The 57,671-nt window shown below is 41.2% G+C and carries 54 protein-coding genes and 2 pseudogenes (2 of these 56 running past the window's edge); 29 read left to right on the forward strand and 27 right to left on the reverse strand.

The genetic code is table 11. The annotated features are described in order from the left end of the window. On the forward strand, positions 1-203 hold the 3' portion of the coding sequence (locus AC19MV_RS06700) for a putative quinol monooxygenase (protein WP_160052919.1). 112 nt of this gene lie to the left of the window's left edge; the window shows 203 of its 315 coding nt (coding positions 113-315); its start codon lies off the left edge, out of view; the stop codon is at positions 201-203. Between the two features lie 3 nt (positions 204-206). Further along, on the forward strand, positions 207-1,229 hold the full coding sequence (locus tag AC19MV_RS06705) for a Gfo/Idh/MocA family protein (RefSeq protein ID WP_498306543.1): 1,023 nt from the start codon (positions 207-209) through the stop codon (positions 1,227-1,229). Here the strand turns inward: AC19MV_RS06705 and AC19MV_RS06710 are convergent. Beyond that, positions 1,191-1,595, reverse strand: a complete 405-nt coding sequence (locus AC19MV_RS06710) for an NUDIX hydrolase (RefSeq protein WP_498306545.1) — start codon at positions 1,593-1,595, stop codon at positions 1,191-1,193. The two genes, AC19MV_RS06705 and AC19MV_RS06710, sit on opposite strands and share 39 nt — an antisense overlap. 240 nt (positions 1,596-1,835) lie before the next feature. Further along, positions 1,836-2,492 (reverse strand): Bax inhibitor-1 family protein, encoded by a 657-nt coding sequence (locus AC19MV_RS06715; protein ID WP_432400141.1) that lies wholly within the window; start codon positions 2,490-2,492, stop codon positions 1,836-1,838. Positions 2,493-2,618: 126 nt separating this feature from the next. On the opposite strand from AC19MV_RS06715, the pseudogene AC19MV_RS06720 reads away from it, so the two are divergent. After that, positions 2,619-2,975 (forward strand): annotated as a pseudogene (locus AC19MV_RS06720) (group II intron maturase-specific domain-containing protein); the annotation flags it as partial. 86 nt (positions 2,976-3,061) lie between these two features. Here the strand turns inward: AC19MV_RS06720 and AC19MV_RS06725 are convergent. The 9 genes from AC19MV_RS06725 to ppsA form a co-directional block, all read right to left on the reverse strand. Next, entirely contained in the window at positions 3,062-3,499 is a 438-nt protein-coding gene (locus AC19MV_RS06725; protein WP_498306546.1) for a hypothetical protein, read from the reverse strand. Between the two features lie 124 nt (positions 3,500-3,623). Further along, positions 3,624-4,331: a reverse transcriptase domain-containing protein gene (locus AC19MV_RS06730; RefSeq protein ID WP_498306548.1), complete on the reverse strand. Its 708-nt coding sequence runs from the start codon at positions 4,329-4,331 to the stop codon at positions 3,624-3,626. Then, entirely contained in the window at positions 4,318-4,575 is a 258-nt protein-coding gene (locus AC19MV_RS06735) for a hypothetical protein (RefSeq protein ID WP_498306550.1), read from the reverse strand. The genes AC19MV_RS06730 and AC19MV_RS06735 overlap by 14 nt, the downstream gene beginning before the upstream one ends. 105 nt (positions 4,576-4,680) lie before the next feature. Further along, the gene (locus AC19MV_RS06740; protein WP_498306552.1) at positions 4,681-4,887 is read right to left on the reverse strand and encodes a hypothetical protein; all 207 of its coding nucleotides are present in this window, start codon (positions 4,885-4,887) and stop codon (positions 4,681-4,683) included. Between the two features lie 647 nt (positions 4,888-5,534). Continuing rightward, a complete protein-coding gene (locus AC19MV_RS06745; RefSeq protein WP_498306553.1) occupies positions 5,535-5,840 on the reverse strand; it encodes a hypothetical protein in 306 nt (101 codons plus the stop codon). Positions 5,841-7,016: 1,176 nt separating this feature from the next. Continuing rightward, the gene (locus AC19MV_RS06750; RefSeq protein WP_498306555.1) at positions 7,017-7,436 is read right to left on the reverse strand and encodes a MarR family winged helix-turn-helix transcriptional regulator; all 420 of its coding nucleotides are present in this window, start codon (positions 7,434-7,436) and stop codon (positions 7,017-7,019) included. 112 nt (positions 7,437-7,548) lie between these two features. Continuing rightward, positions 7,549-8,001: a DUF1285 domain-containing protein gene (locus AC19MV_RS06755; protein ID WP_498306557.1), complete on the reverse strand. Its 453-nt coding sequence runs from the start codon at positions 7,999-8,001 to the stop codon at positions 7,549-7,551. Between the two features lie 31 nt (positions 8,002-8,032). Further along, positions 8,033-11,080 (reverse strand): D-2-hydroxyglutarate dehydrogenase YdiJ, encoded by a 3,048-nt coding sequence (gene ydiJ, locus AC19MV_RS06760; protein ID WP_498306559.1) that lies wholly within the window; start codon positions 11,078-11,080, stop codon positions 8,033-8,035. A gap of 128 nt (positions 11,081-11,208) precedes the next feature. After that, a complete protein-coding gene (gene ppsA / locus AC19MV_RS06765) occupies positions 11,209-13,578 on the reverse strand; it encodes a phosphoenolpyruvate synthase (protein WP_432404863.1) in 2,370 nt (789 codons plus the stop codon). 127 nt (positions 13,579-13,705) lie between these two features. Here ppsA and ppsR point away from each other — a divergent pair, with 127 nt between their 5' ends. Beyond that, a complete protein-coding gene (gene ppsR / locus AC19MV_RS06770) occupies positions 13,706-14,518 on the forward strand; it encodes a posphoenolpyruvate synthetase regulatory kinase/phosphorylase PpsR (RefSeq protein WP_188952407.1) in 813 nt (270 codons plus the stop codon). Positions 14,519-14,724: 206 nt separating this feature from the next. After that, a complete protein-coding gene (locus AC19MV_RS06775) occupies positions 14,725-15,789 on the forward strand; it encodes a 3-deoxy-7-phosphoheptulonate synthase (protein WP_498306560.1) in 1,065 nt (354 codons plus the stop codon). A 177-nt stretch (positions 15,790-15,966) separates the two neighbouring features. On the opposite strand, the gene AC19MV_RS06780 is transcribed toward AC19MV_RS06775, so the two are convergent. Next, entirely contained in the window at positions 15,967-17,205 is a 1,239-nt protein-coding gene (locus AC19MV_RS06780) for an HD-GYP domain-containing protein (RefSeq protein ID WP_498306562.1), read from the reverse strand. Between the two features lie 331 nt (positions 17,206-17,536). Here AC19MV_RS06780 and AC19MV_RS06785 point away from each other — a divergent pair, with 331 nt between their 5' ends. The 6 genes from AC19MV_RS06785 (at position 17,537) to AC19MV_RS06810 (ending at position 21,833) form a co-directional block, all read left to right on the forward strand. Further along, on the forward strand, positions 17,537-18,070 hold the full coding sequence (locus AC19MV_RS06785; protein WP_498306564.1) for a SixA phosphatase family protein: 534 nt from the start codon (positions 17,537-17,539) through the stop codon (positions 18,068-18,070). 173 nt (positions 18,071-18,243) lie between these two features. After that, a complete protein-coding gene (locus AC19MV_RS06790; protein WP_498306566.1) occupies positions 18,244-18,507 on the forward strand; it encodes a Rho-binding antiterminator in 264 nt (87 codons plus the stop codon). Positions 18,508-18,612: 105 nt separating this feature from the next. After that, positions 18,613-19,050, forward strand: coding sequence for an acyl-CoA thioesterase (locus tag AC19MV_RS06795; protein WP_432404845.1), 438 nt, complete (start codon positions 18,613-18,615; stop codon positions 19,048-19,050). Between the two features lie 481 nt (positions 19,051-19,531). Then, positions 19,532-20,194, forward strand: a complete 663-nt coding sequence (locus tag AC19MV_RS06800) for a response regulator transcription factor (protein ID WP_432404842.1) — start codon at positions 19,532-19,534, stop codon at positions 20,192-20,194. Further along, positions 20,194-20,811, forward strand: a complete 618-nt coding sequence (locus tag AC19MV_RS06805; protein ID WP_498306568.1) for a DUF938 domain-containing protein — start codon at positions 20,194-20,196, stop codon at positions 20,809-20,811. The genes AC19MV_RS06800 and AC19MV_RS06805 overlap by 1 nt, the downstream gene beginning before the upstream one ends. Positions 20,812-20,987: 176 nt before the next feature. Beyond that, on the forward strand, positions 20,988-21,833 hold the full coding sequence (locus AC19MV_RS06810) for a D-hexose-6-phosphate mutarotase (RefSeq protein ID WP_498306570.1): 846 nt from the start codon (positions 20,988-20,990) through the stop codon (positions 21,831-21,833). A gap of 135 nt (positions 21,834-21,968) precedes the next feature. Here AC19MV_RS06810 and AC19MV_RS06815 read toward each other — a convergent pair whose 3' ends face one another. From AC19MV_RS06815 to AC19MV_RS06835, 5 genes are all read right to left on the reverse strand, one after another. Beyond that, complete coding sequence (locus AC19MV_RS06815) at positions 21,969-23,879, reverse strand: bifunctional metallophosphatase/5'-nucleotidase (protein WP_498306571.1); 1,911 nt, start codon at positions 23,877-23,879, stop codon at positions 21,969-21,971. Between the two features lie 412 nt (positions 23,880-24,291). Further along, positions 24,292-24,957 carry an alpha/beta hydrolase gene (locus AC19MV_RS06820; RefSeq protein ID WP_498306573.1) on the reverse strand — a complete coding sequence of 222 codons (666 nt, stop codon included), beginning with the start codon at positions 24,955-24,957 and terminating at the stop codon, positions 24,292-24,294. Between the two features lie 184 nt (positions 24,958-25,141). Next, positions 25,142-25,369: a DUF3389 family protein gene (locus tag AC19MV_RS06825; RefSeq protein ID WP_160052941.1), complete on the reverse strand. Its 228-nt coding sequence runs from the start codon at positions 25,367-25,369 to the stop codon at positions 25,142-25,144. Positions 25,370-25,475: 106 nt separating this feature from the next. Beyond that, the gene (locus AC19MV_RS06830) at positions 25,476-25,958 is read right to left on the reverse strand and encodes an FKBP-type peptidyl-prolyl cis-trans isomerase (protein WP_432404826.1); all 483 of its coding nucleotides are present in this window, start codon (positions 25,956-25,958) and stop codon (positions 25,476-25,478) included. 73 nt (positions 25,959-26,031) lie between these two features. Then, on the reverse strand, positions 26,032-27,279 hold the full coding sequence (locus AC19MV_RS06835) for a lytic murein transglycosylase (RefSeq protein ID WP_498306575.1): 1,248 nt from the start codon (positions 27,277-27,279) through the stop codon (positions 26,032-26,034). Between the two features lie 227 nt (positions 27,280-27,506). Between AC19MV_RS06835 and AC19MV_RS06840 the strand changes: the two genes are divergently transcribed. Together AC19MV_RS06840 and AC19MV_RS06845 are read left to right on the forward strand one after the other, a co-directional pair. Further along, entirely contained in the window at positions 27,507-27,866 is a 360-nt protein-coding gene (locus tag AC19MV_RS06840) for a DUF2750 domain-containing protein (protein ID WP_498306577.1), read from the forward strand. A gap of 89 nt (positions 27,867-27,955) precedes the next feature. Continuing rightward, a complete protein-coding gene (locus AC19MV_RS06845) occupies positions 27,956-28,600 on the forward strand; it encodes a hypothetical protein (protein ID WP_498306579.1) in 645 nt (214 codons plus the stop codon). Between the two features lie 72 nt (positions 28,601-28,672). On the opposite strand, the gene AC19MV_RS06850 is transcribed toward AC19MV_RS06845, so the two are convergent. Beyond that, positions 28,673-29,617, reverse strand: coding sequence for a chemotaxis protein CheV (locus tag AC19MV_RS06850; protein WP_498306580.1), 945 nt, complete (start codon positions 29,615-29,617; stop codon positions 28,673-28,675). Between the two features lie 183 nt (positions 29,618-29,800). On the opposite strand from AC19MV_RS06850, the gene AC19MV_RS06855 reads away from it, so the two are divergent. The 4 genes from AC19MV_RS06855 to AC19MV_RS06870 all read left to right on the forward strand — a co-directional run bounded on the left by AC19MV_RS06855 (position 29,801) and on the right by AC19MV_RS06870 (position 32,529). Continuing rightward, positions 29,801-30,355, forward strand: a complete 555-nt coding sequence (locus AC19MV_RS06855) for a lipocalin family protein (protein WP_498306582.1) — start codon at positions 29,801-29,803, stop codon at positions 30,353-30,355. A 55-nt stretch (positions 30,356-30,410) separates the two neighbouring features. Continuing rightward, positions 30,411-31,001 carry an LON peptidase substrate-binding domain-containing protein gene (locus tag AC19MV_RS06860; RefSeq protein ID WP_498306584.1) on the forward strand — a complete coding sequence of 197 codons (591 nt, stop codon included), beginning with the start codon at positions 30,411-30,413 and terminating at the stop codon, positions 30,999-31,001. 144 nt (positions 31,002-31,145) lie between these two features. Continuing rightward, positions 31,146-31,808: a sigma-70 family RNA polymerase sigma factor gene (locus AC19MV_RS06865; protein WP_432404888.1), complete on the forward strand. Its 663-nt coding sequence runs from the start codon at positions 31,146-31,148 to the stop codon at positions 31,806-31,808. Further along, a complete protein-coding gene (locus AC19MV_RS06870) occupies positions 31,801-32,529 on the forward strand; it encodes a ChrR family anti-sigma-E factor (RefSeq protein WP_498306585.1) in 729 nt (242 codons plus the stop codon). The genes AC19MV_RS06865 and AC19MV_RS06870 overlap by 8 nt, the downstream gene beginning before the upstream one ends. Before the next feature lie 920 nt (positions 32,530-33,449). Here AC19MV_RS06870 and AC19MV_RS06875 read toward each other — a convergent pair. Further along, positions 33,450-34,406, reverse strand: coding sequence for a 1-aminocyclopropane-1-carboxylate deaminase/D-cysteine desulfhydrase (locus AC19MV_RS06875; protein WP_498306587.1), 957 nt, complete (start codon positions 34,404-34,406; stop codon positions 33,450-33,452). Positions 34,407-34,619: 213 nt separating this feature from the next. Here AC19MV_RS06875 and AC19MV_RS06880 point away from each other — a divergent pair, with 213 nt between their 5' ends. Both AC19MV_RS06880 and AC19MV_RS06885 read left to right on the forward strand, forming a co-directional pair. Next, positions 34,620-35,030, forward strand: a complete 411-nt coding sequence (locus AC19MV_RS06880) for a YccF domain-containing protein (protein ID WP_498297775.1) — start codon at positions 34,620-34,622, stop codon at positions 35,028-35,030. Between the two features lie 96 nt (positions 35,031-35,126). Beyond that, positions 35,127-35,597, forward strand: a complete 471-nt coding sequence (locus tag AC19MV_RS06885; protein ID WP_498306589.1) for an EVE domain-containing protein — start codon at positions 35,127-35,129, stop codon at positions 35,595-35,597. Between the two features lie 83 nt (positions 35,598-35,680). Here AC19MV_RS06885 and AC19MV_RS06890 read toward each other — a convergent pair whose 3' ends face one another. Together AC19MV_RS06890 and AC19MV_RS06895 are read right to left on the reverse strand one after the other, a co-directional pair. Then, on the reverse strand, positions 35,681-36,469 hold the full coding sequence (locus AC19MV_RS06890) for a TIGR00266 family protein (protein ID WP_498306591.1): 789 nt from the start codon (positions 36,467-36,469) through the stop codon (positions 35,681-35,683). 138 nt (positions 36,470-36,607) lie between these two features. Further along, positions 36,608-37,534: a LysR family transcriptional regulator gene (locus AC19MV_RS06895; RefSeq protein ID WP_498297781.1), complete on the reverse strand. Its 927-nt coding sequence runs from the start codon at positions 37,532-37,534 to the stop codon at positions 36,608-36,610. A 218-nt stretch (positions 37,535-37,752) separates the two neighbouring features. On the opposite strand from AC19MV_RS06895, the gene AC19MV_RS06900 reads away from it, so the two are divergent. From AC19MV_RS06900 to AC19MV_RS06910, 3 genes are all read left to right on the forward strand, one after another. After that, complete coding sequence (locus AC19MV_RS06900) at positions 37,753-38,913, forward strand: homogentisate 1,2-dioxygenase (RefSeq protein ID WP_498306593.1); 1,161 nt, start codon at positions 37,753-37,755, stop codon at positions 38,911-38,913. 70 nt (positions 38,914-38,983) lie between these two features. Continuing rightward, positions 38,984-40,024: a 4-hydroxyphenylpyruvate dioxygenase gene (gene hppD, locus AC19MV_RS06905; RefSeq protein ID WP_498297785.1), complete on the forward strand. Its 1,041-nt coding sequence runs from the start codon at positions 38,984-38,986 to the stop codon at positions 40,022-40,024. A 103-nt stretch (positions 40,025-40,127) separates the two neighbouring features. Then, positions 40,128-40,745: a LysE family translocator gene (locus AC19MV_RS06910; protein WP_160052958.1), complete on the forward strand. Its 618-nt coding sequence runs from the start codon at positions 40,128-40,130 to the stop codon at positions 40,743-40,745. A gap of 78 nt (positions 40,746-40,823) precedes the next feature. Here AC19MV_RS06910 and AC19MV_RS06915 read toward each other — a convergent pair whose 3' ends face one another. Then, positions 40,824-42,002, reverse strand: a complete 1,179-nt coding sequence (locus AC19MV_RS06915; RefSeq protein ID WP_498306595.1) for a GNAT family N-acetyltransferase — start codon at positions 42,000-42,002, stop codon at positions 40,824-40,826. Between the two features lie 107 nt (positions 42,003-42,109). Between AC19MV_RS06915 and ggt the strand changes: the two genes are divergently transcribed. The 6 genes from ggt to AC19MV_RS06945 all read left to right on the forward strand — a co-directional run bounded on the left by ggt (position 42,110) and on the right by AC19MV_RS06945 (position 52,550). Further along, the gene (ggt, locus tag AC19MV_RS06920) at positions 42,110-43,867 is read left to right on the forward strand and encodes a gamma-glutamyltransferase (RefSeq protein ID WP_498306649.1); all 1,758 of its coding nucleotides are present in this window, start codon (positions 42,110-42,112) and stop codon (positions 43,865-43,867) included. 470 nt (positions 43,868-44,337) lie between these two features. Further along, positions 44,338-45,954, forward strand: coding sequence for a methyl-accepting chemotaxis protein (locus AC19MV_RS06925; protein ID WP_498306597.1), 1,617 nt, complete (start codon positions 44,338-44,340; stop codon positions 45,952-45,954). Between the two features lie 75 nt (positions 45,955-46,029). Next, a complete protein-coding gene (locus AC19MV_RS06930; protein WP_498297792.1) occupies positions 46,030-47,217 on the forward strand; it encodes a porin family protein in 1,188 nt (395 codons plus the stop codon). 11 nt (positions 47,218-47,228) lie between these two features. Then, positions 47,229-47,624 (forward strand): type 2 periplasmic-binding domain-containing protein, encoded by a 396-nt coding sequence (locus AC19MV_RS06935; RefSeq protein WP_498306599.1) that lies wholly within the window; start codon positions 47,229-47,231, stop codon positions 47,622-47,624. A gap of 228 nt (positions 47,625-47,852) precedes the next feature. Next, a complete protein-coding gene (locus tag AC19MV_RS06940) occupies positions 47,853-50,024 on the forward strand; it encodes a M3 family metallopeptidase (RefSeq protein WP_498306601.1) in 2,172 nt (723 codons plus the stop codon). A 429-nt stretch (positions 50,025-50,453) separates the two neighbouring features. Continuing rightward, positions 50,454-52,550: a bifunctional 2',3'-cyclic-nucleotide 2'-phosphodiesterase/3'-nucleotidase gene (locus AC19MV_RS06945; RefSeq protein WP_498306602.1), complete on the forward strand. Its 2,097-nt coding sequence runs from the start codon at positions 50,454-50,456 to the stop codon at positions 52,548-52,550. A 59-nt stretch (positions 52,551-52,609) separates the two neighbouring features. Here the strand turns inward: AC19MV_RS06945 and AC19MV_RS06950 are convergent, their stop codons facing one another. Both AC19MV_RS06950 and cobB read right to left on the reverse strand, forming a co-directional pair. After that, on the reverse strand, positions 52,610-53,083 hold the full coding sequence (locus AC19MV_RS06950; RefSeq protein WP_498306603.1) for an ATP-binding protein: 474 nt from the start codon (positions 53,081-53,083) through the stop codon (positions 52,610-52,612). Continuing rightward, positions 53,076-53,810 (reverse strand): Sir2 family NAD+-dependent deacetylase, encoded by a 735-nt coding sequence (cobB, locus tag AC19MV_RS06955; RefSeq protein ID WP_498306605.1) that lies wholly within the window; start codon positions 53,808-53,810, stop codon positions 53,076-53,078. The genes AC19MV_RS06950 and cobB overlap by 8 nt, the downstream gene beginning before the upstream one ends. Positions 53,811-54,165: 355 nt before the next feature. Here cobB and fur point away from each other — a divergent pair, with 355 nt between their 5' ends. Beyond that, on the forward strand, positions 54,166-54,597 hold the full coding sequence (fur, locus tag AC19MV_RS06960) for a ferric iron uptake transcriptional regulator (protein ID WP_432404764.1): 432 nt from the start codon (positions 54,166-54,168) through the stop codon (positions 54,595-54,597). A gap of 342 nt (positions 54,598-54,939) precedes the next feature. On the opposite strand, the pseudogene AC19MV_RS06965 reads toward fur, so the two are convergent. From AC19MV_RS06965 to sucC, 3 genes and pseudogenes are all read right to left on the reverse strand, one after another. Next, positions 54,940-55,876, reverse strand: a pseudogene (locus AC19MV_RS06965) (AEC family transporter). Positions 55,877-55,942: 66 nt separating this feature from the next. After that, complete coding sequence (sucD, locus tag AC19MV_RS06970; protein ID WP_432404758.1) at positions 55,943-56,815, reverse strand: succinate--CoA ligase subunit alpha; 873 nt, start codon at positions 56,813-56,815, stop codon at positions 55,943-55,945. After that, positions 56,815-57,671, reverse strand: the 3' portion of a protein-coding gene (gene sucC, locus AC19MV_RS06975) for an ADP-forming succinate--CoA ligase subunit beta (protein ID WP_011637796.1). The gene runs 310 nt beyond the window's last position; only the last 857 of its 1,167 coding nucleotides appear in the window; the start codon falls outside the window, past its right edge; its stop codon occupies positions 56,815-56,817. The genes sucD and sucC overlap by 1 nt, the downstream gene beginning before the upstream one ends.

Raw genomic sequence — 57,671 nt, forward strand, 5'->3', positions numbered from 1 at the left:
TGAATAGCGAACCAGGCTGCTCACTTGCTATGGCAACTCAACATAAAACTCACCCAAAGCAATTTGTATTTTGGGAGCGTTATGATGATCAAGCCGCATTTGACGCTCACTTTGCCGCGCCTCATACTCAAGCCTTTATTAAAGCAGGACTCACCGAACTCAAACAAGCCTTTGACTATCAACGCCTAGCAACCGAGGAATAACCGATGAGCAAAATAATTAACTGGGGTATTTTAGGCACCAGCTTTATTTCTGGCGTGATGGCTGATGCGATAAAAGCACAAGGTCAAAGTCAGATATATGCCGTCGCTGGCCGTAACACCACAACGTTAGCCGAGTTTGCAGCGCAATATAACATCGCACATCAATTTACTGATTTTGATGCATTAATTAATGATCCGCTGGTAGATGTGATTTACATCGCCCTGCCTAATCATTTGCACCATGAGTATGTGATTAAAGCAGCCAATGCGGGTAAAGCTATTTTATGCGAAAAGTCACTCTCGGTAGATATGCCATCAACCGTAGCAAGTCTTGATGCGGTTAAGCACAACAAGGTGTTCTTTTTAGAAGGCTTAATGTACCTCGCACATCCATTTATGCAGCAGTTATGTCAAACCTTAGCATCTGGCGTGATTGGTGACGTAAAAAGTATTCGTGGCCAATATTGCGCGGCTATCAGCCAATTTGTTAATCCGGCCAGTCTTGGCGCGTTGTTTAACCTTGGTTGTTACCCTGCATCATTAATGCAATTAGTCATGCAACAACAATTTGGTAATAGCATCAGCCAGCAATATCAATTGCAAGCCACTGGGCGACGTGGACAAGATGGCAATATTTGTGAATCTACCGCAATTGTGACTTATACAAACGGCGTGCAATGTCATTTACACACAGCTGAAGATTATGGCTTACACGCAGGATTTACCATTTTAGGCAGCTTAGGAAGTATTGAGTTCACCTCAAATCCCTGGTTACCAGAAGCTCAAGGCAATCATTTTACAGTAAGGTTATATGAGCAAGATGCTGATGTTGTGAACGTTGAAGCCAAAGGCAATGGTTTTTACTACCAGGTAGAAGCTGTTCTAGCGGCGCTAGACAGTAAACAACACATAGTGCCAAGACCATTAGCACAACTGCAAGACTCGCACGATATCATGAGCATGTTAACCACCTGGCATCAAGCGGCTTTAGAAAGCAGCGCTGAAAACCTGACCGTTAAACGCTAGGCACTCGTTAATTCGTTGTTGCTGCACTAAAGATAAGTCAGCAACAGCGAAATATGCGTATTCGCTGTGTTCATCGCTTAGACTAATCACCGCCTCTTTAGTTAACTCACAACGAAAGATAAACGCTTGCGACTGGTAAGCACTGTGAAAATACACCCCAGATAAATAGTTCACCTTCACCAAACAGCCTAACTCTTCCTGGCATTCTCGCAGTAATGCCTGATGAATGGTTTCATTAGGATCAAGCCCGCCTCCCGGTAAGCCCCAATGCTTGTCACCGTAAGTGGCTTTTAATAACAAAACGTCCCCTGCCGCATTGGTGATCACCGCATGCGAGCTCAATCTAAATAAGTCATTAAATGCCATGATGTTGGTACCTAAAATTCAGTGGCTAAAAATCAGGGGCTAAAATTGAACTGAACAACGTTATATAAACGAGTTAACACCTGGTAATACCATTGCAGAGGGCGTCAACAAAACCCAACTGCAATGGCATTAATATGGAGTGACTACTGTTCTAGGCGCTTAGATGCTTCATCTAAATGCTGATATGAAACGCTGATATCAATAAGCGTAATAACGATTGATATCATTCGTTATTGTGGACTATTTTCTACCGAGAATTCTGAGTATTCGTAAAAATAAATTGATGATGTCCATATACAAGGCTGCAGCGCTATCAACGGCGTTATCAAATGTTTTAGGGATTGCATTAGCACGAGCCCAATCATAACCAATATAACCACAAAAAATCAGCGCGACAATCCAATCTAAAATGCCGTGATGGGTATTAAAAATAAATATTTCAATGAGTTCCACTACAATCACACAAATCAACGCAATGGTTAACCCACCCGCTATCTTGTTAAAAAAGGCAGGATACATTGAGCCTAACAGCATCATCACAAATGTTACCATGCCGGTCACCCTAATGGCCTCTTGCACAATATCGGGATTATATTGACTCACCACAAGATTAATAATCAGCCCAAACGGTACCACCACAAAGTTATAGCCAATAAAGCTCACAATAGGCTTATCTGATTTGCTAAAAAGATAAATACCAAAAAAACACGAAGCAAAATACCCAATAAAAAAGATTATCGGATTAATGCTACTGATTGATTCAACTGAAATATTCAGCACCATAAGCCAATTGATGGCAAAACCCCATAACAGCGTTAAGCCAATGACAAAATTGTAAGTAGACCCACTGATTATTTTGTCATTGGTGTGAGTTCTGTTAAATACATCGACTTCCATTTTACATCCTTATAAATTGAGATTTGAATTGAGTTTGTACATGCTCATCGTAACAATAACTTGTTATTGGACAAAAGTGCGTTAGAGCTTCGGATTTAGTGCAATGACATAAAGTTTACACTGACCTCACTAAATTATCAGCTGTTTAAAGTGCGTCAATACATGCAAGGCTGGATCAATTACTTTGGCATTGCTAACGCTTATCAAGGATGTGTCGATTTAGACCATTGGATCCGACGTCGTGTTCGTATGTGCTACTGGCGTCAGTGGCGAAAACCACGGACTAAGGTACAAAACTTACTTAAGCGTGGCGTCAGGATCCAAGCAGCTGTTGCTTGTGGTATCACAAGTAAAGGCCCTTGGCGTAGCTCTAAAACACCAGGGATACAGCAAGCGCTGAATAATGAGTATCTGAAGAAAGCAGGATTATATTCACTAAGAGATGGATGGATCGCAGTCCATTATCCTAACCAGAACGTTTAGGTTAGGTGTTCTAAATGAACAGCCCTGTGCGGAGTCGCATGCAGGGTGGTGTGGGGGCTGGAGGTTAGATACCTCCGGCTACCCGATTATAACTCGTTAAAGTCCAATCTAATACGAAACAATTTGCTCGCATCTTGAAGATTAAACAGTATTTCAGAACAGCCTACGGTTCCAGTTTTATGCCTAGCTGTGTCTTTACACATTTCATAAGCAATTAAATTTAGTTTTTGGCATGCTTTTAAAATAGAATCTTCGTCTGGAAGATTTAGTAAAAAAGCCAATTTCACATAAAACAAAGTTGACTCTTTTTTTGCCAATATTGTAGATATTAACAAACGTAACTCTTCTTGATGTTCCAAAGAAGCATTTGCGTTGGTTATTTTTGCTCTATTCTTCAAGCAAAACGCAGACAGCAAACCAAGTGACTCTTTAAATGCCACAATAGGCTCAAGAACAAGCTTTAAGAAAAATTGCCCTAGTACAAATATTAAAAAACCAGAAATGACGGTGATAAATATAGTCATGCATACTCCTAGAGTTAATCGAGGTAGAGCGGGCCATTACTGACCCGACCCCACACAGATCCGGACGTGCGGAACTACCGCATCCGGCTCTTCAGTTATATATTCACTCGTGTAAAACACGACCCTAGTACCAATCAACCAGCACTAGACGCTTACTGACTTTTGGACTCTCAATTCTAAAATACTCTAACATCTTCTTGAAATTACTCCAGTTGTAACTTCGTCGACCACTGCGTCTGTTCAACCATTTGTACAAGTTATGCAGAACATAATCGTATAAGTAGCTCAGGCTTCGGCTGTTGTCGGGAAGACCCAAATAGTTTCTAAACCCTGTTAATTTACGTTTTAACTGCGGAAGCCAAATACTCAGTTTTAATGAGCGCTTGGCTTTAATCCATTGATAATACTCGCTCAACGTCGCCTTCTGCTTCTTCACAGCGGTTCGTCGTCTGAGTCTTGCTTTACCTTTCGAATCTCTGCCCCAGTAAAACTCAAATCCAAGAAATACAAAATGACGTTTTCGCCCTATATGAAAGCGGCTAAATCGCATCAGTGATGTTTTATCTTCTGCGACGTCTAGGTTGAATTTCTTTAATCGTTTCGGCAAAACCTTATAGAAGCGTCCAGCATCATGTGCAAACTGAAACGCACAAACAAAATCATCCGCATAACGGATCATCATTGCTCTGCCTTTCATCCTTGGCTTCACTTTCTTTTCAAACCAAAGGTCTAGCGCATAATGCAAATAAATATTAGCTAACACAGGGCTGATAATGCCACCTTGTGGGCTACCGCTTAATGGCTTAGTAAAGACGCCATCAGGGGATTTCATCCGTGCTTTTAACCATTGCATCAATTCGTTGCTTGAGCATAGCCATCAGCCATTCGTGATCAAGGTTGTCAAAGAAGCCTTTAATATCAGCTTCAACAATATAACCATAACCTTTAAATTGCAGATTGAGCGTTAAACTATGCACCGCTTGATGCGCACTTTTATTCGGTCGATAACCATAGCTATTACGCAAAAAGTCTTGTTCCCAGATACTTTGCAGGATCTGACTGACACTTTGTTGCACTTGCTTGTCATCTACCGTTGGTAGGCCTAAAGGGCGTAATTTACCGTTCGATTTAGGAATGAAGATCCGTTTGATGTCATTAACTCGATAACATTTCTGTTTGAGTTACTGACCTAAACGGTCGATATTTTCTATCAGCTTATCTCGGTACTTAGGGATGGTAATGCCATCGATACCAGGCTTCGCTTGCTTATTGAGTTGCCCCCAGCTTTGATACAGGCTGTCAGTATTTAGCAGTCCATATAAATTCTGAAACCTGTGCTTGGGGTAGGTTTGTGCTTTAAATGCGATGGCATTAAGTGTGGTTGTCATAGTGGCTCCAGCCCAACATTGTCTGGACTATGTGGCAGCTTAATACCGAATATAACTGTCAGCTCCTTCGCCATGTACAAGGCTTTCCCCTGCTCAGACTACTATGGGCTGATCTGACTTCCAAAAGGTCATCGTTGGCTTTGCTTTTCGTTAAGCTTCTCTACCACGATCCATGTGGAACACCTTTGGATCTCTCAAGTTCTCAATACATCTCTCTATACATGCCACGGCTTGAAAACTCCGCTGACTCTCTACAGCCTAACCAATACGGCTGTTTTGCATGGACTTCGGTAGCGTTGCAAACCTCGTCAGTCAGTTCTAGTATTTATCGGAGCGATACCAGCACTTCAGGGCCACGACAGCCCCTATGGCCTACATAATTCTCTGTGTACGCTTCACCAATATTGTTAGCGTGATGCAGTCCTCACTGCTGAAAAGCATCTGCTAATCTCACACTCCGCCAAAGGTGCAACACTCGATACAGGTGGTTGGTTAAACCTTACCTGACAGGGACTTACACCCTGCAAGATGCATCAAGCTTTGCTTGACGCACTAACGCCTCATTTAAGAGGCAAAAAATTGTTGGCCAAAATCAGCGATGCACGAGCACGGCCAACTGTTTTTTGTCCTTTTGAATGACTTGTAGCTTACCTTTTAACTGCACTTATGAGATCCGCCACAAGGGCAGGAACCATAAACAGCAGTCCAGGTGCAGCAAACAATGCTGCAAAGCCCCAATGCCAGCCCCAAATATTTTGAGCACAAAGAAAAGCACCAAACACTATTGGGATTGTGAAGCGAAACATGAGTGCTGCAATAATTGTCGCAACCCCCCACCCCCAGCCGTATGAATCCTCAATTCCGGCCCAACCTGCACCTAGTTGAAGAATGCCAAAACCGAAAAATAGAATAGCAATTGCACAGCCGAATGTACTTTCAAGTTTTTCTCCCACGATCACTCCTTATGTGACTGGTAAGCTAACGTTTTAGTATTTATGCGTTGCGCTGTTTGCAAGGCATAAATCGCTTGTTGGACTTGGCCGATGCCAAGTCCATATTAATTGGCATGCTTCATGCTATAGGAATTTGCTTTTTTTGATGCTGGCTATGGGCTACAGAGCAGTTTTGGGTCTGTTGATATTGAGCAGTAGGTAAGTTTTTCATTGAAATTCCTTTTCATCATATTTTTCTATCTTACATCTTTAAGCCTAACGGTTTCAATGAGGATTATGTACCCAATTGAAGTCTCTGTTGGCTCCGCGCAGCGGCTTAGTTCAACAGCGTATTAACGAGAATCCCGATAAACATCCTTAGATGTTCATCTAAAAAATTATCGTAAAAACACTTTAATTATTAATAATTTTAGTAACTTATCAGCTTGTTTTTCACTAATCAATCACCTTTTAGTCTAGGTCAAAGCGAGAATTTAGATAATCGAGAATAATACAAACTCGTTATGTAGCGTTAATATTAAACAAAAATTATATAATTCAATTGGATAGAATCATCGTTTAGGTAAAACCAGGAATTTTCGAAATGACATAACGAGAAACAACACTGCTATTTTAACAAACATGAATTATAACTGTATCAAAACCCAGTACCTTGTCGTAAAGGTTTTATGATGTTAGGCGTAGATAGATTACCGTCAAAATGGTGCTTTCATAAACTATCAATAACGATGTTCGAGCAAAGTTTAAATTGGATTTTTCTAACAAGCAAAGGAGCATAAACGAGTTAGTTGTCTTGATTTTAAAATGTTCAAATTTAACTCTGAACTTGAGGGCGTTGAAGAAAATAGCGTGAGTCCTGACATGGATGTCAGGCTAGCTTTCGAGGTACAGGATGTACCATCGGAAGCGTTAGCATTTTCGAATAAGGCCAAAGCTAGCTACAAATGAAGTTAAAAGCTGGATCAAACCACGTCGCGAAATTATCGCTTTTCAGATAATTTTGATGTGGCGGCTGGGAGTTCCAAGAGGGAACAGCCGTTGGTTTCCTCTTGGTCTGGTGTGGGCGAAGCGCCACGACGTTTTTGGCCGCAGGCTATATTTGACAAACTTTTGGGGACAAAAAAGAGTCATGCACACTGACTAAGAAGAAACAAAAGCAACGCTGAAATTTAACCTTTACAGACTAAACTGATTCACTTTATTCAACAGGCGCATAAATTCATCTTGCTCAGCGTCAGTGAGTACCGCTAAAAAGCGTTCATTGACCCACTCGGCTTCGTGCACTAAGTCTAGTTCTAATGCTTTACCGCTGTCGGTTAAAAAGATTTGAAAAGCGCGACGATTGTCGGCTTCTTGATGACGGGTGATAAATCCCTGTACTTGCAAAGTATCAAGCAGACGGGTCATGGTGTAATTGGCCACATCACAACGCTTGGACAGTTCAGTTTGACTAAGCCCTTCTTCTTGCCATAAGGTAAATAATACTGGCCACAGTTTACTGTCTAACTCATAACGCTTTAAGCGCGTGTCGAGTTCTTGCTGTAAAGCAATATTTAGATGGGAAATCAGGTAACTTAAACTTTCAAATCGTTTCAAATGATACCTCCAACACCGTCATTGGCCTGTTCAGTTTGCATCACTATGCTCAGCAATTAAACACGCTCGAACTCATTCAGATTACCATTTCTATACGTGATAAGAAGTATTTTTAGTCACAAGATAAATACTCATTAATGTATCGATAATAACAAGCACGATTAAGTTGGCCGACTAAGCCTCTAACCAAAGGGGCATAAATGCCATCATCGGTAACGATAACATCAGCAAGATTAACTGTTTGAAGATGTGTGCCAATACTGCTGGTAAAGGTTAATTGAGTATTGTGAGGCGATTCTATTATTGAACTCGCCTCATAATCCACCAATATCAACGGGTAACTGTCGACACTGACTCTCACCTTTTCAACTGGGGTAATAAGGTAATATTCGTTGTCGATGCAATGCAAAATACTGCTAAACAGTGCAGCAAACTTAGGCGGTAATGGGCTATTTAAATACAGCCAATCACCATTGGATTGAATATGAAACAGCACGTCTTCACTGCACAGCGCAGCCTCACCTGAGTGGGTAAATGAATGTAATGCTGCTGTTTCATCTGCCATATTATTACCTTGTTTAATGTCGTTAATGCATTTAGTTGATTAATTTAAGTAATGCTTCAATTGGATGCTGAGGTTTAAACCCTGCAAAGCGTTTAACCTGGCTACGGCAAGAATACCCTGACACTAACACCTGGCTGTGTGTGGCTATTTGCGCAATCGTCGGTTGCCATGACATGTCAAACAACTGCTCTGAACGCTCAAGGTTTTCTAGCTCATGGCCATAAGTTCCCGCCATACCACAACAGCCTAAATTGACACTGTTGAGCTTAGCACCAAAGTGACTGAATATGGCTTTCCACTCGTTAGCGGTATTGGGCTTGGCAGTTGACTCTGTGCAGTGGCTAAACCAGGTAAACTCTGGGGCATCATTTGTTAACGGTGCTGATTCATTGCGTGCTGCAACGACCAAGCTTAACCATTCATTGGCTAGCAACACTTCAAACGGACCACGACGTTGGCCTAATACCTCTTTGTATTCGTCTCGATAGCATAACACTAGAGCAGGATCGAGGCCGACCATCGGCATGCCCAACGCGTGAACGCGATTTAAAAAATCGGCACTGTTTTGCGCTGTTTTGGCAAACTTGTCTAAAAAACCTTTAATGTGCGTCGGTTTACCATTGGGTTTAAACGGCAGTAATACCGGTTTTAAGCCCAATTTTTCAATCAATTGAATAAAGCGATACACTAAACCTGCATCATAAAAACTGTTAAATGGATCTTGTACCACTAATACATATTGGCTGCGTTCAGCTTCTGGTATAGCGCATAAAGCATCTAAATCATAACCTCGACTACCATGGCCGTCTAAGCGTTGCTTTAATGTGGGAACCGACAGTTTAGGCGCATCCACATAACCAATGGCTTTTTTAATGACCCACTGGCTCAGTGGATTTTGCGAGGCCAAATTGGTTAATTTTGGCATTGCAGCCATCAGTGGCAACGAGTCTTCGATACCTGCCACTAAATAGTCTTTGGCTGGGCGTAAATAACGTTTGTAATAAATATTAAAGAACTGCGCTCTAAACTTAGGCACATCCACTTTAACAGGGCATTGCCCTGAACAAGCCTTACAGGCCAAACAGCCTTTAAGTGACTCCATTACCTCATGTGAGTAATCGTAATCACGTTGGTTATTGAGGGTATTTTGGGTACGCTGCATCCACCCTAGTGGTTTTGACTTTGCTAATGCGTCGACATCGACACCTTCTGCTTCAAGTAAACGAAGCCATTCACGCATAAGACCTGCACGACCTTTAGGTGACTGTACTCTGTCGCCGGTGGCTTTAAATGACGGACACATGGGCGAATAGCTGCTGTAGTTAAAGCACAATCCATTACCATTACAGTTCATAACATCTGGGAATGCGTTACGCGTTTGCACCGGAATTTGTCTGTCGAAACTGCCACGTTTGGCACTGTCGACATTGAACATTAACGGGCCAGACTTTGGCGGTGCGACTAATTTACCCGGATTTAAGCGATTGTCTGGGTCAAACCAGCCTTTAATTTGCTCAAGCACAGCATAAAGCTCATCGCCAAATACCGCAGGGCCATATTCGCCGCGTACTCCTTTACCGTGTTCGCCCCACATTAAGCCACCATATTTAAGGGTTAACGCAGCCACTTGATCGGAGATGACTTTTAAGAGTTTCTCATCGGCTTGATCGCACATATCTAATGCGGGGCGCACATGCAATACACCTGCATCTACATGGCCAAACATGCCATATTGTAAATTATGGCTATCGAGTAGTGCACGAAACGCCATAATATAGTCGGCTAGGTTTTCGGGTGGTACGGCGGTGTCTTCAGCAAACGCTAGCGGTTTGCGAGTGCCTTTTGTGGCGCCAAGTAGCCCGACGGCCTTTTTGCGCATGGCGTAAATACTGTCTATGTCACTGCGGTCTTTAATGATTTGAAAACCCACTAAACCATATTGCTCATGACTCAGTTGTTCTGACAGCATTTGTTCAAGCTGGGCAATTTTTTGGATCACATCATCATCTTCACCAGCAAACTCAACCATGTTAAGACCTTCAATGATCTTGTTTGGCACCGCTTTGATTTGGTCTGCCACCGAGTGCCAAATAATATCTTCTCGAGCAAGGTTGAGCACTTTTGAGTCGACGGTTTCAACCACGGTCGCGTTGGCTTTAACTAATGATGGAGCATGACGCAGTGCTGATTCAAATGAGTCATATTTTATGTTCACCATCATGCGTGTTTTGGGTAACGGCGTGAGGTTAAGTTTGGTTTCGGTTATAACCGCAAGCGTACCTTCTGAGCCCGCTAAAATACGTGACAGATCAAACTGTGTTAGATCATCATTCCACACATGCTTTAAATCGTACCCTGTTAGGAAGCGATTTAGCTTTGGGAAACGCTCAATAATGGTGCTGCGCTTTTCGCGGCATACATCTGCGATTTGCTTAGCGATAGTGTTGGCTAATTGATTGTCGCCATAGGGTTGTTGATCAAGCAGTGGGTTGGCCACAGGCGTTGTACAAAGTACGCTGCCATCGATAAGCACGCTCGTCACGCCCAATACATGATCGGATGTTTTACCGTAAACCAATGAGCCTGCACCAGACGCATCTGTATTGACCATGCCGCCAATGGTGGCACGGTTTGACGTTGATAAATCTGGACTAAAAAAGAAACCATGTGGCCGCAATGCGTCATTTAATGCATCTTTTACCACACCTGCTTGTACCCTCGCCCAACCTTCTTCGGCATTAATCTCGAGCACTTGGTTTAGATGGCGAGACACATCTAAAATAAGTCCGTGGGTCAGTGATTGGCCATTGGTTCCTGTACCGCCACCGCGAGCACTAAAGGTCACTTGCTTATATTGAGGTTGAGAGGCTAATGCCAAAACGAGTTCAACATCTTGCTGATGCAATGGGTAAATGACGGCTTGGGGCAAAAATTGATATACCGAGTTATCGGTTGCTTGAATAAGCCGCGCACTGTAACGCTTGTCTATTTCACCTTCAAACTCACTTTGTTCAAGCGCGTCGAGATATTCTAGATAGATAGGTTCTAATGTTTGTTTATGTGATAGCAAAGGTAACATAGAGGACTTATTTATTATGGGTATATTGAGTTCATTATAAACAAAAAAAAGCCGCTAAAAAGCGGCTTTTATGACAACTTGATAAAATTGCAGGTTGAGCTGCAATTTTTAACGCTATTTAGGCTAAATTAACCATGCGCTTCGGCAAGATATAGCCAAGTATCAATAACGGTGTCTGGATTTAATGACACGGTGTCGATACCTTGTTCAACTAACCAAGCTGCAAAGTCAGAGTGGTCTGATGGGCCTTGACCACAAATACCAACGTAAGCACCTTTCGCTTTAGCCGCTTTAATGGCCATAGCCAATAATACTTTAACGGCTTCATCACGCTCATCGAACAAGTGACTGATGATTCCTGAGTCGCGGTCTAAACCTAGTGTTAGCTGAGTTAAATCGTTAGAGCCGATAGAGAAACCATCGAAATGCTCTAGGAATTGGTCAGCTAACAAGGCATTAGAAGGTAATTCACACATCATAATAACGCGTAAACCATCTTTACCACGTTCTAGCCCTTGCTCTTTAAGTAATTCGATAACTTGAGAAGCTTCGCTTACGGTACGAACAAATGGGATCATCACTTCAACGTTGGTTAAGCCCATTTGGTTGCGAACACGTTTAATCGCTTCACATTCTAGTGCGAAACAATCGCGGAATGATTCAGAAATATAACGGCTAGCACCACGGAAGCCCAACATTGGGTTTTCTTCTTCAGGCTCATAACGGTCACCGCCGACTAAGTTTGCGTATTCGTTAGACTTAAAGTCAGACATACGTACGATAACTTTTTTCGGGTAAAACGCAGAGGCGATAGTCGCAATACCTTCCACTAAGCGTGCAATATAAAATTCAACAGGCGAATCGTAACCGGCAATCATGTCATTGATTTCTGATTGTAATTCAGCAGTTTGGTCGTTGAAGTCTAATAGCGCTTTAGGGTGAATACCAATCATGCGGTTAATGATGAACTCTAAACGCGCTAAACCGACACCTTCGTTAGGTAAACGAGCAAAGTCGAATGCACGATCAGGGTTACCGACGTTCATCATGATTTTCATTGGTAATGGCGGCAATGTATCAACACGGTTTGTGATGATTTCAAATTCTTGTTTACCAGAGTAAATAAGGCCTGTATCACCTTCGGCGCATGAAACGGTAACAATATCGCCGGTTTTGATGCGGTCGGTCACGTCACCACAACCTACAACAGCTGGCACACCTAATTCACGAGCGATAATCGCAGCATGACAAGTACGGCCACCACGGTTGGTGACAATCGCACTAGCGCGTTTCATGATAGGTTCCCAATCTGGGTCAGTCATGTCAGTCACTAACACATCACCTGGCTCAATTTGATCCATTTGGTCAATTGAGGTTAATACCTTGGCAATACCGGTACCAATTTTATGACCAATAGCACGACCTTCGCAGATCACATCGCCTTTGGTTTTTAAATGGTAACGTTCAATTAATTGCACATCTTCACGGCTGCGAACTGTTTCTGGACGCGCTTGTACAATATACAGCTTGCCGTCATTACCATCTTTTGCCCATTCGATGTCCATCGCACGGCCATAATGTTGCTCAATGATCACAGCTTGCTTTGCAAGCTCCATCACTTCTGCATCATTGATAGAGAATATACGGCGCTGATCTGCAGCAACGTCTTCGATTTTAACTTGTTTGCCATGAGAAGCATCATCAGAGTAAACCATCTGAATCAACTTACTGCCAATGTTACGACGCACTACAGCATCATGACCTTGGGATAAAATTGGCTTGTGCACGTAGAATTCATCAGGGTTAACCGCGCCCTGCACTACCATTTCACCCAAACCAAATGATGAAGTGATAAATACAACGTCGTTGTTGCCCGACTCAGTGTCCATAGTAAACATAACACCAGAAGCCGCTTTGTCTGAACGCACCATACGTTGTACGCCAGCAGATAAAGCAACACCTTGATGCTCGTAACCTTGATGAACACGATAAGAGATTGCACGGTCGTTAAAGAGTGAAGCGTAAACATGCTTAATTGCTAGCATGACGGCATCAAAGCCTTTAACGTTTAAGAATGTTTCTTGTTGGCCTGCAAACGATGCGTCTGGCATGTCTTCAGCAGTTGCTGATGAACGTACCGCAAATGAGGCGTCTTGTGTTTCACTCGACAATTGCTCATAAGCTTCACGAATCGCTTCTTCAAGCGCTGGTTGGAATGGGGTTTCGATAACCCACTGTCTGATCTGTGCACCTACTTTTGCCAGTTCATTGACATCATCCACATCCAATGTAGCCAGAATGTCAAAAATCTTCTGGTTAACTCCACTTTGTTCAAGGAACTCATTGAACGCATGAGAGGTCGTTGCAAAACCGCCAGGAACTTGAACCCCTGCATTAGCCAGATTGCTGATCATCTCTCCAAGGGATGCGTTTTTTCCGCCAACCTTGTTTACATCACCCATGCCTAATTCTTGATACCAGAGTACGTATTGCTGCACAGTTTTATCTCCGCAAGTTTTTTATTTCAGTGGCCACTTCACACGAGGGCAATAGCATCTTACACTCCCATACAAGACGCGTAAATCTATAATTTTATTTGTAATTTTATTACTACAAGAGGTCAGAATGACACCAAAAGTATTCTATATTTCAGATGGGACCGCGATCACAGCAGAGGTTTTTGGTCATGCCGTACTTTCACAATTTCCTATAGAATTTGAAGCACTTACGATTCCGTTTGTGGAAACTATTCAAAAAGCTCAAAAAGTTAAGCAGCAAATAAATGATTGTTTTATTACAACAGGTGAAAGACCGTTAGTGTTCCACTCAATCATTAATCCTGAAATTCGTAACGTGATTTTTTCGAGTGAATGTGTCGATTATGACTTTTTGAACACCTTTGTTGCGCCACTCGAACAACACTTAGGCGTACAAGCTAAGCCTTTATTGCACCGTACTCATGGTAAAAGTAATCATGGCTATGAAACCCGTATCGATGCCATTAACTACACGATGGAAAACGATGACGGCCAAACCATGAAACACATGGATAAAGCCGATATTATTCTATTAGGTGTATCACGCTGTGGTAAAACACCGTCGAGCTTATATCTATCGATGCAGTTTGGTATAAAGGCTGCAAACTACCCCTTTACTGAAGATGACATGGATAACCTCAAGTTACCTGAAGCACTCAAACGCAATAAATCGAAGCTTTTTGGGTTAACCATTGATCCTCATCGTTTGCATGAAATACGTCAAAGTCGCATGGAAAACAGTCGCTATTCTTCACTAAGACAATGCCGCCTTGAAGTCAAAGAAGTTGAGATGATGTACAAAAAAGAGCGCATCCCATTCGTGAATACCACCAATCATTCGGTTGAAGAAATTGCCACTAAAATTCTCGATATTACCGGTCTTAAACGCCACATGTTCTGATAAATAAACAATCGATTTGGGCTTTAAATAGCATAAAAAATCATCAAATGGCGATGTTGACTTAGGTTGATTCGCCTTTGGCTTTTAAGGCAATCTGTTTTTTAGTGCCTACAATCCTAGGCTAAGCCTCGCATCTTTAACTTCTTTGGGTATATAATCTCGAGCAATATGATGCAGATGCATCTCACGATTTCTCGGTAATATGCATGACTATTAAAACAGATGAACTCAGAACAACCTTATTAAGCAAAGTTATTTCTCCTGCTCAGTTGGCTTCAGAATATCCTTTAACTCAAGATGCAGCTGATTACCTTGTTGCTCAGCGTCGCGAAGTTGAAGCCATCATTGCGGGCGAAGATCAACGTTTGCTCGTAATTATTGGACCTTGCTCCATTCACGACACTAAAGCCGCACTAGAATACGCGCAGCGCTTATCAGACCTTCACCATGAGCTTAAAGACGACTTATGCATCTTGATGCGTGTGTATTTTGAAAAGCCACGTACGATTGTGGGCTGGAAAGGCTTAATTTCAGATCCCGATTTAGATGGCAGCTTTAGCCCAAATAAAGGCTTACGTATGGCTCGTCAGTTGTTACAGCAAATCACTGAACTTAAATTGCCGATTGCGACTGAGTTTTTAGACATGGTGAACGGACAATATATTGCTGATCTAATCACCTGGGGTGCCATTGGTGCACGTACGACGGAAAGCCAAATCCACCGTGAAATGGCTTCTGCTTTGTCTTGTCCTGTTGGCTTTAAAAATGGCACTGACGGTAATATTAATATTGCTGTAGATGCTGTTCGTGCCGCGCAAGCACCGCATATTTTTTACTCTCCAGATAAAGACGGTGCCATGGCCGTTTACCGCACACACGGTAATCCGTTTGGTCACATTATTTTACGTGGTGGTAAAACCCCTAACTATTCAGCTGAAGATATTGAAGTTGCACGCGCACAGCTTGAAACCGTCGGCGTAACCCAACGTATGGTTGTCGACTTTAGCCACGGAAACAGCGAAAAGCAGCATAAGAATCAATTAAACGTTGCAGACAGTATCATGGCGCAAATGCGCAATGGTAGTACCGCCATTGCCGGTATTATGGCTGAGAGCTTTATGATTGAAGGTAATCAGAAAGTGATTAAAGGCGAGCCTTTAGTGTATGGTCAAAGTATTACGGATGCGTGTTTGCATTGGGCTGATTCTGAAACGTTATTGCGTGAATTAGCGCAAGCTTCTCGTGACCGCAAAAATCTATTGGCTAAGTAATTCCAGTTCAATTTATTTGCAAGCATCAGCATGCTTGCAAATAAATAAAGCCATATGCTCATAAAAAATGCCAGTTTACACAAACTGGCATTTTTATGTGCAACGATAAAATGAGAGCGGGCATGTTGTTAACGACGTTGCCTACGGCACACTTAATCAACTGTAAAAGTTGATTATCTATGGCTCATAACTTGCTGAATGGTGTGCCAAAGAGGCCTGCGATAAATCAGCAAAGCGTTGTTCAATTGTCATAAAGCTGTCAACTAGTGCTGGGTCAAAGTGATTACCCCGACCTGCCGTTATTATCTCTTTGGCTTCTTCATGTGTAAATGGACGCTTATAGCAACGCGGAGAGGTTAACGCATCATACACATCAACCAATGCCACAATCCTTGCTGACAATGGGATTAATTCACCTTTAAGGCCTTTTGGATAACCGCTGCCATCCCACTTCTCATGATGACCACCAGCAATGTCTCGCCCCATCAACAGAAATTCACATTGAGGTGCATATTTCAGCAAGCTATCGATCACTTTAGCCCCCATAACAGGATGGGCTTTGATGTGTTCAAACTCCTCAGGGGTTAATCTACCGGGTTTAAGTAAAATATGGTCTGCAATTCCTACCTTGCCAATGTCGTGCAAAATCGATGACAAGCTGATTTCTTTGATAAAAGCTTCTGTTAACTCTGCTGGCACGTGTTCATCATCTAGTCTTTGTTTTGCGAGCATATTAGCGTATTGCTGCATTCTAATAAGATGAGCACCAGTATCATTGTCTCGATACTCCGCTAATTTTGCTAACCCAATCACGGTCGCTTGTCTTGATGCTAATGTCGATTGCAATGAATGGGTCAATTTACCCAGCAAAAAAGAAATAGATTGGGTCACTATGGCACAGGTAGCCAAAAAGTTAATCACGACAACATACCAAATTGTCGTTGAAAAGTGTTCAATCACAGGCCAATGCAACCAATCGTAATGAAATGCAATTCCTGTGAGTATTAACAAGACAGCATTAACAACCTGAGCGATTACCGCAGGCTTTGCGCCAAGCAGCACACTGGTTAACGGTGGAAAGGTAAACAACCAAAACAAACCCGCACCTGAAGGCCCAACCGCGAGCAAAAATCCTGCACCGACAAAAAAAGCCAACAAACAACCCCATATATATCGGGTGTTATCTGCTAACGAAGGCCAAAAGAGAATGAATAGCAACAAGCCATACCAGAGTGTATCAAAGGCCGCCATGTACCAAATCCCTTGGTCAATACATACGTAAACGCTTGTGATATACAAAGGGATACTCAGTACGGCTAGCACAGTAAATATGCGCATAAAAATGGTGTGGCGCCATAAAGGTAGTGCATCATCTGGTTCTAATTGAATAATTTGAGCCTCTAACGATTCAGGCATATCCTTTCCTTAATAGTTAACCAATCCTGTGAGCATGGTAATGAATGTCTTGCTAAAGCAAGTCTTGCTGCTTTAAAAGAAAATAAGGTACGAATTAACAATAGTCCATCTCATTCATATCACAGCTAAAATCATCTATAATTTCTAATACATAAAGCACTGAACGGCAATGTCCACATCATAAATCTATATGTTGGTGCAGCGATTAAGCGAAAAAAAGAAGACCTGCATAAACGAGAGTTTATTGCTAGGATAAACGCCGAACGTGTTGATAGATAAAATAAAGCGCTTTTTCGGTAACACAATGACCATCAAATTAATGGATTAATACATGACTAATGACATTCGATATGCACTCACCTTCTTTCTTATGCTATTCAGCAGTTCATTAATGGCACAGACATCAAATACCGACATGCCTATGCAAATGATAAATGCTAAAGCAAAAGTGTTTTATTTGGTAAGACATGCAGAAAAGCTTGAGGGAAAAGATCCGAGCTTATCTGCACAGGGGAAACTGCGGGCCATCCGTTTAGCTCAAGTATTATCAAGCACCCCGTTAGCCAAAGTGTATACCACAGACTATAAGCGCACGCGTGAAACCGCATTGGCGGTTGCTGAAGAGCAGCATCTGGCACCCAGTTTATATGATCCTACAGATCTTCAAAAAGCAGCAGAAGTATTGTTAAGTCAGCAAGGGCATATTTTGGTGATCGGCCACAGCAATACCACGACCGCACTGGCAGAGCTGCTTGGTGCAGAAAAACAGCCTGCCATAAATGATGCAAGCGAGTTCGACAGACTCTATATAGTCACTGTCGATGGTAATAACCATGAAGTATCGACGGTACTATTACGATATTAACGATGTAGCTAGTGATGCTGTTAGTGATGTAGCTAGCGAAGTGATTAGCTACCTGATTAATTGCACGACTATTTATTACGTCACTAGATGTGCGATTAACTCACCCACGTAAATGAATTGAGACTTTGCATCTGTGCATTGAATGATGAATGCTGAAAGGATAAAAAGAGTAAATGCCCCCAATTAATTGTGCTCATTATGATTTAATCGAAATCATGTGCTTACATCAGTATCAAGTGAAGTTAAGCTTGCATTCTGGTGTTGAAATTGTGGGCCACTTTACTCAAACGACAATCGTGCAACAAAGTGGCACAAAACACGAAGCGATTCGCGGCGTCACTCAACAACAGCAACCAATAGACATTATATTAACTGACATTAGACGTATTGATGTACTCAGCGCTAACCCTGTATTTGAACATTTACTGCTCGACTAGCACAGAGAAAACAAACCACATTGGGTAATATTCGACACCGCTTAAGCTCATACAGTACAATGCGCCGCGTTTAATCCTGTCTATTGTTTAATTTTAGGTCGTTGTATGTCCCTTGCTCAAAATCCAGATCAAACTGAAACTGATTTTCCTGAAGATATCGCTGCACGCATTATCCATTCTGAAGCGCGAGTATTTAAAGCCATTTTTCCCTCTAACACTAATCATCACAACACCTTGTTTGGTGGAGACGCATTAGCGTGGATGGATGAAACGGCCTTTATTGCCGCGACACGTTTTTGTCGTAAATCGTTAGTCACTGTAAGCTCTGACCGTATTGATTTTAAAAAATCCATTCCAGCGGGCAGCTTAGCGGAATTGATTGCTAAAGTGATCCATGTGGGTAACACCTCACTAAAAGTAGAGGTGAATATTTATGTAGAAGACATGTACAAAGATCATCGTGAACATGCTATTCGCGGTGTATTTACCTTTGTTGCAATTGATGAAAATCGACAACCTACACAAGTGTGGCCTCACGCTTAATGGCAGTCTTTGTCAGCGCAGCCATTGTGCTGCGCTGCTATCGAACAAACTGTGATGTAAACCTAAACTAAAGTCATACTTTGCTGCTTACACCAATCCGCATTAAATAAGTAATACCATTTCCATTAATTATGTGACCAATCAGAGTCACTCAGATTGTTCAGTTTGAGGCGCCGCGATACAATAATGGTCGTTCTCTTTCACATAGCGAGTACGCAGAGATAATCCTCTGGGACATTCCTTTCGGGCGAGTGTTTAAAGGGCTTACACTGCGTTGTATAGCTTCGAAAAAGGACCACTATTCATTCAGTCATGCCCCTTGTTTAAGCCCTTTTAAACTCTCGTTGAGTCATCACTTATTAACGCACAATGGTATTATTCACAAAAAAGCATCATTTTGATGCACAAAGCAATAGAACACTCGATTGGTTTTCTGTTACATTGAATTAATCTTCACGTGCAACATAGAATAAAAAACGCCATGAAGCTCGAAAATTTAAATATCGTCATTGCAGATGATCATCCGTTATTTCGCAATGCCTTACGACAGGCATTGAGCAGTGCATTCAACCAAACTCAATGGGTTGAAGCCGACAGTGCTGAAGCGCTGGAAAATGTGCTGAATAACAAACAATGTCAATTTGATCTCATACTGCTGGATTTACAAATGCCTGGATCTCATGGTTATTCGACCTTGATCCATCTTCGAACTCACTATCCAGATATTCCTGTGGTGGTAATTTCGGCCCACGAAGACATTAATACTATTAGCCGTGCGGTCCATTATGGAAGCAGTGGATTTATTCCTAAATCTGCCTCTATGGAGTCATTAACTGATGCGCTCACCGCGGTATTATACGGTGATATTTGGTTACCTAGCGGTACTCAATTGGTGCCAGTGTCTGACGATCCAACCGATAAAATGGCCAGCCGTCTATCGGATTTAACTCCACAGCAATATCGAGTATTGCAAATGTTTGCCGAGGGGCTGCTCAACAAGCAAATAGCCTATGATTTTGGTGTGTCGGAAGCGACCATTAAAGCTCATGCAACAGCGATATTTCGAAAACTTGGCGTGCGCAATCGTACACAAGCTGTCATAGCCTTACAGCAACTGGAAATGGAAAAAGTCGATCTATCGTAATGCAAAATACTATCCCACTCGCGCAATTGCCTTTTTCACAGGCATGCGAAAACAATAAACATGCAATATTAACTCATCTGGCACAGTGGTTAAGCCACACTTCACAGGTGCTAGAAATTGGCAGCGGTACTGGGCAGCATTGTGTATTTTTTGCAGAGCATTTAACGCAGCTTCGCTGGCAGCCTAGTGACCAGCCACATTACCTCGATAATTTACAGGCACGATTACAGCACTACCCGCTTAACAACCTAGCTGATGGCATCGAACTTGATGTCAGTCAGTCGTGGCCAAAATTAGTGGTCGCTATCGATGCGATTTATACAGCAAATACACTACACATCATGAGCTGTGAATTAGTAGAAGCCTTTTTTGTGGGTTGTGGTAAAACACTCGCGCCTAAAGGATGTGTTGCTATTTATGGGCCGTTTAATTATTCAGGTGAATTTACCAGCGACAGTAATGCACAGTTTGACCTTTGGCTAAAGCAGCAACATCCATTAAGCGGTATACGGGATATTGAATGGATAACCACTTTAGCTAAACAACAAGGGCTTATTCTTACAGAAGATGTCGCGATGCCTGCAAATAATAGGCTGTTGTATTTTACTCGCACATAATCCCTCTCCCGCCATTTATCCCAGACTCTTCATCACTAATTCAACACGCTACAGACAATAGGCTGCACACGATAAGAGTATTATCGTACGGGAAGAAATACGGTAAGCTAGCGGCTTATCGTCTGTTAAGACGACAACAATTATTTTAAACAGATTTTAACACAAGGACACACACTATGGGTTCTGTTACCACCCTAAAACACCCAAATGGTCTTGAGTATGTCAAGGTAGACACTGAGCTTTGTCAGGCACGAATTTTTATGCAAGGCGCCCAGATAGACCAATTTATTCCTGTGGGTAAACCCCCTCTATTGTGGGTTTCATCGGCTGATGATTATCAACCGGGTAATGGTATTCGTGGTGGCATCCCTGTGTGCTGGCCGTGGTTTGGTATGAATGAAAACCCTGATTTCCCTCAACACGGTTTTGCTCGTAATAAGCTGTGGAAACTTGAGTCAATCAAGATGCGTAACCAAATTGTTGATTTGGTGTTTAGCTTGCCAACAACAGAATTTGAACGTCAATATTGGCCACATAACACCGAAGTCAAAGTGCTATTTACCTTAGGCGAATCATTGTCAGTCAGTATTGTGAATACCAATAATGACGATACGAGTGTTAGCTTAACTCAAGCGTTGCACAGCTATTTCCCGATTGATGATATTCATCAACTAACCGCCAGTGGCTTTAGCCAATCAAAATACATTGAATTTGGACAAGGACCTATCCAACAACCTCAAGATACTGTCACCTTTGATCGGGAAACCGATCGCGTTTATACCGACTTAGCCAGTTGCCAAGAGTTGCATACGCAACAAGGGACTATTGTGGTAAGCCGTGAGAATAGCCAATCAGCGGTATTGTGGAATCCATGGATAGACAAATCAGTGAGATTGTCGCGTTTTAATAATGATGATTATCTTTCAATGGTGTGCTTAGAAGCGGCCAATGTATTAGAAGATAAAGTCGTACTCGCCCCCGGTGAGAGCCATACGCTAACAACTCATATTAGCTGGAAGTAACGTTGTTATTATTTTAATATCTAATAAATATTCAATGTAGATAATTAAACTATATTCTTAAAATAAAAAAAGCAGCCAGAGCTGCTTTTTTATTATAGAAAATTATTTAATCAACATCACTTATTATGATATTGATTATTGGTTATCTTCTGGTTTAATTACTGGAGAATCTAATTTAACTTCAAAACTAGTAGGCGCAATAAAAGTTAATCCTGTTGGAATTTCTTCTACTTTTTGGCCTGCCATAGTTAAGGCTTCTACGTATTCAATCATAGACTCATTATCAATAAATCCTGATTTTATTACCGGAGAAAGCTTCTTAGTATCGAAAATATCATACCCATCTTTGCCGCCAGCGATATAAGCATTAGTTGCAATCTTGTATGACATATCTGGAGCGATATCAGCACAGTTACCAGCAGCAACACCTTCAGGGCATACTTGCAAATCTTCAATCTGTTCACCAACAACAGCCTTACCATTGAAAGTAAATTTAACATTGGCAAATGTTGGGAACGAACCTGAAGAAGTCGTTAAAGAGTAATTAATTGTGTCTTCAAGTAGTTGAGTTACATCACTACCCATTAATTCAACAATAGCTAACTCATTACTGAAATATAGCAGTGAACCAATAATATAACCCGCTGTTAAATTGCCATCTTCATTTTTGATGTCGTCACGTACACCACCGGTGTTGGTAATTGCCATATCAACACCATAACCGTGTTGATTTAACTTCCAAACCATAGATGCTGCAACTTGAGCACCAGCTTCAGAGCCTGTGATTGGCAATGAAGCGCCATTACGCTTAACTCCTGGTTGACGGACATGATCTAGCATACCGGTATCAACAGGGTCATTAGCATCAAACACTTGTCCAATGATTTTACCTTGGAACTGCTCTATTAATGGTTTGTAGTCGATATCAATAATACTACGTAATAAAGCGTCTTCTTCGGTTATCGCAATATTATTTTGCTCGCCGACAAATGCAACAACTGCGGCCTGATCTGATTCAGTTAATAACTCATTATCTTCATTATATTTATGTTTAAAGTTATCACCAATTAACAGTGTGTTATTACCTGCACAATTAGCAATTTCACCGTCATCAAATGTAACATCAACTAAACCAACGGCTTCAGCAACCGCACCAGCTTGCACGATACAAGTTTTAGAAGTGCCATTAGGATTAGTTATCATCTCTGCATAACCAGCAATATTAGAACCGATACCTTTACCAAGGTTTGTAAAATCGCCAAGTAATGTATGAGAATGACCACCAACAATCACATCTACACCGTTAACGCTTTCAGCTATTCGAATGTCTCTATCTAAGCCGATATGACTAACCATTACGACTTTATCTACACCCATTTCTTTTAGTGCATCAACAGTAGCTTGAGCTGTCTCGACTTCACTATTAAAGGTTAACTCATCACCAGGTGAAGAAATAGATTTCATATCTTCCAAGACAAGACCGAAAATGCCGACTTTAACATCGCCAAATTCTTTAATAATGTACGGCTTGATATTAGTTAAGCCAGACATTTGTGAGTCAGCGCTTGAATCTAAGTTTGCAGCTAGAATCGGGAAGTTAACTTTATTTACAAATTCAATGAGAGGCCCATTACCTAAGTCAAACTCATGATTACCAATGGTCATGGCATCAATGTTCATTTCACGTAATAAAGTTGCATTACCTGCACCTTTTAATACATTAAAATACAACGATCCTTGGAATGCATCCCCACCGTGTAGAGCTAGAAAAGGAATATTGGCATCTGCAGCGACTTCTCTTGCGTCTTTTAAAGCAGTAGCAACACGAGGATAACCACCAGCAGAGGTATTTATACTCATATCTTCAGAATTAACTTTTGCGGTAAAATCTAACGATGTTGGATCAAAACTAGAGTGAGTATCGTTAATGTGTGCAATACGTAGATTAAATGAGCTTGTATCATTGTTGTCATTACTATCATTACAACCAGTTAACGCAACGATAATCGCTGTTGCTAATATCCCTTTAAACATTGTTTTGTTCATGTAAAACCCCATTATTTGTTATTTATGATGCGTCTTTATGAATCCACCAAGTAATTACTCTAAATGTATCCGTAAAATGACTATATTCCTTTGCCAATAATCACAGACATCTTGTGAGCAAAATTTGTACTAAATAAAACAGATCCAATTTAAAACATTGCAATCTTAACAAAGATTGACGGTTTTTGATTTCATTTTTATGACAAAATGTGATTTTTAATACACTAATAACAATAACTTAAATAGACAACAATTCTCTCTTGAAAACAGTCAGCTTGTTAACAAACATGTTAAAAACAAGTAAAAAAAATGGCTCTAACAGATAAACTGCTAAGCCACTAAAATTACTTACCTTTTTGAAAGCTCACCACCAACACCATTGTCCTGAATAAAAAACAATAGTGTGAAGCTTTTATTTCAACACGTGTTGTATCCATTGACCGATATCAGCAAGTTGGCTAGGTAAAACACTGTGAGCCATAGGATAAGTGCGCCAATTTGTCTGATAATTAGCGGCTATTAACGCATCATTTGCCATTTTCCCTGCAAACAATGGCACAACATCATCTTGTTCACCGTGATGTTGCAAAATAGGTGTTGTCCGGTTTTCATCTGCAAGTTGTTCAGGTAAATGTTCGCCACCAGGTAAATAACAAGAGAGTGCCATAATACCCGCCAGTTTTTGAGTAAAACGTAAGCCCGTGAATAAACTCATTACTCCGCCTTGGCTAAATCCTGCCAAGATAATCTTACCCGCACTGATGCCATTCTCTATTTGCTCATTAATCAATTGTTGCACGGCTTGCTCAGAGCTCAATACCCCTTGAATATCTGCTCTGTCATGTAAATCCATGCTTTTGATGTCGTACCAAGAACGCATCACATAGCCACCATTAATCGTCACAGCTTGCTCGGGTGCGTGAGGAAAAATAAAACGAATACTGTGATTTGCAGGTAAGCCTAACACCGGAACTACAGGCGCAAAACCTGCGCCAGAATCACCTAAGCCATGAAGCCAAATAACACATGCTGTAGCCGTTGTTTGTGGTTCGATTACAATTTTTTCTAATGAAGACATCAAATTGACCTTATTTATATCAAAAACTTGATTCAAAGAACTAACCGCTCGCGAGAGCCTGTTGATTTTGACTCTACGCCTCAAAAACCAACAGTCACTATACTTAAACAGATTAATTCAAGATGTGCATTAAGCATATCATTCCAATCCATTTGCAAACAGATTTGAGGTTATTAGCTTAAGCTTACTGAGCTTGAATACCGGTGCAATTGAGCACTTGCTCTAATTGTGTCGCATTGTCGAGCTTAATGCTCCAACGCACAGTGCCACCATCAGCGGCAATAACCAGACCTTGATGAAAACAACTGATGTCGTCAACAGAAGCGGTTAATACAATATGATTGTCATGAAAACGACACTGGATTTCATTGATGGTAACAATGAGCTTGCCGATTGAAAAATCAATAACCATGACCTTCCCTTTTAATAGCGTTAAAAATACTTAAGTCATCATACTGTTACCCAAATAAAAATCCCAAGTGATTCACTTGGGATTTCAGAGTAAATAACAATATTACTTAATGGTGATGACCACCAGCGCCATGGGCATGACCATGTGCGATTTCTTCGTCTGAAGCATCACGAGCACCAACAATTTCAATGTCGAATGTTAATTCACGACCCGCTAAAGGGTGGTTAACATCCACAGTCGCCATAAACTTACCGACTTTGATGATGGTAACCTGACGTTGACCTTGTTCAGTGTTGACCACTGCTGCCATGCCGGGTTTCCATACTTTAGCGCCCACTAAATGTTTTACAGATACACGCTGCTCAGCATCTTGTTGGCGTTCACCATAAGTGTCTGCTGCTGCTGGTGTAATGGTAAACTTCTCACCAATTTCTTTACCGTTTATGGCATCTTCGATACCAGGCATCATGTTGTCATGGCCATGTAAGTAGGCAATCGGCTCGCGGCCTTCATTTGACTCAATCACTTCGCCTTTCTCGTCACGCAGTGAGTAATTAAACTGCACAACCATATCGTCTTTAATGCTCATTTTTATTCCTTAACGCTAAAATTTTGCCGAAGCTTATCAAAAGGCCGCCAAAGCAGCCACAAAAAAGTCAATGTTATAGCGTAATACCAAGACGTTTAAAGGTATCGACATCTGGAAATCCGTCAGCAATCAAGCCATGTTGCTTTTGATATCCTTGCAAACCTAATGCAGAGTTACGTCCAAAAATACCATCCGGTTTACCCACATCAAATCCGGCATCATTCAACTTTTGCTGGAGTTGTTTTACGATTTCGCGGCTCAATCTTGGCTGTTTGGGAACGGCACGAGTTAATTCTGGTGAACCATTAATACGATCAGCCAAATGCCCCACTGAAATGGCATAAAATTCAGATCGATTCCAACGCATAATCACATTAAAGTTGTCATAACCTAAAAACGCTGGCCCAGTGTGTCCTGCAGGTAAATACAATGCAGCTTGCATATCTGCAGTGGCTATTGGCTGGCCATTGGTCTGCTTTATGTTTAAGGCACTCCATTGTGTTAACGGTAATACTGATTTACTGCCTAAATACTCAAAGGCATAATCTTGAGGAATAAGAACTTCACGGCCCCAACGTTGATCCGCTTTCCACCCTAAGTGTTGTAAAAAATTAGCTGCCGATGTGAGCGCATCAGCTTCACTGTTCCATAGGTCTGCAACACCATCACCGTCGCCATCAACAGCATACTTACGGTAATTAGTCGGCATAAATTGAGTATGCCCCATGGCTCCGGCCCACGAACCAACCATTTTATTATCAGCGAAGTTATATTGCTGTTTTAACTTTAATGCTTGTATTAACTCGCCAGTAAAATAATCACTGCGACGAGGATCGCAACCTAATGTCGCGAGCGAGTCAAGAACCGGCATACTGCCTTTATAACTGCCAAAGTTTGTTTCTAAGCCCCAAAAAGCGACTATGTACTGCCCAGGGACACCATATTCTTTGGTTAAGTTAGCCAATAATACTTGATGCTTTGCCATCATTTTTCGACCTTGATCAACGCGCCAAGTTGTGACCCGTTTCTCAAAGTAATCGCCAAACGAGGTCGTAAACTCGGGTTGTTGATTATCGAGTTCTATCACTCGAGGCACATACTTTAAATGAGCAACAGTCGTGTCGATGATATGTTGTGATATCCCAGCCGCCTTGGCCTTTTGCTGCAAATTAATTACACAAGTGGCAAAATCAGCTTGTACAGGCTCAGGCGGAACAATCACAACAGGTTCTGGGGAGGCGGATACCGCGCAAGCACTTAATAAGGTGCTTGAAACAAACATGGAAGCAACAAACACTGAAAAACGGCTTTTATGGGTCATGAAAACACTTACTTATCACAAATGAATGACGAATATCGTGACGCATCGCTTCCCAGGAAACAAGACCTGTTAGCATTAATCCCTGTTTATTTATTCAAAACCGACCATTTTAATCACCCAATTGGTATAAAGAATCAGCATTAACAACATTGTCATTAATTAAGCCTTTTCCTTATTTTGTGAGTACGTATAATGAGGTTAATTCTCACTCATTGAAGCGACTTATCATGACCGAACAAACTCCCGCACTAATCGGCTTTATCGAAAACGTAAAACAACACCAAGTCTTATGGGGCTTACAAGATGAAACAGGTGAAGGCTGGGTAGTATGTGACTCATCTGAATTTGAAGAAACCGACGTGATGCCTTTATGGTCAAGCGAAGCTGCCGCGACCAGTCATTGCACTGAAGAATGGGCAGATTATAAAGCGGTTACCATTACCCTAAATGAGTTTTTAGAGTACTGGGTTGGCGATTTAAATGACGATGGTGTACTTATCGGTATTGATTGGGAAGCCGATCAAGAATGCGAAGAAATTGATCCAATCATTTTGGCAAAAGAATTAGTCGACTTCGAAAAAGAATAACTTTTTTGAATCGACATCACTTAAGCTGCTCTTTATGAGCGGCTTTTTTATTTTAAGCTCTCCACTCACTACTTAAAGCGTGCAAGCCTATGCCAACATTAATTGATATTCCTTTTGAACAGCGCCACACATGTTGGTTTTGCGCAGAACCGAGTGATCAAATTTTTGATTATTATCGAATGACCCACACACCGCACCCCTCTCTTGCGGTACCGGCTTGTAAAGAGTGCTTAGGCTTAGCGAAGAAGAACCCATTGACCTCGATTTGGGATTGCCGCGATGCCGTTAAAGATCAGCTAATGCACCTTTACCGCAAAGATTTAGCCATTGGCATTAATTGGACAGAGCAAGAATTACAAGAGTCTGAATTTGAGTGCAAAATCTTTGGTGGCTTTAAAAAAAGTGCATGGATGATGTACCAAATAGCGCAAGGACGTATTAACGCTAAAGGTTGGCCATTAAGTGTAGAAGGAGTACTACTCGATGGTGAAAGTGGTCATTATCAACGTGGATTTGAGTTTGACGACGTCGCCTTCACATCATTACCAAAAGCAATTGAGCATTACAGTAATACATTATCACTTGACCCAAACTTTCTGAAACAATTGGTGACGTTACTTGGTAAAGCTAAATTTGGCCATGCGATTAAAGTCGCTAGGCTCAATATTGGTATCACTCGCGAACATCAACGTAGAATTATTGATGAGCTAATCGAAGACAATGACCAGACATAACGTGGCACGAGTGCGACGCGCAAACGGCAGATAAGTTTCTGCCGTAATCCGTTGGGAATCATAGTTAGTGATCTATACCGACAAAATAGCACGCAGCCGGTCTTGCACCACCCCCACTAACAAATCTGGCTGAAACTTAGAGATAAACTCGTTACAGCCCACCTTTTCAACCATGGCTTTATTAAAACTGCCACTGAGTGACGTATTTAACGTAATAAATAACGATGCCAAACGCGGATCAGCACGCACTTCCGCAGTGAGCTTATAACCATCCATTTCGGGCATTTCGGCATCGGTAATCATCATCAATAATTCATCTGCCACATGCTTGCCATTATCAGCCCAGCGTTGCAGAAGCTGTAATGCCTGTAAGCCATCTGATGCCTCAACAATCTCGATGCCTAATGGTGTTAACGTATCACGAACTTGCTTACGCGCCGTAGACGAGTCATCGACAATTAGCACTTTACGACCGTGCATTTTCCCCGCTAATGCTTCATCTAACACCCCGTCAGATAAGCTAACATCGTAATCAATAATCTCTGCAAGTACCTTCTCAACATCAATAATGGACACTAATTGAGTGAGCCCATCTTGCTCAATTTTCGTAATTGCAGTGAGGTAATTATGTCCACCCGATGTTTTTGGTGGCGGCATAATGTCGCTCCAAGTCATATTGATAATATGCTCAACTTTACCGACCAAAAAAGCCTGCACGCTGCGATTGTACTCTGTAATAATCAAATTACTGTCTTCAGTAATCGGCCTTGGCGAATAACCGATCGCTTCACGCAAATTAATCACTGGAATTGATGTGCCTCTAATATTCGCGACGCCATAAATATTGGCATTGCTGCCGGGAAAAGTATTAATAGTGGGTAACTTAACCACTTCTTTTACTTTAAACACATTAATTGCGAATAATTGCGTAGAGCTAATGCGAAATAACAACAGTTCTAAACGGTTTTCACCGACTAACTTGGTGCGTTGATCTACCGTATCGAGCACTTTTCTCATAAAGCCATCCACCTACTGAAAATAACAATCGAGTTAATTATACTAAAAAACGCAGACAAAAGGACGTAGTAAGCATGATGGAACCGACAAAAAAGGATTAAACCGGTTAATTGAAGATCAATCTAATGTTCTAAGTCGTATAGTAAATAATAATCGATATAGTTTTATAAAACGGAGTCGACAATGAAAAAACGATTAAATCAGATGATAAAAATGCCTTTACTTGCACTGTCAGTGTTTGGGCTATCGGCCTGCACAATAATTGATAAACCTGTCGATGTGGTCAAGCCGTTTGAGCTAAATCAATATTTAGGCACCTGGTATGAAATCGCCCGTTTAGATCATTCATTTGAACGCAATATGTCAAATGTCACTGCGCAATACAGTGTTGACGGCGACAAAGTGGTGGTCATCAATAAAGGATTCAAACAAGATAAACAACAATGGGATCAAGCTGAAGGTAAAGCTTATTTTATTAACGGCAGCAATCAAGGTTTACTCAAGGTCTCCTTCTTTGGCCCATTTTACGGCGCATACCAAATACACGATATTGTACAAAATGACCAAGGGCAATATACAGATTCATTGGTGATCGGTCCTAATAATGACTATGCATGGATTTTATCGCGCACCGCCACCATTGACCCGGTTATTAAGCAGCGCTTTATCACTAAGCTTAACGCATTGGCGATAAGTGAAGATAAACTCATTTGGGTTAATCAAGGTGATCAACAATAACTCAGCAAGCGTATAGTTAAGCAGATGCACCGTAATACACAATCCAGAGGTTGTAATGATTATCCCAATTTTTCCTTTACCGATTTGCCTACTCCCACAAGGGTATACGCAACTGCGGATTTTTGAAGCCAGATACAAACGATTGGTGTCTGAGTCGCTAAAAAGTGGCCAGGGTTTTGGGCTGTGCATGTTATCTGACGACAAAAAAACCATCATGCCAATAGGCACTCTGACACACATTATCGATTTTGAAACGTTAGAAGATGGCTTATTAGGCATAAGTGTTCAAGGTAAGCAAACCTTCACCATAAATAACATTACAGAAGAAAGTGATGGCTTAAAACGTGCTGAGGTAACGCTCATTGATGGGTGGCCAAGCAATATCATTGAAGCGCACCCTGCTCAGCCACACATTAAACTCAATGAACGTAAAAAAGATCAGTATCTCAGCAAAACATTAAAACAGCTGCTGCAACAATACCCACAACATTTAGCCCATTACAGTGAAAACGACTTTAACGACATTTCATGGGTATGCCAACGATGGTTAGAGATTATTCCATTGAGTGCCAAGGAAAAATACCAGTGCATTAATAGTCACGACCACCTATTGGCTAAATCTTTTTTATTCGACGTTATAAAATAATCACATTTTATGATCCGTTAATCTACACCAGCCGTATAACTCAATAATGACTTGATCAACTACCCTGTGCAGCAGTTTTAGTAGCTGCATAAATGGCATATACACATATGCTCAATAGTGATTTATTGGATGCGAGTGAAAAAAATGGAAAATGTTCAATCACAAAGCGCACAAACTCGTTATGATAAGGGAAATCTTGCACAAAGATCCTCTAATCAACGAAATGGTGCTATGAAATCAGACGAACCTAATCCGCTAGCAGACGAGCTTGCTCAACTTATGATGCAGGTTGCAAACAACCGCTGCAAAACATCATTTGCCAAACTTTTTTCGCATTTCGCGCCCAAAATAAACTCTTTTGGGGTCCAGCGTTTAAGCCAGCAAGGTTTAGCAATGGATTTGGTACAAGAAACCATGTCTCGCGTGTGGACCAAAGCGCATTTGTACAATGCAGACAAAGCTGCGGTTAGCACTTGGGTATTCACCGTTATGCGTAATCAGTGTTTTGACATGCTTCGTAAAGTACAACACAACCGTGAAGATGCATTTGGTGATGACATTTGGCCATTATTTGAATCAGATGATGCAGAAAATAATGATGATGACTTTTTATTATCAGCAAGCTTACTGCAACATGTTGAAGAATTACCGCCATTACAACGCCAGGTGGTTCAAGGTATTTACATGCAAGAGCTGACACAACAAGAGTTGGCAGACAAACTGAACATTCCTATCGGAACAGTTAAATCCCGACTTAGACTCGGCTTAGAAAAGTTAAAAAGCTTTATGGAGAAACATTATGATTAATTACCACCCAGATCAGCATTTGCTGTCTCTCCACGCTAAAGGTGAGTTGCCTCTGTCAATGTCAATTGCCATCGCAGCACATGCAGAATTTTGTCCGCATTGCCAACAACAGCTAGATCAAATGACAATTGCGTTGTCTGAGCAGCAGTTTGAGCAAGGTGATGTCAAAAATACAACCGCAGCGGAACAACACGTTGAGTTCGACGATTTACTCAGCCAATTTTTGTCATCAACACTCGATGCATTAGACACCGATGATAGTGTTGATAGTGTTGATAGTGTTGATAGTGTTGATAGTAAGGCTACATCACAGCCTGAGACAATCGACAACAGTGTCACCATTAAAGGTCAGCATTATCCTTTACCGCGTGTGTTTAAAAAGCAAATTAATGCTTCATGGCAAGGCATAGGTAAAGTGAGCCGCTTACGTTTAGACACGGGTGAACCACAAGCAAGAGCAAGCTTGTTGCACATAGCGGCAAACGGTGAAATACCGGATCACACCCATAAAGGTTCTGAGTTAACGTTATTGTTAGCAGGTGAGTTTAGTGATTGCTACAACACTTACAAACCGGGTGACTTTATGTTGCTTGACCAAGACCACGAGCATTCACCTAAAACAACTGAAGGTTGTTTATGTTACACAATCGTAGATGCGCCACTGTACTTTACAAAAGGCATCAGTAAGTTACTCAATCCTATTGGTGAGTTACTTTATTAATTAGGTTTTGCTGTAAATCGCGATAATAATATTATCGCGATTTAAATCATCAACTTAAAATAAAAACCGATTGGAAATATAATATTTATAGCGGTAATCAAGCAAAAAATGCATGTTATTTGTTTTTTTTATGAAAAACGTTGTTGCTATAAATGAAAAGTGAGTATAGAATCCATACAGATTTAAAAATCTTGTTAATTTTGGTACCTACCTGTAAGTCTGCTCAACTTCCTTCGTAAACCCAAGACAAGCTTCTGCTCATTTTTATTGACCATGACATGGCCAATGTTTGTATGAACATTATCAACAAACGTTATCCGTCATAACACTGTCATATAATTATGTTCAACTTACTCCGTTAAGTGAAAAGTATAAACAATAGTGATTAGGTTTTATTATCTTAATCAACTATTTATAAAACAACACTTGATTAGTGAGTTCAGAATAGGTTAAGTTAAATCTCGACAAGTTAATCTTTCGCACCACTAAAAAATGCCAAGGATATTATATTGAACAATTTTTTCACCCAAGGGTGATAAGCACAAATAAGGAATGTGACATATGTCATACAACATAAATGGACATGAAATTTCAGTTAGCTTTCCAGTTAATTCAATTTCGTCAAACAAAAATTCAATTGCTTTTACCGACAGCCTAGGTAAAAACAAAAAAACCTTTTCAAAGCGTATTGAAGCAATAAACTTCATGAAATGGTTAATATCTGCAAGTAAGTAATACCCCTAACGCCTCGCGTTAATCATTTGCTCTGTTATTTAATAAACTCATTTCTCGGTATTCTCCTCTCACTTACCGATGTTTATTAAAACAGAGCAAAATGAATTAACCTTTACAACACTCCATTGATATCTCAATAAGTTTTTTCATTAGAAAACTCATTACATTTTTGCGTTTAGTTATCGTTATTTTGCAAATTTACGTTGATATCTTGGTAGCATCGTTTGATTCCCCAATACCCCACCTTGATGTAAATACACAATATCGCCTTGCCACTGCGGGTGCTTAGCTAAGTAATCTTTTAGCACTAAAAATCCAACAGGATCATAGAGTAACTCAAACTCAATGCCAGACTCACACACCGTTTGCCACATATCAAAACAGCGCCGAGTGAGTTTACCAAAATGATATTTATGGCCATCATTGACTACTGTCGGAAAATACACCTTGTCGACTAATTGTGAAAATTGCTCTGTTAAGTAGCCATCGCCGCCTACAGTACTGCAGGTTATCACCTCAATATTGAGTTGGGTTGCATCAATACAGGCTAATTGCTGTATGAGTTGCTTATTTAAATACGCGGCAGTTGTTCCTGTACCAGAGGGTAAAAATACTTTTAATTCACTGATGTTATTTAATAGAGCCCAATCGATGATCTCGTTGGCTAATATCGCCAAACCTGCTTCAGCATATTCGCAGCGTCCACCTTCAGGAATGTGTAACAGTGAACAAAACTGCGAGTTGTTGGACTCTAGTATTTGTTTTACGACGTCATCTAAATGCATCTGTTGATATTGATCAGCCTGTTTCAGTTTGCTGACATCAATAATATTGGCACCATTCGCGATTGCCGCAGCATAATTACCTTTTGGGTGATGAATAATAAAGTCGTTTACGTGACTCACGTAATAATCAAATTGCCAACCTCGTTGCTTAGCTAATACAGACATTGAATATAACGAGTTTGCTTGAGCAGAGCCAGATCCAACCAGATGAGTAACATGAGAATAATCTTGCGATAAAAAATGATAAAACTTGCGCGCCTTATTACCGCTAAAATCGGGATGCAATAAGTCATCACGTTTCACAAAAATACGTCTTTGTTCAAATAACATCTGCTGTACAGGGCTTGTCGTAAACATGATCAATCTCAAAATCATTAAGATGAGTATTTTAACCAAAAAATGATAAAACTCACCGTTTGATTTGTTTTTTTCACTATAGCCAATCTAAAACAACGCTAAAGAATCATAAAAACCCATTAAAAGCATACACTTAAAACTTTGGCATGAAAATCGCTTAGTAAAGAGCAATTAGTACAGGTTATGTACATTAGCTTCTAATAAGGAATAACAATGTCTCTTTTACGTTTGCTGTTTAATATTGCTTGGTTTGTTTTAGGCGGTTTTGTGATGGGCTTGGCCTGGTGGCTTGCTGGGCTGTTGTGCTTTATCAGTATTATTGGTATTCCATTTGGCCGTGCGTGTTTCGTGATTGGCGAAATGGCATTTTGGCCATTCGGCCAAGAAAGTGTGAATCGTAAACACTTAACGGGTAATGAAGATCTCGGCACAGGTAGCTTTGGCTTAATCGGTAATGTCATTTGGTTCTTGTTCTTTGGTATATGGTTAGCGATTGGTCATTTAGCCCATGCCCTGGCCTGCTTTGTGACCATTATTGGCATTCCATTTGCGATACAACACATTAAGTTAGCACTGTTAAGCCTAACGCCAATTGGCCAAACAGTTGTAACAAAACCAGTATAAACTGACGTTTACCATAGAGCCGATAACATCATGTTGTCGGCTTTTTACTGTGTGGATGATAATATATACCCAATAATAAATACAAAAGAGTAATGCATGAAATATTGGTTAATGAAGTCTGAACCCGATGACATCAGTATTGATGACTTACGTGATAGTCCAAACCATACAATGTCATGGCAAGGGATCCGTAATTATCAAGCACGAAATTTTATTCGTGATGACATAAATGCGGGTGACAGTGTTTTGTTCTATCATTCTAGCTGTAAAGTACCAGGTGTTGTTGGGATTGCCAGCGTTGTCAGCCAACCGCAACTTGATGCGAGTGCATTTGATCCTCAATCTCGCTACTTTGACCCTAAGTCAGACCCAAGTAAACCACGTTGGTGGCAAGTCGATATTCAGTTTACACATAAACTCGAGCAATTAGTTCCGCTAAGCCAACTCAAAAGTGACCCTGCATTACAACACATGGTGTTAGTGACCAAAGGTGCTCGGTTAAGTGTGCAACCAGTCACAGCCCTTGAATTTGAGCACATAGTTAAGCTCGGCCAAACGGCCAAATAACGCCATTAACCAAAAGCAGAGATAAATAAAAAAGGTGACTAAATTCAGTCACCTTTTTTAATTAATTCACATACAATCAACTGTTAGTTAATCAAGCGTCCAATGCCACCTAACACCGAGCCTTCACCTTGGTCTTTGCCGCCACTAGAAGGTGCGTGAGCAATAATACGATCTGCCATGCGAGAAAATGGTAAGCTTTGAAGCCATACCGTGCCATGTCCTTGCAGGGTCGCTAAAAATAACCCCTCACCACCAAACACCATTGATTTAAGTGAGCCTGCTCGTTGAATGTCGTAATCAATCCCTGGGGTAAAGCCCACTAAACACCCTGTATCGACACGTAATGTTTCACCGCGCAGTTCTTTTTTGATTAAGGTGCCGCCAGCATGCACAAACGCCATACCGTCACCTTTAAGGCTTTGCAAAATAAAGCCTTCACCGCCAAAAAAGCCGACTCCAAGGCGTTTATTAAACTTCATCGTAACCTGGGTGCCCAACGCTGCCGCTAAAAAACTGTCTTTTTGGCATATAAGTTCGCCATTATGTTCAGCAAGATCGATAGCCAATATTGTGCCAGGAAATGGCGCTGAAAATGCAGCCTTACGTTTACGATTACCTTCATTGGTAAAGTGAGTCATAAAGATCCCCTCACCTGAAATAGCACGCTTGCCTGCACCCAATAATTTACCAAAAAAGCCAGACTCCGGTTCTGAGCCATCACCCATTTTCGCTTCAAATGAGATATCTTCTTCTAGGTATGTCATTGCCCCAGCTTCAGCAACCACGGCTTCATTAGGATCTAATTCTATTTCGACCAACTGCATACTGGACCCAATAATTTCGTAGTCGACTTCGTGACATTTTCTGGTCATTTTTTGCTCCTTAAAAATGAATGTTACTCGTTTATATTTATCTTTGCTGTGCCTTATATTTAGGTTAACAAGATGTAACCACTTTTCCCACGCCAACTTTGTGACATAATATGTCTAAGTGATTATTGTTAATACCAGTTAACCTAAACCTGTACCACTAAAGCCAGTTTGTTGCTGTTGATACAGGGCAAATTCTTGCAAAATAAGTTCGGTAAATAATTGCCCTGCTCGGCCTAATGGCCGCTCTAGCGTTGACACTAATTGTGGCGTGAAGCTAAATCGGTTACCACCAATAAAATCCACTTGCGTTAATTGACCGTTAGCGAGTTCTTCTGTGATCAAAAAATCAGGCATCCAGCCAAAACCCAAGCCTTTTAATAAGGCATTCTTTTTCATAATAAAGCCAGAGAGATAAAACACTTTATCACCGCCAAATTGCATTTCATCACGTGCTCGTTTACTCGGAGAGGAATCTTCAATGGTGAGCTCAACATGCTGTTGTAATTCAGGTAGGCTGATGTTGTGCAATTGACTCAAAGGATGCATGGGTGAAGCCACCAGCACACTGGTGATAGTCGGTAACGGTTTAGGGAGATAAGACGGTCCCGTTCGATAATCTTTAACTAGCATTAAATCTGCTTGATCGCGCTCAAACCGATGTTGCACCCCGCCTAAAAACTCCATATTTAACTGGATTTTAGTGGGAATGTTATGTTCAGACATCAGCTTTAAAGCACTCATGATGGGCTCCATGGGCAGAGCACCATCAATCACCAGTTCAAGCTTGGGTTCCCAGCCTTGACTGAATCTGCTGGCAAGATGTTCTATGTTAGCCAAGTGCTGCAATAAACGCTGGCCTTCAGCCAAAATCACCTTTCCCTCCGGCGTTAACTCTGCGCGGTAATGATCACGATTAAATAAAGTCACCCCTAAATGTTGTTCTAATTTTTTTACTTGGTAGCTCACTGCAGACTGAGCCTTATGTAATCGCTCCGACGCTTTAGAAAAACTTCCTTCTTCAACAAGGACTTGCAGTACATTAAACGCATCAATATCAATTCGCATAGCCGATCCAGTGTCTTGTTATCAATACACTTGTGTAAAGCTAACGTAACCATCTATTAATTTGATTGAGATAAGCTTTTTATTATTCTTTTTTTTGTGGATCTTTACCACTAAATTGTTAATAAGATCACATATTGGTTTGCCCAGTGCGATTAGGCCATAACAATAATCAATATTCAGCCGCGTCACACGCAGTCGATTAACCATAGGAATATCAAATGCCATTCTATGTTAAGCAAGGACACATTCCGACTAAGCGTCATATCGCCTTTGAAAAAGACAATGGTGAACTTTATCGCGAAGAGTTATTTTCAACTCACGGTTTTTCAAATATTTATTCCAACAAGTATCACCACAATATGCCAACAAAGGCGATTGATGTTAAGCCTTATACGTTAGGGCACGGTGAGCAATGGCAAGATCCTTTAATTCAAAACTATAAATTGGATTCGCGCCAAGCCGATGACCAAGGCAACTTTTTTAGTGCCCGTAATAAAATCTTTTTCAATAACGATGTGGCGATGTACACCGCCAAGGTCACTGAGCCCACAACTGAGTTTTACCGCAATGCTTATGCTGATGAAGTGGTCTTTATCCACGAGGGTGAAGGCCAACTGTTAAGCGAGTACGGCGTTATTAACACCAAAAAGTGGGATTACTTGATTATTCCCCGCGGTACCACATACCAATTAACCTTTAACGATTATCAAAACGTGCGCTTGTTTGTGATTGAATCATCGTCAATGGTGGAAGTGCCAAAACACTTTAGAAATGAATACGGCCAAATGCTTGAATCTGCGCCTTATTGCGAACGTGATATTCGCACCCCAACCTTAACCGATGCAGTTGTTGAAAAAGGCGAGTTTGCTTTAGTGTGTAAGTTTGGCGATCGCTATCAACAAATGATGTTGCAATGGCATCCATTTGATTTAGTCGGTTGGGACGGTTGTGTGTATCCATGGGCGTTTAACATTAGCGAGTATGCACCTAAAGTTGGCAAAATTCATTTACCGCCATCTGAGCATTTAGTCTTTAGCGCACACAATTTCGTGATTTGTAATTTTGTGCCGCGCCCTTACGATTTCCACCCAAAGTCGATTCCTGCACCTTATTACCACAACAATATCGACAGCGATGAAGTGCTTTATTACGTCGACGGCGACTTTATGAGCCGTACCGGGATTGAAGCAGGCTACATGACGTTGCATCAAAAAGGGGTTCCGCATGGTCCACAACCTGGCCGCACCGAAGCCTCGATTGGTAAAACAGAAACTTACGAATATGCGGTGATGGTAGATACCTTCAACCCACTTAACTTAACAACTCATGTAAAAAATTGCATGAGTGATGATTACAACCGCTCTTGGTTAGAAAACTAAGACCACGTTTATATTTAACCAAAGTCACCAAAGAGTGATGGCGTGTTGACATAACATAAAGGAAAACAAAATGGCTAGCGAACTTAATCCACTGGGACTTTTAGGCATCGAATTTACTGAATTTGCCAGCCCAGATACAGAATATATGCACCAGGTCTTTATTGATTTTGGTTTTTCGATGTTAAAAAAAGCAAAAAACAACGACATCGTTTATTACCAACAAAACGACATTAACTTTTTGTTAAATAAAGGCCGCTCAGGCTTTTCTGCTGAGTTTGCTAAATCGCACGGCCCAGCAATTTGCTCGATGGGTTGGCGTGTTGAAGATGCTGACTTTGCGTTCACAGAAGCGGTTAATCGCGGCGCTAAACCTGCAGATGATGCAAACAAAGACATGCCCTACCCAGCCATTTACGGTATTGGCGACAGCTTAATTTATTTTATCGACACCTTTGGCGAGCAAAACAATATCTATCAAACCGATTTTGTCGATTTAGAGCAACCAATTGTCACGCCGGAAAAAGGCTTTATGGAAGTCGACCACCTAACCAACAATGTCTACAAAGGCACAATGGAGAAATGGGCGAATTTTTATAAGGATATTTTTGGTTTTACCGAAGTACGCTACTTTGACATTAGCGGTGCGCAAACCGCATTGGTCTCTTATGCATTACGTTCGCCAGATGGCAGTTTTTGCATCCCGATTAACGAAGGTAAAGGCAACGATAAAAATCAAATTGATGAATATTTGGGGGAATATAACGGCCCTGGTGTACAGCATTTAGCCTTTAGAAGCCGTGATATCGTGGCGTCATTAGATGCAATGGAAGGTACATCGATTAAAACGCTGGATATTATTCCTGAATATTACGACACCATTTTTGAGAAGCTACCACAAGTCACCGAAGATCATGATCGCATTAAACATCACCAAATTTTGGTTGATGGCGATGATGACGGCTATTTATTACAGATTTTCACCAAAAATCTGTTCGGCCCTATCTTCATTGAGATTATTCAACGTAAAAATAACCTTGGCTTTGGCGAAGGTAACTTTACAGCGTTATTTGAATCAATTGAACGCGACCAAATGAAACGCGGCGTGCTGTAAGCAATCAATATAATCTGATACATAAAAACCAGCAAATTGCTGGTTTTTATCATTTTAGGCCATTACACTCAGCCCTCTAAATTGTTTATTAAAGACTCGAGTCATGCCTGATTACGCCGTACTAGCCGTATTTATACCCACGTTCTTTTTTGTCTCTATCACCCCAGGAATGTGCATGACCTTAGCCATGACACTGGGCATGAGCATTGGAGTACGTAAAACATTATGGATGATGTTAGGTGAGCTTGTTGGCGTAGCATTGGTTGCGATAGCCGCGGTGTTAGGCGTTGCCAGCATTATGCTCAATTACCCACAGGTATTTGATTTACTCAAATGGGTCGGCGGCGCCTATCTTGTGTATATTGGCATTAATATGTGGCGCGCGAAAGGTAAAATGGCGGTCATCGACAATGCACAAGTCAATACCCGCCGCGCAAGCCTGATAAGCCAAGGGTTTATCACCGCCATTGCCAACCCTAAGGGCTGGGCGTTCATGATTTCACTATTGCCACCGTTTATTAATGTCGATAACCCTGTTGGTCCACAGCTGGGTGTGTTACTGGGTATTATCATGATAACCGAAAGCGTGTCGATGCTAGCCTATGCCAGTGGCGGTAAAAGCTTACGGCTGTTTTTAAGCCGCGGCGATAATATCCGTTGGATGAACCGTATCGCCGGCAGCTTGATGATGCTTGTAGGTGTGTGGCTCGCACTGGATTAATACCAAAAACCTACGCCCTTCTTGTTAGATGACCTGACTGAAGCTATTGCTTCTGTAGAGCCAGACTTGTTGCAGCTCTTACTGATCACTCACCTTGTAGGGTAATTGCTCAGTCATCTGCTGCATATAAAGTTTAATGTGCTGCTGTTCTTGTCCACAAAAATCAGCAATGGCCTCACTAAAGCCTTGGTGCTTAATAATATGGCTTGAATAAGTGGCAACAGGATAAAATCCTCTGGCTACTTTATGCTCACCTTGCGCGCCTGCGTCAAATACACTTAATTGATTCGCAATGGCATATTCGATGCCTTGATAATAACAAGCCTCAAAGTGCAAACCATCAAACTCGTTTAACGCCCCCCAATAACGACCGTATAAATGGCTGTCTGAGACAAAATAAAGCGCGGATGCCACAAGTTGATTATCGCTATTCTCAATCAATAACAACCGAATTGATTCGCCCATAGTTCTGGCGATTAATGAAAAGAAATCAGCCGACAAATAGCCTTGATGGCCAGAGCGTTTCAAATAAGTCCGTTGATAACATTGCACAAATCCTTGCCATTGCTCTACAGTGGCTTTATCGCCATCAATAAAGGTAAAGCGCAACGCGGCTTGCTGAATTTGAGCTCGTTCTTTAATGATGTTTTTACGTTTTCTAGAACTCATGCTCGCCAGAAAGTCATTAAAATCGCTATAGGCTTGATTACGCCAATGAAATTGACAACCAAGACGTTGAATGACGTCTGTATTCCCCCACTGTTCATGTTGTGATTGCGGGCTAAATAATCCATGCCAAGATGAGCAATTACGCTCAACAAGCTGCTGGCGAATAAACAGGCTCGCTTGGGCAATCACACATTGTTTTTCAGCTTCACTTAGCGATGGCGCAAAGCCAATACGTTGTCCGGTTGTTGGTGTAAAGGGGATACTGCTGACTAATTTAGGGTAATAGTCTAATTGATTTCGCTCATAAGCTTCCGCCCAAGCCCAATCAAACACATACTCTCCCCAAGAGTGCGTTTTAATGTACATCGGCATCAACGCAATAAATGTATCATCCTGACTTATCACTAAATGCTGTGGTTGCCAGCCAGTTTTTACACTCACACAGTGGCTTAATTCTAATGCGGATAAATATTCATGACGTGTAAATGGATGAGTGATTCCAAAGTAATCATTCCAATCGGATTTTTTTATCTCACTAATAGTATTAATAAATCTGAATTGATAAACTAGCGCCCTGGTTTGTTCCACTCAATACCCACCTGTAAATGTTTAATCGTTCTATTTAAAATCTCATACCAATTGCCGCTATCATGTGGCATCTTCAACAACATAATCAAATAAATAAACACCAAGGAATGATCGTGAGCCGACTCCCTAAACTGAAACCATTATTACTTAGCGCAGCATTATCAGTCTCATTGTGCTATCCGGCCTTACACAGCGCCCCATCTTATGCCAATGATATCTCTATTTTCAGCGAAATGGCGACCGCGCAGCCAATTTATGCCAAACATGGCATGGTCTCAAGCCAAGAAGCGATTGCAAGCAAAATTGGTGTCGATATTTTAAAGCAAGGCGGCAATGCCGTTGATGCAGCTGTTGCAGTGGGTTATGCCCTCGCCGTTACACTCCCCAGAGCGGGCAACATCGGTGGAGGCGGTTTTATGTTAGTACATTTAGCAGAGCAAAATAAAACCATTGCTATCGATTACCGTGAAACCGCGCCAAGTAAAGCCCATAAAGATATCTTTTTAGACGAAAAAGGAAATGCCGTCGACAAACTTAGCCGTGAGCATGGTTTAGCAGTAGGCGTCCCGGGTACCGTTATGGGTATGGAGCTTGCGTTAGCAAAATACGGCACCATGAATTTAAAACAAGTTATCGCGCCTGCGATAAAGTTAGCTAAAGATGGCATTGTCGTCACTTCAGATTTATCGAATTCATTAAGTGGCTTAAAATCACGCATTACTCAATGGCCGAGCTCTGCTAAAATTTTCTATCACGCCGATGGTAGCGACTATCAAGTAAGCGAAATCTTAAAACAGCCAGACTTAGCTCATTCGTTATCACTTATTGCAGACAAAGGCAGTAAAGGATTCTACCAGGGTGAAACAGCGAACAAGATTGTAGCAGCAGTTCAAGATGCAGGCGGCGTGATGAGCTTGCAAGATTTAGCAAACTACAAAGTGGTTGAACGTGAACCGGTGCGTGGTCATTATCGTGGTTACGAAATCGTTTCTATGCCGCCACCGTCATCTGGGGGGATCCACATTATTGAAATGCTCAATGTCCTCGAAAAATTCCCCATTGATCAGTTAGGACACAATACGGCAAATACGCTACACCTTATGGCAGAAACCATGAAGTATGCCTATGCCGACCGCAGTGAATTTTTAGGAGACCCAGATTTTATTACGGTGCCTGTAGAACAATTAATTAGCCGCGAATACGCTAAAACGATTTCAGATAAAATCGCTATTAATAAAACCACCCCAAGCAGTGAAATAAAACCCGGTAAACTTGCCGGTTATGAAAGCGACCAAACTACGCATTACTCTGTTGTCGACCAATGGGGTAACGCGGTGGCAAATACTTATACCCTTAATTTTAGTTACGGTTCTGGCCTAGTGGCACAAGGCACGGGCATTTTACTTAACAATGAAATGGATGACTTTTCAGTTAAACCCGGTACACCTAACGGTTATGGCTTAATCGGTGGCGATGCAAATGCGGTTCAAGGTAATAAGCGACCATTAAGTTCGATGAGCCCAACGATTGTCATGAAAGACGGTAAACCCTTTATCGTCACAGGCAGTCCAGGCGGCTCGCGCATTATCAACATCACCTTGCAAATCATCATGAATGTCATTGACCATAAGTTGAATATTGCCGAAGCCACTGCGGCAGCTCGAATCCACCATCAATGGCAGCCAGACTTTATTTGGGCCGAGCATACGCTAAACCGCGATACCATCTCGCTACTTGAAGCCAAAGGTCACCAGGTGAAAACCCAAGAATCTATTGGCAGCACGCAATCGATTATGGTCACTGAACAAGGTGTTTTCGGCGCATCTGATCCTCGCCGAGCAGGTTCTGCCGCTGTCGGTCATTAACACTAACCGCTAAACTCAATCAGCACGTAACGTAAAGGCGACTTTAATGTAAAGTCGCCTTTATTAATTATTCAGATTTAAAAATAATGAGGTGCAAACTAAACGTTATAACTAAACGCCGACTCTTCATTGATAACGCATAAACTGACAAAAAAATTGTAAATAAATTTTATTACACTTCTAGTTCTAGCCATCTCAAATGTAAACATCACTTTAAAAAAACAAAACAACTGTTTATTATTAAATCACAATAAAACATTAGACTTTCATGGCATTAGAAAAATCTAATGCTAATATTTATATTAAAAAATTAATTTTCAAACGCATCCTATATTGCTTTAACGCAATAACTGGCCATACTTTACACAATCAACAGTTTGCTAATAAGCATCCGTTTTTATTAGCAATTTAATCATTAAATTTATAATGTTATTATTAACTGGTTATCAACTTACTACGAAAAGGGCGCCATGCAGCTAACTAATTTAAAAATCAGGCACAGAATTGCCCTGCTAACATTTGTCGCCATTGTGTCGTTCGTGATTTCATTAATCATTAACAACCAAACGGGTGAAGACAATGCACAACGGTTAAACGGACTTCAAAATCAACTTTACCCCGCGCTCAATTTAGCGACGATTAACCAAGGCTTATTACTACAGTTAGATCAAACTATTCAGTCAGCCATTACCACAGGCGAAGAAGACAGTTTAGATATTGCGGCAACCATGGTTAAACACATTACCGACAATTTGACCGAGTTGGCGGTATTACTACCAACAGAGGTTAGCTATGTGCAACAGCAAAAGCGTGAATTAGCCTTGTATCATGAAAACGCCAGAAGTTTGGCCGCTGAGTTTATTAAAGATGATGTCGACTTTAGTAAAATACAAGTTCAAGCGGCTGATAACGCCAAACGTTATCAATCTTTACTTAAGCAGTTTGCAGAGAAAAAACAAGCCTATTCTGAGCAATTTGAACAACAGATCCAGACCACGATAACCCGAACAGAACAAGCGGAAAACAGTGTGTTAATCATTGGCATTGTCGCGACGGTGGTCATGATTGGGTTCGGATTATTAGTCAATAGCTCTATTATCAGTACAATCGATAATGTGACTCAATCACTGAGAAACATCTCTGAAGGTGAAGGTGATTTACGCTCACGGATACAATATCAAGGCAAAGATGAAATAGCAGAACTTGTTTATTGGTTTAATCAATTTATTACTAAACTTCAATCATCTTTTGCCGATACAAAGCACACAACAGAACACTTAAATGAAGTGGCACTCGGTTTATTAAACGGCAGTCAGCAAAGTGAACTCAATGTTGAACACCAGAATGCGGCAATTGAACAAATTTCTCATGCGATGAAAGAGATGTTTGTCAGTGTTACTCATATTGCAGAGTATGCATCAAGTGCAGCATTAGAGGCTGAAAATGCCAATACTGAAGCGAAGAAAGGCTTTGTGATTGTAAATGAAGCCGTAGACACGATAAAAACCTTAGCTGAAGAAGTACAAACCACTGCGGTTGTGGTAAATCAATTAGATGCCTTTACTCATAAGGTCAATGGCATCCTTGACACCATACGCAGTATTGCTGACCAAACTAACTTATTGGCATTAAATGCGGCAATTGAAGCAGCAAGAGCCGGTGAGCATGGCCGGGGGTTTGCTGTTGTCGCTGATGAAGTGAGAACACTCGCCTCACGGACACAAACATCGACTCAAGAAATTCAAAAAGTGTTAAAAGAACTAACAACCACCTCTAAACAAGCGGTTGATGCGATGCAACGCGGTATTGAAACGGCAGACAAAGGCGTTCAATCAACGTCCTCTGCGGGTGATGCCTTAACCAGTATTACCAATAAAGTCAGTGCAATTGCAGAGGTTAATGACCAAATTGCCGCTGCCACAGAAGAGCAGCACAATACGTCAGTATTAATTCAACAATATGTGGCAGAGATGGAAAGCAGTGCGCAAAAAGTCAGGGCTACAACAACGGATATGGGCGGAATAAGCGTTGATATTCAAAACATAAGTGAAAAACTGCAATCTATTACAAACCAATTTAAGGTTTGAGTAAATTGTATCGGCAATATCTATTATAAAAATGAGCCTTTGGGCGAATGATGAGTAATAACCAGGAGTGACAATATGAAATTTAATTTGAAAGCGTTGCCTGTCGCAATTTCGATTGCAATGGCGCCGAGTATTGCCCTAGCTGACGACGCAGCAGATGCGAAAATCGCCAAGTTAGAACAGCAAGTTCAAGCGTTACAATCACAGCAAAATGCAAGCCTAAAAGATAAAGTGAAACTTAATGGTTTTATCAGTGGTGCTTATATTAGCTCAGACAATGACGTTGGCTACAACAGTGCTGATTCAAGTGCAAACTTCAGTGAAGACAGCAAAGTGGGCTTACAAGCCACATTCGATATTTCTGACCGCACTCAAGCTGTTTTACAGTTAATGATGCGTGGCGAATATGACTGGGAAGTAGAAGCAGAATGGGCTTATTTAGCACACCGTTTTGAAAATGGCATTAAGCTCCGTGGTGGTAAACTGCGCGTACCTTTATTCATGTATTCAGACTACTTAGATGTGGGATATGCACAACCTTTTGCACGCCCACCAGAAGAAGTTTATGGCGCAGTGCCGTTCTCGTCATACACAGGTGCGGGTGCATCATATGATGTCGACTATGATGACTCAACCCTAACAATGCAAATGTTTGGCGGCGAATCGAAAGTTAAAGCGACTGGCACTGATGTCAGTAATTTAATGGGTGCAAACGTCAGCTGGACAGATGAAACATGGACTTTACGTGCGGTATATGGTCAAGCAAAGTTTGATGGTAGCGTTAAAAGTGAATCAGGCTACACAGTCTTAGAACTCAATGACGACAAAGGTACCTTCGTGGGTGTCGGCGCAAGTTATGATAACGGTGAAGTCATCGCAGTGACAGAATTGACTCGTATTGAAGTTGATGGAGCCTACCCTGATAGTGATTCTGGTTATTTAACATTAGGTTACCGCATTAAAGAGTTTACGCCTTATGTGACTGTCGCCTACTTGAAAACTCAAGACAATGACGAGCGTTTACCACTATCTCAAGCCGCAGCAATTCAAATGGTTGCCTTTAATGCTGAGCGTATGGCATACAGCCTAGGTTTACGTTGGGACGCAATCGATAACGTCGCGGTTAAATTTGACGTCACTTATGCTGATGATTTTGGTGACACCTCTGGTGGTTTCCTTAACAACAGCATGGACACAACAACAGGTAAATTCACTTACGATGACACCTTAATCTACACCGTGAAGTTTGACGCAGTATTCTAAGGAGTGTCGAAATGAAAACGTTATTCAGTGTATTAGCACTAAGTTTGTCAGCTATTGTTTCAGCAAACGCTGCCGTAGTGGTTATTGGTAACAGCACTTCTGGCGATATGTCGGCAAGTGATGCAAAAAAAGCCTTTTTAGGTAAAGGCGATTCATCTGTTGTGGTTTATGAGCTTGAAGAAGGCAACGCTACACGCAGTGCATTTCACCAAGCCGTTACCGGTAAATCAGATGCTCAGCTTAAAGCATTTTGGTCAAAACAGGTCTTTACCGGTAAAGGTAACCCACCGGCGACGGTGCCTAGCGCAGCTGCGATGAAATCAGCAATTGCCAGCAATCCTAATGCGATTGGTTATATTGACGAAGCAGATGTTGATGCTACGGTAAAAGTGATTTTAAAACCGTAATCACCGCCTGTTAGTGCATATATCATCGTTATTTAAAAGCCGAGTAACTCACAAGTTATTCGGCTTTTTTGTTACAGACTAAATGTAATCTTTACATTCGCTATAATAATATTTACATCCACATAGGTACAATACGGGTTCAAAAATAACCTACGCTTTGAAATAGAGTGATTAAATGAGCGACATTTTATTACTCATGTTTCAAGTAATAATCGAAAAGGATATCATATGAAGGGATTATCGCTTAAGCCGTTTTTTTCCAGTATGGCCATTGTCTTAGCTCTAAATGCATGCTCAACGTCACCTTCTCAGGCAACGTTAACAGACGTTCAGTTAAGCGCAGAACAAATAATACAACAAGACATAAACAATCCTTTTTTTAAACCTTATGACACCCCCTACCAAATACCTGACTACACCAACATAACCTCAGAAGATTATTTACCCGCATTTGAAGCAGGCATAGCAGAGTTACACCAGCAAATCACATCCATTGCCAATAACCCACAACCCCCTACTTTCGCCAATACCATTGAGGCGATAGAGTTCTCTGGAGATTTACTGTCAAAGGTGACACACGTTTTTTTTAACTTAACCAGTGCTGACACAAGTTATGAACTACAAAAAATATCTAAACAGATAGCCCCGAAATTATCGGCATCTAAAGATGATATTTATCTTAATGATTTGTTGTTTCAACGAGTCAAAGCGGTTTATGCGTTACGCGATAATTTATCGCTTAATACCGCACAAACTAAACTTCTACGTGACACTTACCTCGCTTTTACTCGAGGAGGAGCCAACTTATCAGTTGAAGACAAAAACACGTTAAGAGAGTTGAATGAAAAAATCAGTAAGCTAAATCTTATTTTCGCTAATAATTTACTTGCAGAAACTAATGATTTTGAACTTGTTATCGAAAAATCAGAACAGTTATCTGGTTTGCCACAAGATGTTATCGATATTGCAGCACGTAAAGCAACTCGTCTAGGCTATCCTGGAAAATGGGTATTCACGACAAACCGCTCTTCCATAACACCATTTTTAACCTATGCCGATAATCGTCAATTACGTGAAACGATATTTAATGCTTACATATCAAAAGCAAATAAAGATAATAAACATGACAATAAAATTGTTTTAGCCAAAATTGCCGCATTACGATCCGAACTCGCTGAGCTTATGGGTTACAAGAGTTATGCCCATTTTGTCCTCGAAGAACGTACTGCACAAACACCTGAACATGTTTATCACTTACTTGATAAAATTTGGCCAGCTGCGCTAAGCAAAGCAAAAAGTGAAGTCAATGACATGCAGGCTTTAGTCGATACCCAGGGGGCTAATATCACGATACAACCATGGGATTGGTGGTATTACTCTGACAAGATCCGTGTCGCTAAATATAGTTTTAACGAACAACAAACTAAACCTTACTTTTCACTGGAAAACACCATAAAAGGCGTATTCTATACTGCTAATCGTTTATACGGCATCACCTTAATTGAGCGTGATGACTTACCGAAATATCATCCAGATGTGCGAACCTGGGAGGTGTACGATAAAGACGGCAGCTTACTGGCAATATTTATGGGCGATTATTTTGTTCGTCAAAGTAAACGCAGCGGTGCATGGATGAACGTGTATCGTCAGCAATATAAGATGAATGGTGTAGAATCCATGCCAATCGTCGTGAATGTTTTAAACTTCCCACGTCCAGCGGGTAAAGAACCAGCACTATTAACCTTTGCCCAAGCGAGTACCCTCTTCCATGAATTTGGTCATGCTCTGCATGGTATGTTGTCTGATGTGACTTATCGTTCACAATCTGGCACCGCTGTACCACGGGATTATGCTGAGTTTCCTTCACAAGTGATGGAAAATTGGATGACTCAACCTGAAGTATTAGCGCAATTTGCCAGGCATTATCAAACCAATGAAGTGATCCCGCAATCTTTGATAAAGAAAATTCAAGCGGCAAGTCAATTCAACCAAGGGTTCTATACCGTTGAGTATATGGCCGCTGCCTATTTAGATCTTGATTGGCATTCGCTTGAAAATAATCAAATTCGTGACGCAGCGGAATTTGAAGCTGCTTCATTGAAAAAAATGCATTTAATCAATGAAGTCAGCCCTCGATATCGTAGTTCTTATTTCTCTCATATTTTTTCAGGTAGATATTCTGCCGGTTATTACAGCTATTTGTGGTCAGATATCTTAGGCGCTGATGCTTTTGAAGCCTTTAAAGAAAACGGTATTTTTGATCCAATGACAGCACAAAAATTCCGCGACAATATACTCTCAAAAGGAGGGAGTGAAGATCCGATGAAATTATATCGACAATTTAGGGGCAAAGAAGCAGGAATAGACCCCTTATTACGCAGTAGAGGCTTTTTAAAGTAATAAGATCATTAACACTACATTGATAACAACAGCCAGAATTACATTCGCAATGAAAATAATATCATTGCGAATGTAATAACAAAAATAATGAATATATATTCAACGCATCGACAATACTGATTTAATCAATGACAACAAAACTCATTCATATAAAACTATGAATATTAAACACACCTTTCATATTGTTAATATTTGACTTCATTAATCGACTCAGTTAAAAATTAATTTATCACCAATTACGCTTAACATTTGAGCGTTCTCACTTATTAATCAATTTAATTTAGTGTTTCATCACAATTTATTCATTAATTATGCTTATAATCACGGGCGTGTTTTCATTTTATTATCAAAATAGGTAAACGATGTTAACGCTACGTTAGGGGCACATGACAAATTATGCCCCGGGGTCAAATAAACAGAGAGATAATTATGTTAAATAAAAAAGTACTTGCTGTTGTTATCGCTGGCGCAATGGGGCTAGGCGGTTGTAATTCAGATAATAACGATAATAAAGATACAGTGGCTGCAGACATTAAACTGCGCGTAATGGAAACCACTGATTTACACACCAATATGATGGATTACAACTATTACTCTGGTAAAGAAGATAAAACCATTGGTTTAGTGCGTACCGCTAGCTTAATCAATGCCGCACGTGCTGAAGTCACCAACTCAGTATTGGTTGATAACGGCGATTTATTACAAGGCAGCCCTATGGGCGACTATATTGCCAATAAATTCAAAACTGAAAGCAGCATGCTTACCGATACTCACCCTGTTTACAAGGCGATGAATACGCTTGACTATGAAGTCGGTAATATCGGTAACCACGAATTTAACTATGGTTTATCATTCCTAGAGCAATCAATAGACGGTGCAAACTTCCCTTATATTAATGCTAACGTTATTTGTGCTGACAAAGACGGTTGTTGGGATGATGTATTATTTAATGAAAACATGTTCACGCCTTATATCATCAAAGAGAAAGTCGTTACTGACGTAGACGGTAATGAGCAAACCATTAAAATTGGTTATATCGGTTTTGTTCCACCACAGATTTTACAATGGGACAAAGCAAACTTAGACGGTAAAGTTGAAGTATTAGGTATTGTTCAAGCGGCCAATAAATTTGTGCCACAAATGAAAGCTGAAGGCGCTGATATTATTTTAGCGATTCCGCACTCTGGTATTGGTTCAAGCGAAAACCCTGGCGATCCATGGGCAGAAAACGCAACATATGCATTAACGAACGTTGATGGTATCGATGCTATTTTCTTTGGTCACAGCCACTCTGTGTTCCCTTCTGCAACCTATAGCGATTTACCAAACACCGATGTCACTAAAGGCTTATTAAACGGCGTACCAGCAGTAATGCCAGGACGTTGGGGTGATAACCTAGGTGTGGTTGATTTAGTCGTACGTCAAGTAGAAGGTAAATGGACTGTTATTCATGAGGAATCAACAGCAAAAGCGCGTCCTATTTACGACAATGCTAATAAAGTTGAATTAGTCACTGGCGAAGCAAGCTTACGCGATGCGATTGAAGTTGAACATAATGGCACTATCGAATATGTCAGCCAACCTATTGGTGTTGCAGCGGCTGACATGTACAGCTTCTTAACCTTAGTACAAGATGATCCAACCGTTCAAATTGTATCAAATGCACAAATTGCACGCGTTAAAGCATTAATCACTGATGATTTGAAAGACTTACCTATCCTATCTGCATCTGCGCCATTTAAAGCCGGTGGACGTTATGCTGAAGGTGATGCAAGCCAATACGTACAAGTTGATGCTGGCGATCTGTCTTACAAAAACGCTGCAGACTTGTATTTATACCCAAATACCATGGTTGCTGTTAAAGCGACCGGTGCTGAGTTAAAAGATTGGCTTGAATGTTCAGCCAACCAATTTAACCAAATTGACCCAACAGTCAGTACACCACAAAACTTGATTAACCGTGCAGGCCACCCAACGTATAACTTCGATGTTATCGATGGCTTAACGTACAAAATTGACGTCACTCAGCCAAGTAAGTTTGACCGTAACTGCGCAGTTGTTAATGCTGATGCCAATCGTATTGTTGACTTAGCGTACACTGCGCCAGACGGCACTGTGATTACCGGTGACGAATTAGCTGCAATGTCATTTGTTGTGGCATCAAATAACTACCGTGCTTTTGGTGGATCGTTTGCGGGTACGGGTTCTGATCACGTGGTGCTTGAACTGCCTGATACTAACCGTGATGCATTGTCTGCTTATATCACTGAACAATCACAACCTAATGCTACCGGCGGATATGATGCTATGGTTGACCCATCTGCAGATTACAACTGGGACTTTAAAACAATCGACAATGCTACAGTGGCATTAGACATTCGTTTTGAAACTCAAGACAGTGAAGTTGCTGATAAGTTTGTGACTGAAAAGCAACAACGTAAAATGGTTAAATTACCATTAACGGCTGATGTAGTTGCTGGCTTTGCTATCTATAGCATTGACTTAACAACCCCTGTCGCTCAGTAATCCTGACGCTAAAACCCAAAAAAGGCGCTAACAGCGCCTTTTTTATTACCTCAGAAAACTTATTCTATTTCAAATAAGTGCCCCATTTTCTGAATATGAGCTAACGGCACCTGATGACGATTTCGCTCGGCACATAATTGTTGATGCTGTGCATCTTTGGGTTGACCGACTAAGACGACCCTCACCTGATACCCTAATGCCCTTGCCGCTGCTTCGTAAGCCATAAACTCCCATTTAGCGACATTAGTATTGTCGCAAATAACCACAGGTTCACCATGGTACATCGCATTAATAAATGCAGTTAAATTAGCTTGATGATATTGTGCCAATTTTTGCAGATTGAACGTGTATTCGCCATTATGCATAAAATAATCATCGGTGGAAAAATAGCCATACTGCCTAATGTGAAAAGACTGTTCAATGCCTAACGCATTAATGTATTGCTCCACCCAATAAGATTTACCGCTGCCTGGTAACCCTCGCATAATAATGGCTACGTTAGGATGATTCGTAACGACAGTCTCCTTATTCATCGGCTGTGTCACTACCAATCACCTTACCCGCTAAAATCTGTTCAACTAATTGCGGTACAATTTCGCCTGCATTACCCGTTAAATGATATTGAAATTGGCTATGTCGGTCTGCAGCAATAAGGTTTACTTCAACCGTTTGAGCACCATGATGGTTGGCTGAATCAACAAAACCCGCTGCCGGATAAACGGTTCCCGATGTCCCGATGGCAATAAACAAATCGCAACGGTCTAAGGCATCGTGAATTCTGTCCATGCCAAACGGCATTTCACCAAACCACACAATATGTGGGCGTAATCGCCGCGCAGGAATACAACAAGTACAGCAATTATCGACACCAAAAGGCTCACGCAATATAAACGTTTGTAAAGATTGCGGGCATCGTCCTTTTGATAGCTCACCATGCATGTGTAACAAGCGGCGTGAACCGGCACGTTCATGCAGATCGTCGACATTTTGGGTGATAACTAGGAGATCACCATCAAATTCATCTTCAAGTTTTGCAAGCGCAGCATGGGCAGCGTTGGGCTCAACATCTCCACCATGCAGTTGCTGCCAGCGAGTATTATAAAAACGCTCGACTAAATCAATGTCACGAGCATAACCCTCTGGAGTGGCAACATCTTCAATATGGTGTTCCTCCCACAGGCCATGTTGATCTCTAAAGGTTTTAATCCCTGACTCAGCTGAAATCCCCGCGCCGGTCAGTACCACAATTTGCCGGTACATGTTAAGTCCCTTATTATTGTTATGACACTATTATTGCTAATGTAACAGTAACACTTTATGACATCTTATCATGATAAACAGCTAGCAATAGTTTCACTTAAGTGATGTTTTTATCTGTTAACGCCATCTTATCTTATCGCTTATAGAGTGCAATAATCCCTTAGTATAAGTAAGTTTATTAAATAGTTTTTAGTGATTTAACGCAAATATTATCAACATTTGTGGCTGTTTTACTAAATAATCTGCATATAAGTTGATTAACCGTGTTAAGAGGTTTATGTTTTTATCTTCAAGACATATAATGGTCAGATTATCCACCGATGAACCGATGGGTTCTGCAATCAAGAGATTAGCAATGACAGATGGAAATCAAGCGCTCAAAAAAGCCGGATTAAAAATAACCCTGCCGCGAGTTAAAATTCTAGAACTGATGCAAGACCCAGGTAACCAACATATCAGTGCTGAAGATTTATATAAAAAACTCCTCGAAATTGGCGAAGAAATTGGCCTCGCTACTGTATACCGAGTCTTAAACCAGTTTGATGATGCCGGTATTTTAAATCGTCATCATTTTGAAAATGGTAAAGCCGTGTTTGAAATGTCGACACAGCAACATCACGACCATTTGGTTTGTTTAACCTGTGATAAAGTGATTGAGTTTTCTGACGATGTCATTGAACGCCGTCAAGACGAAATCGCAATGAGACATAATATTAAGCTGACGCACCATAGTTTGTATCTTTATGGTCACTGCACTAACGACACATGTGATCACGCTGACGAATAGTCGGTTTGTGTCGTAAAAAAACCAGCATTGTTGCTGGTTTTTTATTATCTGAAATTCATGTATTGGTATTATACCATTTCCATTAATTATGTGACCAATCAGAGTCACTCAGATTGTTCAGTTTGAGGCGCATTGTTGAAATAATGGCTATTTCCTTCTAAGACAATGCAACAAAGAAATGGACAGTCTGAGTGTCTCCTGCAAGGCAGGTTTCTGTGCCTTCTATGCTGCTTAATAGCATTTTGACGTAGAACAACTATGCCTACAATCCTATTACTTGCCTATAAGGCACAGAATTCCCGCTGAATGACCAGATAATTAGTGGAATTGGTATTACTTCTGCTAAACCAACCACGTCAACCATAAGCTAAAGCTTAATACCGATAACAAAGTCGATAACACTACCGTGCTGCCTAATGTTGCTTGATGTTGCTTGATGTTGCTTAATCTCAGTCGCAATAAGGTAGGCATTTACGCCTAACGGTGAAGCACTTAATAACACTAACATCATGGTGTTTTGCGCAGGTAACTCAAACATGATAGCCGCCATCACATAAACTAAAGCGGGTAATAATAATACTTTTAACCCACTTGCTATCAAGGCAAAACGCCAGTTATCGCCTATCCGATAAAAACTCAGATTAGCGCCTAAAACAAATAATGCGCAGGCCAATGCAGGCTTGGCTAATAACGCGAGCCCATCATTAAGTTGTTCGCCTAAATTAAGGCTCAAGCCATTGGCTACAATGCCAAGACTAATACTTAGCACAACCGGATTTAATACCATGGAGCGTATAAAATGGCGCCACGAAAAACCTTGCTGCTGAGCGCGAGCGGCCAAGGCAAATGTTAACGCAAATAGAAATGCACTGTGGAAAGTAATGATCATAAATATTGACCCAATCATTGCTTTACCTAATGCCGCGGTAATCACCGGCAAACCGACAATCACAGTATTAGAATAACTGCAGCCTAATGCAAAAACGGCACTGGCATCGCTGCGTTGCAGTGTTTTAGCCGCCAAATATCGATTAATAAGGTAACCAATGGCAAACACTGCCAACACGGGGATATAAAAAGCGAATAAAGAAAGTGGATCAATACTTTGTGCTAATGGTGCGGCCAACATATTGATAAATAAAAAAGCGGGTATGCTGACATAAAAAGTAAATTTACTGATCCCTGCTATATGTTCTTTGCTAAAAAAGCCGGCTCGAGTGAGTCCATAACCTAGTGCAACCATAAACATAATCGGAAAAATAATACTGATGATGGGCATCGATAAAAACCTATCTCAAAGGCAATAAAAAAGGCGCCGAGGCGCCTTTTTAAACTGGGTAATAAATTACCAACCAGTACGAGTACGTAAAGCTTTACCAATGTCAGCTAAAGAGCGAACAGTGGTCACGCCTGCAGCTTCAAGAGCAGCAAACTTGTCTTCAGCAGTACCTTTACCGCCAGCGATAATTGCGCCAGCATGGCCCATGCGCTTACCTTCTGGTGCAGTAACACCAGCAATGTAAGATACAACTGGCTTAGTTACGTGTGCTTTGATATAAGCAGCCGCTTCTTCTTCAGCATTACCACCGATTTCACCGATCATAACAATCGCTTCAGTCTGTGGATCGTTTTGGAACATTTCCAATACGTCGATGAAGTTAGTACCAGGAATTGGGTCGCCACCGATACCTACACAAGTAGATTGGCCGAAACCTTCATCAGTCGTTTGCTTAACCGCTTCGTACGTTAATGTACCAGAACGAGAAACAATACCGACTTTTCCAGGTAAGTGAATGTGACCAGGCATAATACCAATCTTACATTCACCAGGAGTGATAACACCTGGGCAGTTTGGACCGATCATGCGAACGCCAGTTTCTTCTAGCTTCACTTTCACTTGTAGCATATCAAGTGTAGGGATGCCTTCAGTGATACAAACGATTAGCTCTAGGCCAGCATCGATTGCTTCAAGGATAGCGTCTTTACAAAATGGTGCTGGTACGTAGATAACAGTTGCAGTTGCACCTGTTGCTGCTACAGCGTCTTTAACAGTGTTAAACACTGGAAGACCTAGGTGAGTTTGACCACCTTTACCAGGAGAAACACCACCAACCATTTGCGTGCCATAAGCAATCGCCTGTTCAGAGTGGAAAGTACCCTGACCACCAGTGAAACCTTGACAGATTACCTTGGTATCTTTGTTAATTAAAACAGACATTATTTGCCCTCCGCAGCTTTAACAACTTGCTCAGCCGCGTCAGTTAGACTTGTAGCCGCGATGATATCAAGACCAGATTTTGCCAATACTTCACGACCTAATTCGGCGTTAGTACCTTCAAGACGTACAACGACTGGCACTTTAACGCCAACTTCTTTAACCGCACCGATAATACCTTCAGCGATCATATCGCAACGTACGATACCACCGAAGATGTTAACCAATACCGCTTTAACATTGCTGTCAGAAAGAATGATCTTAAAGGCTTCAGCTACACGTTCTTTCGTTGCTCCACCGCCAACGTCTAAGAAGTTAGCAGGCTTGCCGCCGTGTAGGTTTACGATGTCCATTGTGCCCATTGCTAGGCCAGCACCGTTAACCATACAACCTACGTTACCGTCTAAAGCAACATAGTTTAATTCAAATTTAGCAGCGTGCGCTTCACGAGCGTCATCTTGTGATGGATCGTGCATCGCTTTGATTTTTGGCTGACGGAATAATGCGTTGCCATCAATACCAATTTTGCCATCTAAACAGTGAAGGTTGCCTTCAGTTGTGATAACAAGTGGGTTGATTTCTAATAACGCAAAATCATGGTCGTTAAACATGTTCGCAAGACCCATAAAGATCTTAGTGAACTGCTTCATTTGAGTTGGGTTTAAACCTAACTTAAAGCCAAGATCACGAGCTTGGAAAGCTTGAGGACCAGTTAACGGATCAATGATAGCTGTGTGGATAAGCTCTGGCGTATGTTCAGCCACAGTTTCAATATCAACACCACCTTCTGTTGATGCCATAAACACAACGCGACGTGTGCTACGGTCAACCACTGCACCTAGGTACAATTCGTTAGCGA

This window comes from Shewanella sp. MF05913 (genome assembly GCF_059758095.1).

Excerpts from the sequence above, each read along its gene's own strand:
- AC19MV_RS06810 (WP_498306570.1), top strand. The coding sequence starts at position 20,988 with ATGGGTTCTGTTACCACCCTAAAACACCCAAATGGTCTTGAGTATGTC.
- AC19MV_RS06715 (WP_432400141.1), bottom strand. The coding sequence starts at position 2,492 with ATGGAAGTCGATGTATTTAACAGAACTCACACCAATGACAAAATAATC.
- AC19MV_RS06855 (WP_498306582.1), top strand. The coding sequence starts at position 29,801 with ATGAAAAAACGATTAAATCAGATGATAAAAATGCCTTTACTTGCACTG.
- AC19MV_RS06885 (WP_498306589.1), top strand. The coding sequence starts at position 35,127 with ATGAAATATTGGTTAATGAAGTCTGAACCCGATGACATCAGTATTGAT.
- AC19MV_RS06950 (WP_498306603.1), bottom strand. The coding sequence starts at position 53,083 with ATGAATAAGGAGACTGTCGTTACGAATCATCCTAACGTAGCCATTATT.
- AC19MV_RS06890 (WP_498306591.1), bottom strand. The coding sequence starts at position 36,469 with ATGACCAGAAAATGTCACGAAGTCGACTACGAAATTATTGGGTCCAGT.
- ggt (WP_498306649.1), top strand. The coding sequence starts at position 42,110 with ATGATCGTGAGCCGACTCCCTAAACTGAAACCATTATTACTTAGCGCA.
- AC19MV_RS06875 (WP_498306587.1), bottom strand. The coding sequence starts at position 34,406 with ATGTTTACGACAAGCCCTGTACAGCAGATGTTATTTGAACAAAGACGT.
- AC19MV_RS06835 (WP_498306575.1), bottom strand. The coding sequence starts at position 27,279 with ATGACCCATAAAAGCCGTTTTTCAGTGTTTGTTGCTTCCATGTTTGTT.
- AC19MV_RS06860 (WP_498306584.1), top strand. The coding sequence starts at position 30,411 with ATGATTATCCCAATTTTTCCTTTACCGATTTGCCTACTCCCACAAGGG.
- AC19MV_RS06930 (WP_498297792.1), top strand. The coding sequence starts at position 46,030 with ATGAAATTTAATTTGAAAGCGTTGCCTGTCGCAATTTCGATTGCAATG.
- ydiJ (WP_498306559.1), bottom strand. The coding sequence starts at position 11,080 with ATGTTACCTTTGCTATCACATAAACAAACATTAGAACCTATCTATCTA.
- AC19MV_RS06825 (WP_160052941.1), bottom strand. The coding sequence starts at position 25,369 with ATGGTTATTGATTTTTCAATCGGCAAGCTCATTGTTACCATCAATGAA.
- AC19MV_RS06845 (WP_498306579.1), top strand. The coding sequence starts at position 27,956 with ATGCCAACATTAATTGATATTCCTTTTGAACAGCGCCACACATGTTGG.
- AC19MV_RS06730 (WP_498306548.1), bottom strand. The coding sequence starts at position 4,331 with ATGAAATCCCCTGATGGCGTCTTTACTAAGCCATTAAGCGGTAGCCCA.
- AC19MV_RS06780 (WP_498306562.1), bottom strand. The coding sequence starts at position 17,205 with ATGCCTGAATCGTTAGAGGCTCAAATTATTCAATTAGAACCAGATGAT.
- AC19MV_RS06850 (WP_498306580.1), bottom strand. The coding sequence starts at position 29,617 with ATGAGAAAAGTGCTCGATACGGTAGATCAACGCACCAAGTTAGTCGGT.
- AC19MV_RS06895 (WP_498297781.1), bottom strand. The coding sequence starts at position 37,534 with ATGCGAATTGATATTGATGCGTTTAATGTACTGCAAGTCCTTGTTGAA.
- fur (WP_432404764.1), top strand. The coding sequence starts at position 54,166 with ATGACAGATGGAAATCAAGCGCTCAAAAAAGCCGGATTAAAAATAACC.
- AC19MV_RS06865 (WP_432404888.1), top strand. The coding sequence starts at position 31,146 with ATGGAAAATGTTCAATCACAAAGCGCACAAACTCGTTATGATAAGGGA.
- AC19MV_RS06705 (WP_498306543.1), top strand. The coding sequence starts at position 207 with ATGAGCAAAATAATTAACTGGGGTATTTTAGGCACCAGCTTTATTTCT.
- AC19MV_RS06940 (WP_498306601.1), top strand. The coding sequence starts at position 47,853 with ATGAAGGGATTATCGCTTAAGCCGTTTTTTTCCAGTATGGCCATTGTC.
- sucD (WP_432404758.1), bottom strand. The coding sequence starts at position 56,815 with ATGTCTGTTTTAATTAACAAAGATACCAAGGTAATCTGTCAAGGTTTC.
- ppsR (WP_188952407.1), top strand. The coding sequence starts at position 13,706 with ATGACACCAAAAGTATTCTATATTTCAGATGGGACCGCGATCACAGCA.
- AC19MV_RS06775 (WP_498306560.1), top strand. The coding sequence starts at position 14,725 with ATGACTATTAAAACAGATGAACTCAGAACAACCTTATTAAGCAAAGTT.
- AC19MV_RS06800 (WP_432404842.1), top strand. The coding sequence starts at position 19,532 with ATGAAGCTCGAAAATTTAAATATCGTCATTGCAGATGATCATCCGTTA.
- AC19MV_RS06820 (WP_498306573.1), bottom strand. The coding sequence starts at position 24,957 with ATGTCTTCATTAGAAAAAATTGTAATCGAACCACAAACAACGGCTACA.
- AC19MV_RS06740 (WP_498306552.1), bottom strand. The coding sequence starts at position 4,887 with ATGACAACCACACTTAATGCCATCGCATTTAAAGCACAAACCTACCCC.
- AC19MV_RS06795 (WP_432404845.1), top strand. The coding sequence starts at position 18,613 with ATGTCCCTTGCTCAAAATCCAGATCAAACTGAAACTGATTTTCCTGAA.
- AC19MV_RS06785 (WP_498306564.1), top strand. The coding sequence starts at position 17,537 with ATGACTAATGACATTCGATATGCACTCACCTTCTTTCTTATGCTATTC.
- AC19MV_RS06910 (WP_160052958.1), top strand. The coding sequence starts at position 40,128 with ATGCCTGATTACGCCGTACTAGCCGTATTTATACCCACGTTCTTTTTT.
- AC19MV_RS06900 (WP_498306593.1), top strand. The coding sequence starts at position 37,753 with ATGCCATTCTATGTTAAGCAAGGACACATTCCGACTAAGCGTCATATC.
- AC19MV_RS06755 (WP_498306557.1), bottom strand. The coding sequence starts at position 8,001 with ATGGCAGATGAAACAGCAGCATTACATTCATTTACCCACTCAGGTGAG.
- AC19MV_RS06710 (WP_498306545.1), bottom strand. The coding sequence starts at position 1,595 with ATGGCATTTAATGACTTATTTAGATTGAGCTCGCATGCGGTGATCACC.
- AC19MV_RS06790 (WP_498306566.1), top strand. The coding sequence starts at position 18,244 with ATGCCCCCAATTAATTGTGCTCATTATGATTTAATCGAAATCATGTGC.
- AC19MV_RS06840 (WP_498306577.1), top strand. The coding sequence starts at position 27,507 with ATGACCGAACAAACTCCCGCACTAATCGGCTTTATCGAAAACGTAAAA.
- AC19MV_RS06880 (WP_498297775.1), top strand. The coding sequence starts at position 34,620 with ATGTCTCTTTTACGTTTGCTGTTTAATATTGCTTGGTTTGTTTTAGGC.
- hppD (WP_498297785.1), top strand. The coding sequence starts at position 38,984 with ATGGCTAGCGAACTTAATCCACTGGGACTTTTAGGCATCGAATTTACT.
- AC19MV_RS06725 (WP_498306546.1), bottom strand. The coding sequence starts at position 3,499 with ATGACTATATTTATCACCGTCATTTCTGGTTTTTTAATATTTGTACTA.
- AC19MV_RS06815 (WP_498306571.1), bottom strand. The coding sequence starts at position 23,879 with ATGAACAAAACAATGTTTAAAGGGATATTAGCAACAGCGATTATCGTT.
- AC19MV_RS06805 (WP_498306568.1), top strand. The coding sequence starts at position 20,194 with ATGCAAAATACTATCCCACTCGCGCAATTGCCTTTTTCACAGGCATGC.
- cobB (WP_498306605.1), bottom strand. The coding sequence starts at position 53,810 with ATGTACCGGCAAATTGTGGTACTGACCGGCGCGGGGATTTCAGCTGAG.
- AC19MV_RS06925 (WP_498306597.1), top strand. The coding sequence starts at position 44,338 with ATGCAGCTAACTAATTTAAAAATCAGGCACAGAATTGCCCTGCTAACA.
- AC19MV_RS06945 (WP_498306602.1), top strand. The coding sequence starts at position 50,454 with ATGTTAAATAAAAAAGTACTTGCTGTTGTTATCGCTGGCGCAATGGGG.
- AC19MV_RS06935 (WP_498306599.1), top strand. The coding sequence starts at position 47,229 with ATGAAAACGTTATTCAGTGTATTAGCACTAAGTTTGTCAGCTATTGTT.
- AC19MV_RS06870 (WP_498306585.1), top strand. The coding sequence starts at position 31,801 with ATGATTAATTACCACCCAGATCAGCATTTGCTGTCTCTCCACGCTAAA.
- AC19MV_RS06830 (WP_432404826.1), bottom strand. The coding sequence starts at position 25,958 with ATGAGCATTAAAGACGATATGGTTGTGCAGTTTAATTACTCACTGCGT.